The 56942-nt window shown below is 64.3% G+C and carries 54 protein-coding genes, 1 tRNA gene and 2 pseudogenes (2 of these 57 running past the window's edge); 25 read left to right on the forward strand and 32 right to left on the reverse strand.

The annotated features are described in order from the left end of the window. The 5 genes from GGQ88_RS13135 to GGQ88_RS13155 all read right to left on the reverse strand — a co-directional run. Positions 1–2846, reverse strand: the 5' portion of a protein-coding gene (locus GGQ88_RS13135; RefSeq protein ID WP_183613892.1) for a translocation/assembly module TamB domain-containing protein. 1366 nt of this gene lie to the left of the window's left edge; the window shows 2846 of its 4212 coding nt (coding positions 1–2846); it begins with the start codon at positions 2844–2846; its stop codon lies off the left edge, out of view. Then, positions 2846–5092 (reverse strand): autotransporter assembly complex protein TamA, encoded by a 2247-nt coding sequence (locus tag GGQ88_RS13140; RefSeq protein ID WP_183613893.1) that lies wholly within the window; start codon positions 5090–5092, stop codon positions 2846–2848. The genes GGQ88_RS13135 and GGQ88_RS13140 overlap by 1 nt, the downstream gene beginning before the upstream one ends. Then, on the reverse strand, positions 5052–5909 hold the full coding sequence (locus GGQ88_RS13145; protein WP_183613894.1) for an arginyltransferase: 858 nt from the start codon (positions 5907–5909) through the stop codon (positions 5052–5054). The genes GGQ88_RS13140 and GGQ88_RS13145 overlap by 41 nt, the downstream gene beginning before the upstream one ends. A gap of 204 nt (positions 5910–6113) precedes the next feature. Continuing rightward, on the reverse strand, positions 6114–7364 hold the full coding sequence (locus GGQ88_RS13150; RefSeq protein ID WP_183613895.1) for a threonine ammonia-lyase: 1251 nt from the start codon (positions 7362–7364) through the stop codon (positions 6114–6116). A gap of 37 nt (positions 7365–7401) precedes the next feature. Then, the gene (locus GGQ88_RS13155; RefSeq protein ID WP_183613896.1) at positions 7402–7788 is read right to left on the reverse strand and encodes a VanZ family protein; all 387 of its coding nucleotides are present in this window, start codon (positions 7786–7788) and stop codon (positions 7402–7404) included. Between the two features lie 86 nt (positions 7789–7874). On the opposite strand from GGQ88_RS13155, the gene GGQ88_RS13160 reads away from it, so the two are divergent. Together GGQ88_RS13160 and GGQ88_RS13165 are read left to right on the forward strand one after the other, a co-directional pair. Continuing rightward, the gene (locus GGQ88_RS13160; RefSeq protein WP_183613897.1) at positions 7875–8795 is read left to right on the forward strand and encodes an NAD(P)-dependent oxidoreductase; all 921 of its coding nucleotides are present in this window, start codon (positions 7875–7877) and stop codon (positions 8793–8795) included. After that, positions 8792–10486, forward strand: a complete 1695-nt coding sequence (locus GGQ88_RS13165) for an amidohydrolase (protein WP_183613898.1) — start codon at positions 8792–8794, stop codon at positions 10484–10486. The genes GGQ88_RS13160 and GGQ88_RS13165 overlap by 4 nt, the downstream gene beginning before the upstream one ends. A 147-nt stretch (positions 10487–10633) precedes the next feature. On the opposite strand, the gene tatC is transcribed toward GGQ88_RS13165, so the two are convergent. The 9 genes from tatC to GGQ88_RS13210 form a co-directional block, all read right to left on the reverse strand. After that, complete coding sequence (gene tatC, locus GGQ88_RS13170; protein WP_183613899.1) at positions 10634–11455, reverse strand: twin-arginine translocase subunit TatC; 822 nt, start codon at positions 11453–11455, stop codon at positions 10634–10636. After that, positions 11452–11838 (reverse strand): Sec-independent protein translocase protein TatB, encoded by a 387-nt coding sequence (gene tatB, locus GGQ88_RS13175; protein ID WP_183613900.1) that lies wholly within the window; start codon positions 11836–11838, stop codon positions 11452–11454. Before tatB ends, tatC begins: the two co-directional genes overlap by 4 nt. Positions 11839–11873: 35 nt before the next feature. Further along, positions 11874–12119, reverse strand: coding sequence for a twin-arginine translocase TatA/TatE family subunit (locus GGQ88_RS13180; RefSeq protein ID WP_183613901.1), 246 nt, complete (start codon positions 12117–12119; stop codon positions 11874–11876). 102 nt (positions 12120–12221) lie between these two features. Beyond that, positions 12222–12827, reverse strand: a complete 606-nt coding sequence (gene scpB, locus GGQ88_RS13185) for an SMC-Scp complex subunit ScpB (RefSeq protein ID WP_183613902.1) — start codon at positions 12825–12827, stop codon at positions 12222–12224. Then, positions 12824–13606, reverse strand: a complete 783-nt coding sequence (locus tag GGQ88_RS13190; protein ID WP_183614048.1) for a segregation and condensation protein A — start codon at positions 13604–13606, stop codon at positions 12824–12826. Before GGQ88_RS13190 ends, scpB begins: the two co-directional genes overlap by 4 nt. 14 nt (positions 13607–13620) lie before the next feature. Continuing rightward, the gene (gene nagZ, locus GGQ88_RS13195) at positions 13621–14637 is read right to left on the reverse strand and encodes a beta-N-acetylhexosaminidase (protein ID WP_183613903.1); all 1017 of its coding nucleotides are present in this window, start codon (positions 14635–14637) and stop codon (positions 13621–13623) included. A 177-nt stretch (positions 14638–14814) separates the two neighbouring features. Further along, positions 14815–15570 (reverse strand): SPOR domain-containing protein, encoded by a 756-nt coding sequence (locus GGQ88_RS13200; RefSeq protein WP_183613904.1) that lies wholly within the window; start codon positions 15568–15570, stop codon positions 14815–14817. Between the two features lie 30 nt (positions 15571–15600). Then, complete coding sequence (argS, locus tag GGQ88_RS13205; RefSeq protein ID WP_183613905.1) at positions 15601–17352, reverse strand: arginine--tRNA ligase; 1752 nt, start codon at positions 17350–17352, stop codon at positions 15601–15603. 53 nt (positions 17353–17405) lie between these two features. After that, positions 17406–18068 (reverse strand): hypothetical protein, encoded by a 663-nt coding sequence (locus tag GGQ88_RS13210; RefSeq protein WP_183613906.1) that lies wholly within the window; start codon positions 18066–18068, stop codon positions 17406–17408. Between the two features lie 127 nt (positions 18069–18195). On the opposite strand from GGQ88_RS13210, the gene ispH reads away from it, so the two are divergent. The 3 genes from ispH to rnhA are packed head-to-tail and all read left to right on the forward strand — an operon-like array spanning position 18196 to position 20588. Continuing rightward, a complete protein-coding gene (gene ispH, locus GGQ88_RS13215) occupies positions 18196–19164 on the forward strand; it encodes a 4-hydroxy-3-methylbut-2-enyl diphosphate reductase (RefSeq protein ID WP_183613907.1) in 969 nt (322 codons plus the stop codon). Positions 19165–19173: 9 nt separating this feature from the next. Next, the gene (gene thrB, locus GGQ88_RS13220) at positions 19174–20160 is read left to right on the forward strand and encodes a homoserine kinase (RefSeq protein ID WP_183613908.1); all 987 of its coding nucleotides are present in this window, start codon (positions 19174–19176) and stop codon (positions 20158–20160) included. Further along, positions 20157–20588 (forward strand): ribonuclease HI, encoded by a 432-nt coding sequence (gene rnhA, locus GGQ88_RS13225; protein ID WP_183613909.1) that lies wholly within the window; start codon positions 20157–20159, stop codon positions 20586–20588. The genes thrB and rnhA overlap by 4 nt, the downstream gene beginning before the upstream one ends. 373 nt (positions 20589–20961) lie before the next feature. Here the strand turns inward: rnhA and GGQ88_RS13230 are convergent, their stop codons facing one another. From GGQ88_RS13230 to GGQ88_RS13240, 3 genes are all read right to left on the reverse strand, one after another. After that, positions 20962–21144, reverse strand: coding sequence for a YegP family protein (locus GGQ88_RS13230; protein ID WP_183613910.1), 183 nt, complete (start codon positions 21142–21144; stop codon positions 20962–20964). Between the two features lie 75 nt (positions 21145–21219). Then, positions 21220–22323 carry an FAD-dependent oxidoreductase gene (locus GGQ88_RS13235; protein WP_183613911.1) on the reverse strand — a complete coding sequence of 368 codons (1104 nt, stop codon included), beginning with the start codon at positions 22321–22323 and terminating at the stop codon, positions 21220–21222. Beyond that, complete coding sequence (locus GGQ88_RS13240) at positions 22320–23312, reverse strand: alpha/beta hydrolase (protein WP_183614049.1); 993 nt, start codon at positions 23310–23312, stop codon at positions 22320–22322. The genes GGQ88_RS13235 and GGQ88_RS13240 overlap by 4 nt, the downstream gene beginning before the upstream one ends. Positions 23313–23394: 82 nt before the next feature. Between GGQ88_RS13240 and GGQ88_RS13245 the strand changes: the two genes are divergently transcribed. The 7 genes from GGQ88_RS13245 to GGQ88_RS13275 all read left to right on the forward strand — a co-directional run bounded on the left by GGQ88_RS13245 (position 23395) and on the right by GGQ88_RS13275 (position 30641). Continuing rightward, positions 23395–23883, forward strand: coding sequence for an A24 family peptidase (locus GGQ88_RS13245; RefSeq protein WP_246385960.1), 489 nt, complete (start codon positions 23395–23397; stop codon positions 23881–23883). Positions 23884–23955: 72 nt separating this feature from the next. After that, the gene (gene cpaB, locus GGQ88_RS13250; RefSeq protein WP_183613912.1) at positions 23956–24984 is read left to right on the forward strand and encodes a Flp pilus assembly protein CpaB; all 1029 of its coding nucleotides are present in this window, start codon (positions 23956–23958) and stop codon (positions 24982–24984) included. A gap of 46 nt (positions 24985–25030) precedes the next feature. Continuing rightward, a complete protein-coding gene (locus GGQ88_RS13255; RefSeq protein WP_183613913.1) occupies positions 25031–26626 on the forward strand; it encodes a type II and III secretion system protein family protein in 1596 nt (531 codons plus the stop codon). Positions 26627–26640: 14 nt separating this feature from the next. Then, positions 26641–27312: a CpaD family pilus assembly protein gene (locus GGQ88_RS13260; RefSeq protein WP_183613914.1), complete on the forward strand. Its 672-nt coding sequence runs from the start codon at positions 26641–26643 to the stop codon at positions 27310–27312. A 4-nt stretch (positions 27313–27316) separates the two neighbouring features. After that, a complete protein-coding gene (locus GGQ88_RS13265) occupies positions 27317–28591 on the forward strand; it encodes a CpaE/TadZ family protein (protein WP_183613915.1) in 1275 nt (424 codons plus the stop codon). A gap of 54 nt (positions 28592–28645) precedes the next feature. Further along, on the forward strand, positions 28646–29620 hold the full coding sequence (locus tag GGQ88_RS13270) for a type II secretion system F family protein (protein WP_183613916.1): 975 nt from the start codon (positions 28646–28648) through the stop codon (positions 29618–29620). Between the two features lie 16 nt (positions 29621–29636). Continuing rightward, positions 29637–30641 (forward strand): type II secretion system F family protein, encoded by a 1005-nt coding sequence (locus tag GGQ88_RS13275; RefSeq protein ID WP_183613917.1) that lies wholly within the window; start codon positions 29637–29639, stop codon positions 30639–30641. Positions 30642–30717: 76 nt separating this feature from the next. Here GGQ88_RS13275 and GGQ88_RS13280 read toward each other — a convergent pair whose 3' ends face one another. The 7 genes and pseudogenes from GGQ88_RS13280 to GGQ88_RS13310 all read right to left on the reverse strand — a co-directional run bounded on the left by GGQ88_RS13280 (position 30718) and on the right by GGQ88_RS13310 (position 36152). Further along, the gene (locus tag GGQ88_RS13280; RefSeq protein WP_183613918.1) at positions 30718–31725 is read right to left on the reverse strand and encodes a fumarylacetoacetate hydrolase family protein; all 1008 of its coding nucleotides are present in this window, start codon (positions 31723–31725) and stop codon (positions 30718–30720) included. Further along, positions 31722–32180, reverse strand: coding sequence for a MarR family winged helix-turn-helix transcriptional regulator (locus tag GGQ88_RS13285; protein ID WP_183613919.1), 459 nt, complete (start codon positions 32178–32180; stop codon positions 31722–31724). Before GGQ88_RS13285 ends, GGQ88_RS13280 begins: the two co-directional genes overlap by 4 nt. Before the next feature lie 111 nt (positions 32181–32291). Continuing rightward, positions 32292–33173, reverse strand: a complete 882-nt coding sequence (gene mtnP, locus GGQ88_RS13290; RefSeq protein ID WP_221214664.1) for an S-methyl-5'-thioadenosine phosphorylase — start codon at positions 33171–33173, stop codon at positions 32292–32294. Then, entirely contained in the window at positions 33163–33801 is a 639-nt protein-coding gene (locus GGQ88_RS13295) for a TetR family transcriptional regulator (protein WP_183613920.1), read from the reverse strand. Before GGQ88_RS13295 ends, mtnP begins: the two co-directional genes overlap by 11 nt. Before the next feature lie 8 nt (positions 33802–33809). After that, positions 33810–33917 (reverse strand): annotated as a pseudogene (locus GGQ88_RS13300) (enoyl-CoA hydratase); the annotation flags it as partial. 143 nt (positions 33918–34060) lie between these two features. Then, positions 34061–34846: an SDR family NAD(P)-dependent oxidoreductase gene (locus GGQ88_RS13305; protein ID WP_183613921.1), complete on the reverse strand. Its 786-nt coding sequence runs from the start codon at positions 34844–34846 to the stop codon at positions 34061–34063. Between the two features lie 133 nt (positions 34847–34979). Further along, positions 34980–36152: an acetyl-CoA C-acetyltransferase gene (locus GGQ88_RS13310; RefSeq protein WP_183613922.1), complete on the reverse strand. Its 1173-nt coding sequence runs from the start codon at positions 36150–36152 to the stop codon at positions 34980–34982. A 103-nt stretch (positions 36153–36255) separates the two neighbouring features. Between GGQ88_RS13310 and thiL the strand changes: the two genes are divergently transcribed. The 5 genes from thiL to GGQ88_RS13335 all read left to right on the forward strand — a co-directional run bounded on the left by thiL (position 36256) and on the right by GGQ88_RS13335 (position 42504). Continuing rightward, the gene (thiL, locus tag GGQ88_RS13315) at positions 36256–37131 is read left to right on the forward strand and encodes a thiamine-phosphate kinase (RefSeq protein WP_183613923.1); all 876 of its coding nucleotides are present in this window, start codon (positions 36256–36258) and stop codon (positions 37129–37131) included. Positions 37132–37254: 123 nt separating this feature from the next. Beyond that, positions 37255–39378: a sodium-translocating pyrophosphatase gene (locus GGQ88_RS13320; RefSeq protein ID WP_183613924.1), complete on the forward strand. Its 2124-nt coding sequence runs from the start codon at positions 37255–37257 to the stop codon at positions 39376–39378. 143 nt (positions 39379–39521) lie between these two features. Next, on the forward strand, positions 39522–40682 hold the full coding sequence (locus GGQ88_RS13325; RefSeq protein ID WP_246385963.1) for a GNAT family N-acetyltransferase: 1161 nt from the start codon (positions 39522–39524) through the stop codon (positions 40680–40682). Next, complete coding sequence (locus GGQ88_RS13330) at positions 40679–41560, forward strand: cupin domain-containing protein (RefSeq protein ID WP_183613925.1); 882 nt, start codon at positions 40679–40681, stop codon at positions 41558–41560. Before GGQ88_RS13325 ends, GGQ88_RS13330 begins: the two co-directional genes overlap by 4 nt. 44 nt (positions 41561–41604) lie before the next feature. Continuing rightward, the gene (locus GGQ88_RS13335; RefSeq protein ID WP_183613926.1) at positions 41605–42504 is read left to right on the forward strand and encodes an acyl-CoA thioesterase; all 900 of its coding nucleotides are present in this window, start codon (positions 41605–41607) and stop codon (positions 42502–42504) included. A gap of 3 nt (positions 42505–42507) precedes the next feature. On the opposite strand, the gene uvrC is transcribed toward GGQ88_RS13335, so the two are convergent. Further along, positions 42508–44445, reverse strand: coding sequence for an excinuclease ABC subunit UvrC (gene uvrC / locus GGQ88_RS13340; RefSeq protein ID WP_183613927.1), 1938 nt, complete (start codon positions 44443–44445; stop codon positions 42508–42510). Between the two features lie 146 nt (positions 44446–44591). On the opposite strand from uvrC, the gene GGQ88_RS13345 reads away from it, so the two are divergent. Further along, positions 44592–44999, forward strand: coding sequence for a PilZ domain-containing protein (locus GGQ88_RS13345; RefSeq protein ID WP_183613928.1), 408 nt, complete (start codon positions 44592–44594; stop codon positions 44997–44999). On the opposite strand, the gene GGQ88_RS13350 is transcribed toward GGQ88_RS13345, so the two are convergent. Next, positions 45000–47519 carry a TonB-dependent receptor domain-containing protein gene (locus tag GGQ88_RS13350; protein WP_343057213.1) on the reverse strand — a complete coding sequence of 840 codons (2520 nt, stop codon included), beginning with the start codon at positions 47517–47519 and terminating at the stop codon, positions 45000–45002. Positions 47520–47655: 136 nt separating this feature from the next. On the opposite strand from GGQ88_RS13350, the gene GGQ88_RS13355 reads away from it, so the two are divergent. The 5 genes and pseudogenes from GGQ88_RS13355 to GGQ88_RS21310 form a co-directional block, all read left to right on the forward strand. Further along, complete coding sequence (locus GGQ88_RS13355; protein ID WP_183613929.1) at positions 47656–48288, forward strand: Maf family protein; 633 nt, start codon at positions 47656–47658, stop codon at positions 48286–48288. Further along, entirely contained in the window at positions 48278–49270 is a 993-nt protein-coding gene (locus tag GGQ88_RS13360) for a ribonuclease E/G (protein WP_183613930.1), read from the forward strand. The genes GGQ88_RS13355 and GGQ88_RS13360 overlap by 11 nt, the downstream gene beginning before the upstream one ends. Continuing rightward, complete coding sequence (gene yacG / locus GGQ88_RS13365) at positions 49267–49440, forward strand: DNA gyrase inhibitor YacG (protein WP_183613931.1); 174 nt, start codon at positions 49267–49269, stop codon at positions 49438–49440. The genes GGQ88_RS13360 and yacG overlap by 4 nt, the downstream gene beginning before the upstream one ends. Positions 49441–49572: 132 nt before the next feature. Next, a tRNA-Phe gene (locus GGQ88_RS13370) sits at positions 49573–49648 on the forward strand. A gap of 165 nt (positions 49649–49813) precedes the next feature. Continuing rightward, positions 49814–50002: pseudogene (locus GGQ88_RS21310) on the forward strand (Arm DNA-binding domain-containing protein); the annotation flags it as partial. A 108-nt stretch (positions 50003–50110) separates the two neighbouring features. Here the strand turns inward: GGQ88_RS21310 and GGQ88_RS21315 are convergent. The 6 genes from GGQ88_RS21315 to GGQ88_RS13400 all read right to left on the reverse strand — a co-directional run bounded on the left by GGQ88_RS21315 (position 50111) and on the right by GGQ88_RS13400 (position 55101). Then, a complete protein-coding gene (locus tag GGQ88_RS21315) occupies positions 50111–50584 on the reverse strand; it encodes a helix-turn-helix domain-containing protein (protein ID WP_246386022.1) in 474 nt (157 codons plus the stop codon). A gap of 40 nt (positions 50585–50624) precedes the next feature. Beyond that, positions 50625–50891: a hypothetical protein gene (locus GGQ88_RS13380; protein ID WP_183613933.1), complete on the reverse strand. Its 267-nt coding sequence runs from the start codon at positions 50889–50891 to the stop codon at positions 50625–50627. Between the two features lie 83 nt (positions 50892–50974). After that, positions 50975–51343, reverse strand: a complete 369-nt coding sequence (locus GGQ88_RS13385; protein WP_183613934.1) for a DUF1428 domain-containing protein — start codon at positions 51341–51343, stop codon at positions 50975–50977. A gap of 86 nt (positions 51344–51429) precedes the next feature. Beyond that, positions 51430–51894: an arsenate reductase/protein-tyrosine-phosphatase family protein gene (locus tag GGQ88_RS13390; RefSeq protein WP_183613935.1), complete on the reverse strand. Its 465-nt coding sequence runs from the start codon at positions 51892–51894 to the stop codon at positions 51430–51432. Beyond that, complete coding sequence (locus GGQ88_RS13395) at positions 51891–52904, reverse strand: ACP S-malonyltransferase (protein WP_183613936.1); 1014 nt, start codon at positions 52902–52904, stop codon at positions 51891–51893. The genes GGQ88_RS13390 and GGQ88_RS13395 overlap by 4 nt, the downstream gene beginning before the upstream one ends. Next, positions 52897–55101 (reverse strand): dehydrogenase E1 component subunit alpha/beta, encoded by a 2205-nt coding sequence (locus GGQ88_RS13400; RefSeq protein WP_183613937.1) that lies wholly within the window; start codon positions 55099–55101, stop codon positions 52897–52899. Before GGQ88_RS13400 ends, GGQ88_RS13395 begins: the two co-directional genes overlap by 8 nt. 302 nt (positions 55102–55403) lie before the next feature. On the opposite strand from GGQ88_RS13400, the gene purC reads away from it, so the two are divergent. Beyond that, positions 55404–56192, forward strand: a complete 789-nt coding sequence (gene purC, locus GGQ88_RS13405) for a phosphoribosylaminoimidazolesuccinocarboxamide synthase (RefSeq protein ID WP_183614054.1) — start codon at positions 55404–55406, stop codon at positions 56190–56192. A 229-nt stretch (positions 56193–56421) separates the two neighbouring features. Next, positions 56422–56942 carry the 5' portion of a M16 family metallopeptidase gene (locus GGQ88_RS13410; RefSeq protein WP_183613938.1) on the forward strand. The gene runs 2323 nt beyond the window's last position, so the window shows 521 of its 2844 coding nt (coding positions 1–521); its start codon is at positions 56422–56424; its stop codon lies off the right edge, out of view.

Here is a 56942-nt window from a genome sequence, read left to right on the forward strand (position 1 = left end):
CCGCCTTCGCGGATCACGGCGCGTGTCTGGACCGCGTCAGGATCGAGCCGGGCGACGAGCGCGAGATCTACCGGGCGCGAGGTCAGCACCAGGCCGGAACGCGAGAGGCCCTTGACCATCAGCGCGATGTTGCCCGACGGCGCGCCCTGTCCGTCGTTGGTGTAATCGACAATGCCCGACGCCACCCCGCCCAGGCCGAGATCGGCAATGACGATATCGACCACCGACAGCGGCATCTGCGAGAGCAAAACGCGCAGCTGAGTCGGCCCGCCGAGGATGTGGCCTTCGGCAATGACGATGCCGCGACCGAAACCGATTTGCGTCGGAGCCAGCTTCCAGCCCTCGCCGTCGCGCGTCAAAACGGCGCGGCGCGGCATGGAGACGCTGCGGCCGGCGTATTCGCCCGACACGAACGCCACGATCTGATCAGGTGCAAAGGCAGCGGTGCCTTGCAGCGCGAAGCGGGTGCCACGGCGGCCCGAGACCGAGGCAGTGACCGAACCGCTTCCATCCTGCAGATAGGCCGATGCCGCCAGCCGTCCGATGAACACCTTGCCCATGCCGATACCTTCGGCGAGCAGCGTGCCTTCGATCGTCGAGTGGCCATCCTTGATCAGGCCGGTCGCGTCGATCTTGGCATTGCCGATCGATAGCGGCTGCGTGCCACCGAACTTGGCGTTACGCGCGGTGATGTTGGCGTCGAAGCCCTGCCCGCCGTCGCGCGGAGCGAGCGCAACCGTACCGTCGAGGCCGCCGCCGGTCATCAGCAGTTGCCCGGCAACACCTGCATCACCCAGCGTGACGCCGCCGGTGATCGAGGTCTGCCACACCTTGAAGGTCTGGATGTCAATCCGCGTCGGGCCGCCTTGCGGCATGAACAGGCCGAGCGTTCCGGCAAACGGCCCGAGACGGGAATCGCCGCCAGTCTCAATGCGGAAACCATCATCGATCGGGGACAGCGCGACCCGGACATTCTTCAGCCCTGCAGCGGGTAGCGGGCTGTCGAAAACGAGGACCGCGTTGGGACCTGTGCCGGTCATCGCAGCCTCGACGGTGAACGCGCCGTACTCGGTGTGCCTCCCGCTGCCTGTCAGCGATGCCGTGCCGCCCGGCTGGACGCGGCCGTCGAGGACCATCTGCAGCTTGTTGGAATTGATCGTGGTCTTGCGGAAGATGACCGGGATGCTCTCGCCCAGCGCAATTCCCCCGGCAAAGCGCAGGTTACCGCCGGTCAGCGTCTGCAGCGTCGCGTTGGTGATCCGCGTCATGCGGCCTGCGACATTGGCCTGCAGCGTCCAAGGCACGCCGTCGCCGATCTTGAACACGATCTTGGCGTTGCCATCGACCGTGCCGAGGTTTTCGACCGCGAAGCCGCGCGCGGCAACGGGGCCAGCGAGCGCATAGCCTCCCCGAGCGATGTCGCCGCGCAACGCCAGTTGTGCCGCGAGCCCCTTGATCGCCAGCGAGAGATTGTCCGAGGTCAGCTTGTTCCCGGCGAGTACGAGGTCACCCGTCAGGCGACCGCCGGGAAAGCGTGGGTCGATCATCGGATTGCCGGTGGTAACCTTCTGCGCGGTCACGGCCAGCGGCAGGACGAAGCGTTCGCCGTCCCATGTCGCGGTTCCGGCGGTGCGCAGGCCTTGCGCATCGACCGCCCCAGCCTTGAGCCGGGCGACGGTCGCGACGTGCTCGATCGTCAGGTTGCGCATCGGCCCATCGATCGTCGCATCGAGCGCAACGCCAGCCATCTGGAAGGCGGGCAGGATGCGTTCGGGTCGGGTCACGCGCACTTTGACCTTGAGGTCTTCGGCGCGGTTGTCGACGAGGTCGAGTTTGCCTGTGGCGGCGGCTTTGAAGGCGTCGCCTGCCGTGCGCAATTGTCCGTCGAAGGCATTGTCGGCGAATGTGCCGTCGTAAAGCACGGACAGCGCTTGTCCCACGGCCTGACCCGGCATGCCGGCGAGCATCTTGCCGGGATAGGCTTGTCCCGCCAGACGATAGTTGCCCGAGCGATTGCCGAGCTGGAACGCGGCCAAGCGCTGACCGTCCTGCGTGGCATAGGCAAGGCCGTCCCAGTGCTTCCAACCGCCCGCACCGAACACGCGGGCTTTGACGTCGCTCTGCGCGCCCGCCAGCTTGGCGATCACGCCGTCCTTGGGTGAATCGTAGACCAGCCGCAGGTCGAACTTGTCGCGATCGGGTTCGCTGTCGAGGCGGAATACGATGACGTCACTGCCGCCACCGCCGCCACCGAAGCGACCGTTGACATTGACGATCGCGTGGCCGCCGCGAATGTCGGCGTTGGCGACGACATCGACGCGGCGCTTCTGTCCGGCCATGGCTTCGGAGACCGTCAGGTTGTCGATCACCAGCTTGTCAACGACGATGTCGAAATCGGGAAGGATCGGGGCGTTCTTGTCTTCGCTGGGGCGCAGGCGTGGCGCGCGGCGCAGTACGCCTCGGTGCAGCGCAAGCAGTTTTACGTCGAGCCCGCTTTTGAGCCACGACAGCGGTCGCCAGTCGAGCTCAGCCTCGGGCACGGTCATGAACACGCCCTCGGGATCGCTGACGCGGATATCGCGCAAGCTGGCCGCACCGTAGATCGAGCCGTCGATCCGGCCGATCTCGATGCGCAGACCCGAGCCCGGCGTGATAGCCGCGATGCGGTCTGCCACGAGGCGATGGCCGAGCGAGGAATCGAGCACCAGCAACGCGGCTAGCAGCAAACCGACAACCGCGATCAGCGCGATCGCAACGCGCCTGCCGAGGCCACGCGCGATCTGCGAACGGCGCGAGCGCTGCGGCGTGACGGGCACTTCGGGTTCGGTGATCGGCAGGTCGCCCATCAAAATGCCTGACCCAGCGCGACGTAGACGCCGATGCGGCTATCACCCTTCGACGGATTGAGCGGCGTGCCGACGTCGATGCGGATTGGCCCGAAGTTGGTCTGGTAGCGGATGCCGACGCCGACGCCGATCTTGAGGTCGTTGAATTTCGGCGTAGTGGTGGTGTCGACTGCACCTGCATCGACAAACGGGACGACGCTCACAGCGCCACCGAGCAGACCAGTCTTTACGCGGGCTTCGAGCGAGAATTCGGTCAACGCGCGGCCGCCGCTCGGCTCGTTGAGAGTGTCTCGCGGGCCGATCTGCTGGAATCCGTAGCCACGCACCGATCCGCCACCACCGGCGTAGAACCGGCGCGACGGCGCGATGTTCTCAATCGCGGTGCCGACAATCGTGCCCAGGCGGACGCGGCCAGCGATGACCAGATTATCGCCGGTCGGCTGGTAGTAGCTGGCATCAAGTTGGGCCTTGCCGTAGCTCGACTTGACGCCGTTCTGCACCGAAATTTCAGGCGAAACACGCAGGCCGACACGGAAGCCGCGCTGCGGATCGAGCAAGCTGTCGCTGCCATCGTAAGCCGCGCGCAGCGGGATTGCGCCGATGAAGTAGGTGGTGCGCGGTTCGTTGGCGCGGATCGCGGCTGCGTCCCGCTCACGCGTGGCGAGAATTTCGAGGCCGCCAGCGAAGATCCACGGTTTCTGGAACAGCAGCGTGGTCTGACGCTCCAGACCGACCAGCGCCGATATCGTGAGCGCCTCAAACGCCGGGCTTTGCTGGTTGCGCGCGTAGAGGTCGGCGTTGAGCAGCAGATCGCGCTTCATGAAGTTATTGCGGCGGAAAGTAACGCCGGCAAGCTGCTCTTGCGTACCCGCAACGCCGCGTACGCGCAGCAGGCCCTCGGGCGGGAAGAAGTTGCGATGCTCCCACGAGGCTTCGACGCGGAAGCCTTCGCCGCTCGAATAGCCGACAAGGCCTGCGATCGTGCGCAAGGGGGCCGGGGTCAGGCCGACGTCGACATCGACCGTTCCCGGATCGCGACCCAGCGGCTTCTTCGCTTCGCGGGTTTCGACGGTGACCGAGGAGACCAAGCCAGTGGCGAGGATCGCCTGGCGCAAGTCGTCGATTTCTGACCGCTTGTAGAGATCGCCCGAGTCGAACCGCGCGATGAGGTCGAGGTGCTTCGAGCTGAGGAACTTCTCGAGCGAGGAGTTGACCTTGCCGATCTGGTAGGTGCCGCCCGGCATGACCGGAACGGTCAGATCGCCCTCGCGCCGTTCGTGGTCGATCAGCAGATCAGGTTCATCCACCTTGGCAAAGGCATAGCCGGTTTCGCCAAGCGCGTTTTGGAGGTTCACGCGCTCGGTAACGATGCGGTCGGAATTGATCGCATCGCCCGGGTTGAGCTTGAACGCCCCGCGCAGGGTCTGGAAATCCGGGCCGGTCGAGGCAAGGTCGCCGAATGCGATCTGGCCGAAGTGGTATTGCGGTCCTGGCTGGAGGTCGAAGCGCACGACCACTTTCTCGACATCGATCGGAGCAGGGGTGTCCGTCGCAGCGGCAGCGGGCGCGGACAGGCCGCCGAGCGACTGATAGACTTGGGCATCATAGTAACCGTGGATGCGTAGGATATTGATCAGCAGCTCGCGATCGGTGCGCGCGCGGCGCACGATCTGGGCAAGGTTGTCCTCGTCGTCATCGAACGACTTGAGCGCCGACAATCCGGCAAAGCGCGCGACGATCGCGTCCTTTTCGGCGATCCCCTCTGCCCCCGGCGGAAAGGCGACCTCGACCTGCTTGCCGACCTTGGCGATGTCGGCGTCGGCCCGGCGAGAGGACCTGCCTGAGTCCGCTTCTTCCTGACCCGGAAGCGCATTCACCGCGGCGTCAGTAGTCTGTTCGGCAACGTCGATATCGGGGTCCGGCGTCAGGGACTCGATTTTCGGCAGTTCACTGCCGTCGGGCCAGGCGATTGTGATGCCGGGCAGATCGGGCAGCGGAGCGTCGGGTGCGATTCCGTCATCGGCCTCGGCGGGCGGAACCACTGTCCGCGCAGCCTCGGTATCGACGGCCCATGCATCGGGATTTTCCATCGCCGAATCCGGGATCAGCGCCTCAAGTTCCTGATCTGCCTGCTTCGATTGGGCGAATGCCTGCGCGGGAAGGCAGAGCACCAGCAGCGTGGCAATGACGCGAACCAGCGGGCGATCAGACGTGCGCGTAGCGTTCCTGCGCGCCGTGTACCCCATCCTTGAGACTGCCTTCGGGCGCAGCAGATCCGTCAGAGCCCTGCCGGGCAGTGACGGCGCGTCCGATGGCACTGGCCTGTTCAGAAGGTTCGAACCGTTCCCAGCCATCGCGGCCCAGTTTCTCCATCGGCCGGTAGCGCACCTTGTATTGCATGCGCTCCGATCCTTCGACCCAGTAGCCGAGGTAGACGTACGACAGCCCGACGCGAGCAGCACGCTGGATATGGTCGAGGATGATGAAAGTGCCAAGCCCGGACCGCGTCTCATGTTGTGGATCGTAGAAACTATAGATCATCGAGAGCCCGTCGCCTTGCTCATCGGTCAGGCACGCCCCTACGAGCTTTCCCGGCGAGCCGTCTACGGTCGGTTCCCTGTATTCTATGACAAAACTCTTCACGGGAGAATGTTCCACCATGTCCGCGAAATCCATCTCGTCCATGGTTGCCATCCCGCCTCCCGGATGGCGCACGGCGAGATAACGCTGCAACAGCTCGAACTGTTCCGGCGTAGACCAAGGTCTGCAAACATTTACGACAAGGTCGCTGTTGCGCTTCCAGATGCGCTTCTGTGTCGACGATGGGCGGAACTCTTCGGTGACCACGCGGACAGATACGCAGGCCGTGCATCCGACGCAGCTGGGGCGGTAGGCGACGGTCTGACTGCGGCGAAATCCGATGCGTCCCAGCGCGTCGTTCAACTCGTCGGAATTGGGGCCTTTGAGTTCAGTGAACACCTTGCGTTCGCTGCGTCCGGGAAGATACGGGCACGGCGATGGGCTGGTTACGAAGAAGCGCGGGAAACGTACGGGCGCGGTCACGGGGTGCAGCTGCCTCCTGATGCCAGACGATCCGGCATGTCGGAGATGACAATGCCTCAGGCCATTCATTCCTGAAAGCCCCATTAACCATGGAGCATCACCTTACCGGCACCCCATTCTGCTCGGGATCGGGGTTTTACCGACAGGAATTACCGCCGGTCCGGATACAGGACAGTGCGCAAGCCAAAAGTTAACGCAGCAGCATCAGCCCAGTTCGACCTGCTCGACGTGATAGCCCTTCGACCGCAGGCCCGAAACGAGCCGCTCGATCTGCTCGCGATCGCGGGCCTCGCATTCGATCTCGGCGGTAAGTCCCTTGGCGGGCAGAGTCGTAAAGATGCGCTGATGCCACACTTCGAGAATGTTGACCTGGTGGCGGTTGAATTCCTCGACCACCTTGAACAATGCGCCGGGGCGATCCTGCAACGTGATCCGCAACCGACCGAGCCTGCCCGAGCGCGCCAGATCGCGAAGCAGCACGTTGGCGAGCAGGCGTGTGTCGATGTTGCCACCGCACAGCACGACGCCGACATTGCGACCGACGAACATCTCGCGATGGCGCATCAGTGCGGCAAGGCCTGCAGCGCCCGCGCCTTCGACCACGGTCTTTTCGATCTGCAACAACAACGCCACCGCGCTCTCAAGCGCCGGTTCATCGACCAGCACGATATCGTCGACGATCGCGGCGAGAACCTGTGAGGTAAACTGCCCAGGCTCCTTGACCGCAATGCCCTCGGCCAGCGTGTCGCCGCCACAGGGCATGTCGAGCCGCTTGAGCTTGGCGAACATCGATGGGAACAGTTCTGCCTGTACGCCGATCAAGCCGATGTCGGGCTTGATCCCGCGCGCAGCGGTGCCCATACCCGAAAGCAAGCCGCCGCCGCCGATCGGCACGACCAGCATGTCGATTTCGGGTGCATCTTCAAGCATTTCGAGCGCGACGGTACCCTGCCCCGCCGCCACATGCGGATCGTCGAACGGATGCACGAAAGTCAGCCCGAGTTCTGCTTCCAGCTTGCGCGCATGCGCATAGGCTTCGTCGAAAGTCTCGCCTTCGAGCACGACTTTGCCGCCGACCGCCTCGGTCTGCATGATCTTCACCGTCGGCGTCGTCTTGGGCATCACGATGGTGACGGGCATGCCCAACCGCGTGCCATGGTACGAAAGGCCTTGGGCGTGATTGCCTGCCGACGCCGCGATCACGCCGCGCGCGCCTTGCTCAGCCGTCAGTTGCATCAGCGCATTGAGCGCGCCGCGCTCCTTGTAGGCTGCGGTAAACTGGAGGTTTTCAAACTTTAGCCAGATGTTCGCACCCGTGATGGCGCTCAGGGTCTTGCTGTACAATGTAGGCGTGCGCACTACGTGGCCAGCAATTCGCTCAGCCGCCGCACGAACATCGGCGAGGGTCAGCAGGTCGGTGGCCTGCACGGCGGGCTTCAAAGCGGCGTTTTCCATTGCCGCGCCCTAACGGAAACCTGCACGTAAGGGAACCTCAAGCTTGGTCTGGTACAGACGCTTTCGCGGCGATTGCGCGGAACAGCAACACCGGGCCGAGCGCGACAAGGATTGCGAGGCTATCGGCCACCCAGTCGCGCCAGTCCGAATCCCGGTGCAATTGTGGAATGGCCTGCATCACCTCGATACCTGCGCCGACAGCAGAGAGCCACAGCGCCGCCTGTAGCAGCGACTTGCGCGGCCATCCGCTGCCGGCGAGCACGGTGAGCGTGAAGAACGCCAGCATGTGCGCGAACTTGTCGCCCAGGTCGTCGATCGGCAGCGTGGGTGGCTTGGGAACCACCGCCATGACGAGCGCGAACGCCAGAGCGGGCCAGAATGCCAGCCGGGCAAGGCGCGATAGGGTGTCGATCAGTCTCTGCATCGGGCATGCTCATGCAACGGCGCCAACCGGCTGGCAAGCCAACAGCAGGGCTGGCACTGCCGCCCAAACCCGATATGAAAGCAGGTATGACAGATCAGACTCCCAAAGCTTCCGCCCCCGCAAACGTCTCCTTCCTTGGCCTTGGCACGATGGGCGGCGCGATGGCCCGCCACCTCGGCAATGCGGGCCACCACCTGACGATCTACAATCGCTCACCAGCACGCGCAGAAGCGTGGCAGGCGGCCAATCCCGGCATAACGGTGCGGGTTGCGACCAGCCCCGCCAACGCTGCCGAAGGCGCAGATGCGATAATCACCTGCGTGGGCAACGACGACGATCTGGCCGACGTCGTGCTCAGCCCGAACGGTGCGTTCTCCAGCCTGAAGCGCGGCGCGCTGTACATCGACCACACCACCGTTTCGGCGCGGATCGCCCGCCAGATCGCAGTAGAGGGTCGTGACAAGGAGCTGCTGTGCGTCGACGCGCCGGTCACCGGTGGGCAATCGGGTGCGGAGGCAGGGACGCTTGCCATCATGTGCGGCGGGAGCGCCAAGGCGGTCGATGCGGCACGCCCGATTCTGGAGGCCTATGCCAAGCGCGTGGTCCATGTGGGCAAGTCGGGCGCGGGGCAGACCGCCAAGATGGCCAACCAGATGTGCATCGCAGGCGCGCTGGCGGGATTGTCCGAGGCGATCCGCTTCGCCCAGATCGCGCACCTCGATCTCGACAAGGTGTTCGAGGCGATATCGGGAGGCGCGGCGCAATCGTGGCAGATGGACAACCGCTTCCACACGATGGCCAAGGACGAATTCGACTTCGGTTTCGCGATTGACTGGATGCGCAAGGACCTGGGGCTGGCGATGGACGAAGCGCGCAATCTGGGAGCGAGCGTACCGGTCACCGCGCTGGTCGACCAGTTCTATGTCGACGTGCAGGCCATGGGTTACGGGCGCGAGGACACGAGCGCACTGATCCGCCGACTGCCACGCCGCAAGGCTGGCAAATGAGCATCGCCCGCACCACCATAGCTGCACTGCTGCTGACCGTATCAGCCCCGGCGCTTGCCGATACCCTGGTCGATAACGTGCGCGGATCGACGATCACCTCTGGCGGTCAGGTCGAGACGTTCACCGGACTGCTGTTCGACGACGCAGGTACGATCGTGCGCGTGATCCACGCGGGTGACAAGAAGCCCAAGGCCCGCAAGGAATATCAGTACCACATCGACGGCAAAGGCCGCGTCATGCTGCCCGGCATGATCGACGCGCACGCGCATGTCATGGGCATGGGCTTTGCCGCGCTGACGCTCGACCTGTCAGATACCACTTCGCTGCAACAGGCACTCGACCGGATCCGCACATTCACTGCCGAGCACACGGATCGCCCGTGGATCATCGGCAGCGGCTGGAACCAGGAATCGTGGAAGCTGGGCCGCTACCCCACTGCTGCAGAACTCGATGCCGTGACCGGCAATCGCCCGGTCTGGCTCGAGCGCGTCGATGGGCATGCAGGCTGGGCCAACAGCGCCGCGCTCAAAGCGGCGGGCGTCACGGCATCGACTAAGGATCCGGTCGGCGGCAAGGTCGAGCGCAATGCCGATGGCAGCCCGCAGGGCATATTGGTCGATGGCGCAATGGCGCTGGTTGCCGCCCGCCTGCCTGCGCCACGCCCCGAGGATCGCGACACCGCGCTCGCCACGGCGCAGCAACTGCTGTTCAAGCGCGGCGTGACTGCGGTGGCCGATATGGGCACGACGATTGAAGACTGGCAGGCCTATCGTCGCGCAGGCGATGCCAACCGACTTTACGTGCGGATCATGGCTTATGCTGCCGGTGTCGACAACATGACACTGATCGGTGGTCCGGGGCCTACGCCTTGGCTCTATCAGGACCGTTTGCGGATGAACGGGGTGAAACTTTACCTCGATGGTGCGCTGGGCTCTCGTGGGGCGTGGCTCAAGACACCGTATGCGGATGCGCCGGGTACGCGCGGCCTGCCGCAATTAAGCCAGACGCAGCTTGGCAACCTGATGAGCCGCGCTGCGCTCGACAATTTCCAGGTCGCGGTACACGCGATCGGGGACGAGGCCAATGCGACCGCGATCGGCGCGATCGAGGACCTGGCGGCGACCTACAAGGGTGACCGGCGCTGGCGTATCGAACACGCGCAGATCGTCGATCTCAAGGACTTCGCGCGCTTCGGGCGCAGCGGGGCCATTGCTTCGATGCAGCCTGTGCACGAGACTTCAGACCGGATCATGGCAGAGGCGCGGCTGGGACCGGACCGGCTGGCCGGAGCCTATGCGTGGAAATCGCTCAAGGATGCAGGTGCGCGGCTGGCGTTCGGCTCGGATGCGCCGGTCGAGGCGGCCGATCCGTGGGCGGGTCTTGCCGCCGCGATCAGCCGCGAGGGGTCTGACGGGCAACCGGCGGGTGGCTGGCAGGCGCAGGAGCGGCTGGACCGTGCGAGTGCGCTGGCGGGTTACACAACCGGCGCTGCCTACGCGGCCTTTGCCGAAACGAAATTCGGCAGGCTGGCACCCGGCCTACGCGCTGACTTCATCCTGGTCGATACCGATCCGCTGACTGCCAGCCCCGCACAGATCCGCGCGACCCGTGTGGTCGAAACCTGGGTCAACGGTGGCCGTATCTGGTCTGCCGAGGAAAAGCCGGAAACCACATCGAACAACAGGCGTTAAAACCGCCGACGCGGAAGGCTGCGGTCCGGCACCGGATCGAGGCTGCGTTGCAAGGTCCGTACGCTGCTGCCGACGGACCTTGGGGCTTCCCAAAGTGGTCATGCCAGTACCAAGACATTTCGAAACGGGGGCTGCGGCCCCCGTTTCTTATGGCAGCAGGGGCGGACGTTCACCGACAGGCACAACCATGTCGTTATCCGTCTCTTCCTCAGCCTTGCGCTTGGCATCGGCCGATTCGGTAAAACGCATGACGATGAGCGTGCCTTCGAACAGGAACAGCAGCGGGATCGCGAGCATGAGCTGGGATACCACATCGGGCGGCGTTGCCACGGTCGCAACCGCAAAGATCACCACAATCGCATAGCGCCGCGCCCGTACCAGCTGATCGCGACTCACGATCCCGGCGCGGTTGAGCAGCATCAGCAGCACTGGCAGCAGGAAACTGATCCCGAAGGCGAGGATGAACTGCATCACCAGGCTGAGATAGTCACCGGTACCGGGCAGTGCCTCAAGCTGCAGACCGCCCTTGTTGCCCTCAAACCCGAGGAACCACTTGAACGCGGTCGGCATCACGATGAAATAGGCAAGGCTCGCGCCCATCGTGAACAGTACGGGCGTGGCCAGCAGGAACGGCAGGAACGCGCGCTTTTCCTTGGCATAGAGCCCCGGCGCGACAAATGCCCACAGCTGGTTGGCGATCACCGGGAAGCTGATGAAGAACGCCGCGAACATCGACACTTTCAGCTCGACGAAGAACGCCTCGTAAAGCTTGGTGTAGATCAGTTTGCCCTGCCCCGGCGGGAAGGCGTGGACCAGCGGCTGGGCGAGGATCGCAAAGATATCGTCGGCAAAATACATGCAGATCGCAAAGGTCACCGCGAGCGCATAGACACAGCGCAGCAGACGGGTGCGCAGTTCGAGCAGGTGATCGAGCAGCGGGGCCTGGCTCTCGTCGATGTCGTTGATCATGGCTGGAGGCCACCGGGGACCGGTGCAGGCGCGCTTGCCGGGGTCTCCTCCAGTTTGGTCTCGGGCGGCATCGGACCGATCATCACGGGATCGTTCTGATCCTCGGCAGCGGCAGGGGTCTGGCCGTGCTCGGCCGCTTCCTGCTGCGCGGCCGTCTCACGCATGATGCGTTCGTTCTGCTCTTTCCACTTGCGCTCCATCTCTTCCATTTCCGCTTCGCGGATCATGGTTTCGATTCCGGAGCGGAAGTGATTGGAAACGCGCCGCATCTTGGCGACCCACCGCCCTGCGGTGCGCAGCGCCATCGGCAGGTCTTTCGGGCCGATCACGACGATCGCCACGATGACCAGCACCAGCAGTTCGGAAGCGCCGATGTCGAACACGGCTGATGGTCCCTAGCGGACTTGCGAAGTTTTGATCACTTCGTCTGATCGGTGGAGGTCGGCTGCGTCACGGACTGTGCGGGCGCGGGGGGCACCTGCTGCTGCTGGATCTGGGCAGGCGGGGGCGGGACCGGCTGGTTGTCTTCGTCATGCATGCCCTGCTTGAAGCTTTTGATGCCCTTGCCGAAATCGCCCATCATCTCGGAGATGCGGCCACGGCCGAACAGCACCAGCACGACCAGCGCAAGAACGATCAGGTGCGGAAGGGAAAGACCACCCATGTCACTAACTCCATTGCGCCCATCGGGCGACACGAAACCCTAGATAGGAATTCCGATTGCGCCTGACCAGCCTTAGCCTGCTGCAGATCGCACGTCGCGGCCTTATTCGTCCTGATCATCAGGCGGATCAGCCGTTCCCGTGTCCTCGTCGTCGCCTCCCGTCAAGACCGCAAACGCATCGTCCACCGGGTCCAGCAGCCCGGCCGCGCGCAACTCATCGATTCCGGGCAGATCCCGCCGCGATTCCAGACCGAAGTGCGTGAGAAATTCGGGCGTCGTCGCGTAGATCGTCGGGCGGCCCGGCACCTCGCGGCGGCCCGCGATGCGAATCCACCCGGCTTCGAGCAGCACATCGAGCGTGCCCTTGGCGGTCTGCACGCCCCGGATCGCCTCAATTTCGGCGCGGCTAACGGGCTCATGATAGGCGATGATCGCCAGTGCTTCGGTCGCCGCGCGCGACAGGCGCCGCGGCTCATGCCTGTCGCGGCGGAGCAGGTGCGCAAGATCGGGCGCGGTCTGGAAATGCCAATACCCGCCGCGCTCGACCAGTTGGACCCCCCTCCCCGCATAATCCGCCTGCAAGGCCGCGATGCTCGGCCCGATATCCACGCCGCCCAGATGCGCCGAAATCTCGTGCAAGGTCATCGGCTGCTCGGCAGCAAACAGCGTCGCCTCGACCGCGCGGGAAAGTTCGTCTGGCGGGGTCATGCTCGCACCGGGCGGAGCATCAGCGGCGCGAAGGCTTGAGCCTGCGAGAGTTCGGCTTTGCCCTGTTTAGCGAGTTCCAGTGCCGCAACGAAGCTCGATGCCAATGCTGACTTGCGCAAGGCCGGATCGGAATCGGGTGGGAGGAATGCGCGCAGATCGGTCCAGTCGAGCGCAACGCCAAGCAATTGCGCAACGCGGGTCAGCGCTGCGTCGAGTGTCATCACCATACGGTCGCGGACCATGTGCACGACCGGCTGATTGCGCTGCCTGATCGCGCCATAGGCCTGGATCAGCGCAAACGTATCGCATTGCCACAAGGATTTGCGTTCGATGCGCAGGCCCTCGGGCGCGCCGCGTACGAACACGTCACGGCCAACGCGATCGCGCGCCATCAGCCGCGCGCCAGCTTCGCGCATCGCGCCCAAGCGCTGCAGCCGCAATTGCAGCTTGAGCGCGAGTTCCTCGGGGCTGGGCTGGACGTCGGGATCGCGCGGCAGGAGCAGCAGCGACTTGAGGTAGGCGAGCCAAGCCGCCATGACGAGGTAGTCCGCCGCCAGTTCGAGCTTCAGCGCGCTCGCTCGCTCGATGTAGCCGAGATATTGATCGACAAGTTCGAGGATCGAGATCTTGCGCAGATCGACCTTCTGCCGCCGCGCCAGATCGAGCAGCAGGTCGAGCGGGCCTTCCCAGCCGTCGAGCTCAAGATAGAGCGCGGCATCGCCGGTATCTGCAGAAGCAACGCCATCCCACGCATCGTCACCTGAAAACAGGGCGGGCATGGCCGCGCTTTCGATCACGCCAGTTCCAGAAGTCGGTCGCGCATGGCCAGAAGCACTGGCTGGTCGGACATGTCGGCAGGTCCATCGAACGACGCGGTCGGTGCAAGCGCGCGTTCCAGTCGCTCCCCAGTGCGCGCGGTCATCGACGACAGCGCCTTGGCGATCCCGACCATGTCGTCCATCTTGGCCCAGCAGTTTAGCGCGACGTCGCAGCCTGCGATTTGTGCTCTTGCCGCGCGTTCGGGCACAGTGCCGCCAAGCGCCTGCATGTCGAGATCGTCCGTGAGCAAAAGGCCTTCGAAGCCTATGCTCTTGCGGATGATCTCGTCGATCACGAAAGCGGAATGGGTTGCCGGATTGTCGGCGTCCCACGCGGTGAAGCGGACGTGCGCGGTCATCGCGATGCTTGCGTGGCGTAGCGTGCGGAAGGGGGCAAGATCGAGCGCGAGGTCCTCCGCTGTGGCGGTTACGGTAGGCAGTTCCTTGTGGCTGTCGACCAGCGCGCGGCCGTGGCCGGGCATGTGCTTGACCACGCCGGCGACGCCTGCGCGTGCAAGACCATCGAGCGTCGCGCGGCCAAGGGCTGCGACGCGCATCGGCTCTGCGCCCAGTGCGCGGTCGCCGATCACATCGTGCGCGCCGGGCTGACGAACGTCGAGCAACGGCAGGCAATCGACGCTGATTCCGGCCTCGGCAAGGTCCAGACCGAGCGCGTGGCCATTGAGACGCGCAGCCTCGATCGCGCTGGCGGGCGCGATTTCATAAAGGCGGTCGAAGCGTTCGCCCGGCGGGTAGGCATCCCACACCGGCGGCTTCATCCGCGCAACGCGGCCGCCTTCCTGGTCGATGCAGATGAAGGTGCGCGCCCGTCCGTGAAGCGCGCGCAGTTCGTCGGTCAGCGCGCGAACTTGCGCGCGGCTTTCGACGTTGCGCCCGAACAGGATGTAGCCCGCCGGATCGGCATCGCGGAAGAACGCGCGTTCGTCGTCAGTCAAGGACAGGCCGGACAGCCCGAAAATCGCCGGAAGCATGGGGCTGGAATCGCGGATTTGCGGCTTTTTGGCAAGCGCGGCACGAGGGACGGCGGGGGAAAAGGTTCAAGCAGGAAACGCCTCATCCCGGGTCAAGCCCGGGATGACGAACCAATTTGACCTGACCTATATTCCTCGTCGCCCCGGACTTGATCCGGGTGAGGCTGTGCCCTTACCTTAGCGCTTGACCTGGCACTTGAGCCCGCCGGCCTGCAACTTCTGGCACAACGTGCTGGCTGACGAGAGGTCCGCCGAAACCGCCTGCAGGCGATAGACGGTGCCGATATCAGCCTTGCCCTCGACCACGCGGTGCGACAGGCCCTTCAGCGCTTCGTGATTGACGGTCAGCTTGTTCCAGGCTGCTTCGGCCGAAGCGTTGGACGAAAACGCACCGATCTGGACACCGACGCCGCCAGTGACAGCAGGAGCCGAAGGTGCGCCCGCGCTGGGCTTGGCCGAAGGGCTGGCTGCAGGTGCAGGCGAAGCCGACCCGGCAAGGTTTGCCGCAGGCTTGTCGCCTTCGCTGACCTTGAAGCTCGAATCTCCGGTCCCGGCGAAGGTCTTGCCGCCCGGATCCTTGGGCGCGACCTTGTAGGGTTCCTTGCTCGCCTCGATCAGGCTGCCATCGGCGTTGGCAGGCGTGCTGGATCGATTGGTAGCGTACCAGATGCCACCGATCAGCGCGGCGAGCACGATCAGGCCCATCACGGCAAGGCCGATCAGGCGGCCCGAGCCGCTGCCTTCCTCGTCGTATTCGCCATCGTCGACGCTTTCGAGCCAAGGCAGACGCTCTTCATCACCCAAGGCCAGGCGCTCGCCCGCGACTTCGGTACCGTCGACCGCTGCCGAATGCATTTCCGACGTCACGTCGAAGGGCTTGCCTGCGCCGTTGTCCTGACCGTCCCAGGAATTCTGATCGTCTTGACCGCTCATGTGCGTAACCCTGCCCCGTTAACTCTGATATTACAGCTCTTGCGCGGCTTCTACACCCAGCACGGCAAGGCCATTCTTCACTACCTGCCCGATTTGCGCGGCAAGGAAAAGCCGCGCTGCAGTCAATGCGGAGTCATGTGCCACAATGAACCGCTTCTCGGGCCGGTCATTGCCCAGATTGTAGTAGGAGTGGAAGCCCGAGGCGAGATCGTTCAGATAGAACGCGATCCGGTGCGGCTCGCGCGCGACGGCGGCGGCTTCGACCATACGCGGGAATTGCGCCGCCAGCTTGACCAGCGCCAGCTCTTCCTCGCCCAGAAGCTCGAGGTTTTCAGCCGATGGCGCAAAGCCCTCGGCGGCACCCTTGGCGATGTTACGGCAGATCCGCGCGTGGGCATACTGCACGTAGAACACCGGGTTGTCCTTCGATGCCTCGACCACCTTGGCGAAGTCGAAATCCATCTGCGCGTCGGGCTTGCGCGTCAGCATGGTGAAGCGCACGACGTCCTTGCCGACTTCGTCCACCACGTCGGACAGCGTGACGAAATTGCCCGACCGCTTCGACATCTTCACCGGCTCGCCATCGCGGAGAAGCTGGACCATCTGCACCAGCTTGACCTCGAACGGCTTTGGAGCCGCACCGTCCGCGCTGGTCAACGCCGCGACAGCAGCCTTGATCCGCTTGACCGTGCCGGCATGGTCCGCACCCCAGATGTCAACCAAGGCGTCGGCGTTCTGCGCCTTCTGGAAGTGGTACGCCAGATCCGCGCCGAAGTACGTCCACGCCCCGTTCGACTTCTTGATCGGACGGTCCTGATCGTCGCCGAACTTGGTCGAGCGAAACAGAGGCAGTTCAACCGCTTCCCAATCCTCGATCGTCTTGCCCTTTGGCGCTTCGAGCACGCCGTCGTAAATCAGGTCGTGCGCGCGCAGGAACGCCTCGGCCGCATCGACCTTGCCCGAGGCCTGGAGCTCTGCCTCGGACGAGAACAGGTCATGACGGATACCAAGCGTGGCAAGATCGGTGCGGATCATGTCCATCATCGCCGCGACCGCGCGAGCTCGGAACAACAGTAGCCAATCGGCCTCCGGCGCATCGACGTACTTGTCGCCGAATTCGGCCGCCAGCACCTGCCCGACGGGCACGAGATAGTCGCCCGGATACAAGCCTTCCGGGATCGCGCCGACATCGTGGCCGAGCGCCTCGCAGTAACGAATGTGCGCCGACCGCGCGAGCACATCGACCTGCGCGCCGGCATCGTTGACGTAGTATTCCTTGATCACCTTGTGCCCGCTGTAGGCGAGCAGGTCAGCCAGAGCGTCGCCGACCACCGCGCCACGGCAGTGCCCCATGTGCATCGGTCCGGTCGGATTGGCCGAGACGTATTCGATATTGACGACCTTGCCGCCACCCATCGTCGAACGCCCGTAGTCCGCCCCCGCCGAGGCGATCAACGCGAGTTCACCGCGCCAGGCATCGTCGGTCAGCCGTAGGTTGATAAAGCCCGGCCCGGCGATCTCAGCCGAGACAACGCGCGGTTCCTTCTCAAGTTCGGCAACAAGCAGCGCGGCCAGCGCACGCGGGTTGGTGCCCGCAGGCTTGGCCAGGACCATCGCGGCGTTGGTCGAGAGGTCGCCGTGCGCGGGGTCACGCGGGGGCTCGCAGGTCACCGCGCCTCGGTTCAGCCCGGCAGGCAGCGTGCCCCCGGCTACCAGCGCCTCGAGCGCAGCGTCGATTACCCGAGCGAAGTCGGCATGGAGATTGATAGGGCCATCGGTCATGGCCGCGCGGTTAGCGGAACTGGGGCGAAAGCGAAAGGTGGATGATGCGCCGCTTACCTGCGCACGTTGTACTGCAGTTGCGCGTCGGTCAGCTGAAAGCCGACCAGCAGCTCGAAGTTGGCGCGGGCCAGCGCCGCCTTCACGTCGGGCTGCGACAGCGGATCGACCGCCGCATCCTCGTCACCGGGGCGGCGCTTGCGCGAGATGCGCTTGACGATCTCTTCGGGCAGTGCGGCCTCGGCCTTCTCGACATAGGCTGCTGCCTGGCCCTTCGCCGAAGCGCGGTCCTGTCCGTCGGCGAATTCGAGCACGACCTTGCCGACGCGCTTGGCGACGACGACGTTGCCACCACGCACCACGGTCGAGAAGTAGGGCAGTTCGACACGGCGCGCGCCACGTGTGTCGGTGCGGCGTGCCAGCACGTCGAAGCTTGCTTGCGAATAGAGCTTTTCGCCATCGGTGCATTGCGCGCGGACATTGGTGAGCGAGGCGACAATGTCGATCGCAGCCGAATCGGTGCGTCCCGGAGCCGAAAACATGGTGACGTCGCCAGTATAGTCAGGCACGCCGACACGCGGGCACGGATCGCGCAGCGCAGTAACACCGACCGCATCGTCAACCACCAGTTCGCCACGCTTGCCGCCACAGGCCGAAAGCGCCAGCGCCACGACCAGCGGAGCGCCCAGTAGTGCGAGGCGGCGGGCGGATGCGATCATGGGCGGTCATTCCTCGGGCAAAATGCAGGTTCGTTCGCGGCGTAACACCGCTTTGCGGGCCACCTCTACCCACCACAACGCTTTTCGGCAATGGCAGGTCGGCGCGCTTGCTGCTAAGGGCCGCCCGATGAACGCCAGCTTGCCATTAAGTGCCCCGTCGGGGGATTCGCTCCGCCTGCTCATCGCCGCACCGCGCGGCTTCTGTGCGGGCGTCGACCGCGCGATCGAGATCGTCGAGCGGGCGATCGAACGCTATGGCGCGCCGGTCTACGTGCGGCACGAAATCGTGCACAACAAGTTCGTCGTCGATGGCCTCAAGGCCAAGGGCGCGGTGTTCGTCGAGGAATTGACCGAAGTTCCCGATGGCGCGCCGGTGGTGTTTTCCGCACACGGCGTGCCCAAGCTGGTGCCGCAGACCGCGACCGCGCGCGGACTCGACTGGCTCGACGCCACCTGTCCGCTGGTCAGCAAGGTCCATCGCCAGGCAGAGCGTCAGGTCGAAGCGGGACGCCACATCCTGTTCATCGGTCACAAGGGCCATCCCGAAGTGATCGGCACGATGGGCCAGGTGCCCGAAGGCGCGATCACGCTGGTCGAAACGGTGGACGATGTCGCGGCCCTGCCGTTCGGAGAAGACGCGCAGCTCGCTTTTCTGACGCAGACCACGCTATCGGTCGATGATACGGCGGATATCGTGGCCGCCCTGCGCGCGCGGTTTCCGCAGATGACCGGCCCGAAAGCCGAGGACATCTGTTACGCGACCTCCAACCGGCAGGCGGCGGTCAAGGCGATTGCGCAGGATTGCGACCTGCTGCTGGTGATCGGTGCGCCCAACAGTTCCAATTCTCTGCGGCTGGTCGAAGTGGCCGAGCGGCTGGGGACGCCCTCGCGCCTGATCCAGCGCGCGAACGAGATCGAGTCGGCGTGGCTCGACGGAGTCAAGACGCTGGGCTTGACCGCAGGCGCATCGGCCCCCGAGGTGCTGGTGCGCGAGGTGGTCCAGCGGATCGGTGAGTTGCGCACTGTGACCGAGGAAACCGTGACCACTGCCGAGGAAAAGATGGTGTTCAAGCTGCCCCGCCAGCTGATCGACTGAGGAAGCGTCGTGGCAGTTTATACGCAGATCGGTGCCGAGGCGATGGCCGCGCTCATCGCTGAGTTCGACGTCGGGCAACTGGTTTCGGCCAAGGGCATCGCCGAGGGCGTCTCGAACAGCAACTGGCTGCTCGAGACGACTGGCGACGGCGCGGGTGGCACGCGCTTCATCCTGACGATGTACGAATTCCGCATCGAACTGGACGACCTGCCCTACTTCCTCTCGCTGCTCGATCACCTTGCCGCCAAGGGCTGTCCGGTGCCGCGCACGATCCATGACCGCGATGGCGCGTTGTACCGAATGCGCCCCAACCCTGACGGAGAGCTCAAGGCGTTGGCGCTGATCGAATTTCTGCCGGGCGTTTCAGTCAGTGATCCCACTCCGGCGCAGGCCCGCGCGGTCGGTGCGGCGCTGGCGGGGATGCACACGGCGGCTTCGGATTTTGCCGGCACCCGCGACAACGCCATGGGCCTTGCCGAATGGCAGCGCCTGTTCGACGCGTGCGGGGCGGATGGCTTGGCGCAGATTGATCCCCACCTGGCGAGCCTTGTCACCGAACACCTGCCGCAAGTTGCCGCCGCATGGCCGACCGATCTGCCGACATCGGTGATCCACGCCGATCTGTTTCCCGACAACGTGCTGATGCTGGGCGACAGGGTTACCGGCCTGATCGACTTCTACTTCGCCTGCAACGACCTGACCGCCTACGATGTCGCGGTGACTCACGCGGCGTGGTGTTTCGACGACAGTGGGCGCAACTTCCGGCCCGATCTGTCGTCCGCGCTTCTCGAAGGCTATGAATCGCTGCGCCCGCTGTCACCGCAGGAACGCGCCGCCCTCCCTCTGCTTGCCCAAGGCGCGGCGCTGCGCTTTACCGCGACCCGCGCTTACGACTGGCTCAACACGCCTGCCGACGCATTGGTCACGCGCAAGGACCCGATGGCCTTCGCGCGCCGCCTGCAATTTTACGCTGACAATCAGGACATCTTTGCATGAAGCACGTCGAAATCTTCACCGACGGCGCATGCAAGGGCAATCCCGGCAAGGGCGGCTGGGGCGCACTGCTGCGCATCGGCGACAAGGAGCGCGAACTATCGGGCTCGGAGAAGCTGACCACCAACAACCGCATGGAACTGATGGGCGCAATCCGCGCGTTGGAAGCGCTAAAGGAGCCGTGCAAGGTCACCCTCCACACCGATAGCAAATACGTGCTCGACGGCATCACCAAGTGGATCTTCGGCTGGCAGAAAAAGGGCTGGAAGACCGCCGACAACAAGCCGGTCAAGAACGAAGACCTGTGGCGCGCGCTCGTCGACGCCGTCCGCCCGCACAAGATCGAATGGGTGTGGGTCAAAGGGCATGATGGGCATCCGGAGAACGAACGCGTGGACAAGCTGGCGAGCGACGCGGCGGTGGCGGCCTGAGGGCTATCGGCCCCTATCCACCCGCCCCTCGTGGTCGCATCCGCTTCCCCTCGTCGTCGCATCCCCTCCCACCAAATCGTCGCATCCCCTCCTACGAAATCGTCGCATCCCCCTCCCCCCATCGTCGCCCCGGGCTTGACCCGGGGTGAGGCTGCCCTTTTTCGCGCAGAGATCGCAAAGAGCGCAGAGAACGATGTTCGCAGGGAGAGGCAGAGCGACAAGACAGAGATCGTGCAGTTCTCTGCGTTCTCTGCGGTCTCTGCGGTCTCTGCGCGAAAAAACACTTTTCACGTCGGCCGCAAAGAAGAGCCTCACCCCGGATCAAGTCCGGGGCGACGATAATGGCAGGTTTAATCCGTTGGGATGGGGGTGCTCAACCCGTCGTCGTATCCACCACCTCAGCCGCAGGCCCGTTCTTCAAAATCGACTCTATCGCATTCTTCGCGCCGGCCTTGCTCGAATAGCCTTCGGTCCAGAAGATGCTCTCGGCGTTGTAGCAGAAGTAGGCGACGAATTCGCCGGACTTGTTCTTGCGGATTTCGAAACGGTGCGCCATCGCGGGTTCTCCTCCAGACAGATCGACGGTGTGAGGCTATCACGAGATCCACGCGATGCCAGCAACAAACTGGTCCTATCCGGCGGTAGAAAACCGCGCGGGCGTGTAGACCGTGGCGTCGATGTCAGCCGTTAGGTCGTCGCGCGGCAGGCCGAGCAGAAGTTGCGCGGCAAGGCGCGCGGCAGCAGGGGCGGTCTGGATACCGAAGCCGCCTTGGCCTGCGAACCAGAACAATCCTGCAACGTCAGCGTCATAGCCATAGACCGGCAGCCGATCCGGCGCGAAGGAGCGCAAGCCGGCCCAGCGGCGCTCGACTGCGGCGATTTTCCAGTCGACGACCTGTTCGAAGCGGTCGATGGCGATGGCGACGTCGAGTTCCTCGGGCGCGGCATCGCGTGCGACGTCGGGAATTTCGTCATGCGGGGACAGCCACAGCCGCCCGCCTTGCGGCTTGAAGTAGAAGTCCTCGTTGATCCCCAGCGTCAGCGGAAGACTATCGTCAGGCGCGGGATCGGTACTCAACTGAACAACCGTCCGCCGCAATGGCGCGATGCCGAGCGCACGGGTACCTGCCCGCGTCGCAACCTCATCGGCCCATGCCCCGGCGGCGTTGGCGAGGATCGCGGCCTTGGCCTCGCCCCCGTTCCACGCGATCCGCCAACCCTGCCCTTCGCGCTCGATGATCTCGACCCGCGCCCGCACGCGCAGCACCGTGCCTGTGCGCTTTGCCGCCTTGAGGTAATGCTGATGGAGCCCCGCCACATCGATGTCGGCGCATAGCGGTTCCCACGCGCCGATGATCCAGTCAGGGCGCAACCCCGGCACCCGCGCTTCCAGGGCCGCGCGGTCCTGCAGGTGCAGCGTGGCTCCCAGCGCCTGAAACTTTGCGATAAACGCTTTGACCTTGTCACGGTCCTGCGCTTTGCCGATGTTCAGCCCGCCACGCGGAGAAAGATACCCACCCTCGCGCAAGAACGTGCCGGATGCCTTGGTCAGCGGGAACACCCCCGGCCCGCCGTAGGTCTCTTCCCAGAACGCCGCCGAACGGCCGGTGGTATGATATCCCGGTGCCTCTTCCGCCTCGACCAGCAACACGCGCGCGTGGGGCGCGCATTCGGCGGCAAGGCTCGCGCCTGCCATACCCGCGCCGATGATCGCGACGTCGAACGTTTCGCTCACGAAGGACCATCCTGAGCGACGGGCGGCGCAAGGCGGTCGAGGAAGTCATCGATCGTCTGCAGCACCTTGTCGCGCACCGGATCAGCCTCGCGCAGCAGTTCGTGGCGCGCCTCCTGGCCCCAGGTCATCAATTGCGCGCGCGGCAGGCGCCGGGCGGCGCGCTCGATCGCCTTCCACGAAACCAGCCCGTCGAAACGCGCGGCGAGCAGCAGCACGGGCACATCCACCGCTTCGAGCAAGCCCGGCCGATCAAGTTCGAGCATCGATGCATAGCCGCGTTCGACCCACCGCCAGCTACCCGGTCCCATGCCGAGGAATGGTCGTGCGGTCTTCCAGTATGTTTCGTCGTTGTACCGTTCGAGGTCGTGAGTGAGCAATGTGCTGCGCGCGGCGACGCTCGTGCCGGGCTTCTCACTGGTCTTCCAGGCGACACGTTCGGGATCACCGAATCGGCACATCGTTTGCGCCACCTTGTGCAGCAGCCGATTCGGCCCCGGCGTAAGGAATCCGAGCATCGGAGCGCTGAGCACGACCGCGACAGGGTTAATGCGCTGCTCCGCAACAGCACGTAAGACGAGGTGTCCGCCCATGGAATGGCCGACGATCACATGGGGTGCTGGCGTGGCTTCGATCCAGTCTTTCCAGAACGCAGCCAGATCATCGAGCCATACCGAAAAGTCGCTGATATGCCCAGTCAAGGGATCGGCTGTGAGCCTGCCCGAACCAGCCTGCCCGCGCCAGTCTAGCGCGCTGACACGCCACCCTTCGCGATGCCAGTAATCGAGCGATTCCAGATATTTCTCGTAGAAGTCTCCGCGCCCGGGCAGGAACAGCAGCGAGCCGCGCGGAGGTATTTGCGGGTCCTCGTCCGGCACGCCGGGCCAGTCGATGCGGCGGATCGGCTGGCTGTCCGCAGCGGTCCAGAAACCTTCTGTAGCTGAGGCGGGAATCGCGCGCCGGTCCACCGCCTTCACCGTGCCGAAATCCATCCCGCGTCGTCTCCGCATGACGCTTATCCGCGCCAAGGTTTGGTTACCGTTTGGTAAGTGATTGTCCCGTATGCCCTATGACATGCAGGGGAACATCTTCATCTACGGACTGGTCGGGGCATTGGCAATCGCGCTGCTCATTGCCGCCTTCACCGATATCCGTCGCCGCCAGATCGACAACTGGCTGAACGCCGCCATCGCGCTCGGCGCGCCGGTCTACTGGTGGGCGCAGGGTCTGTCGGTCTGGCCGGACGTGGCGATCCAGCTTGCGCTCGCGCTTGTCACGCTCGTCGTTCTGGCAGGGCTATTCGCCTACAAGCTGATGGGTGGTGGCGACGTCAAGTTGCTGACGGCGCTCGCGCTGTGGCTGGCCCCGATGACCTTCCTCAAGCTGCTGGTGGTGATGTCGCTGCTCGGCGGCCTGCTGACCATTCTGTTCGCCGCGTGGCACTACACTGTGACCCGCAGGCGCGATGCGAAGATCCCCTACGGCGTGGCGATTGCCAGCTCCGGGCTGATCACGCTGGCGCCGGTTCTCGAGGCCGGATGGCGCTCGGTTACGGGTGCATGAACACAATATCAGAAATTTAACCAATTTGCCCGACAGATGCGGGCCGGACTTTAGAGGGCGGGACAAGTAGTCATGGACAAGAAGAAGCTGATGTTGCTGGTGGGGGCGCTGATCGTCGCGATCGGCACTGCCTTTGCAGCAAGGAGCCTTTTCGCCGGAGCATCGACACCTCAGGCCGAGGCCGCTGCAAAAATGCCGCTCGGTCCCAAAGTGCTCGTGGCCCAGCGCGCCCTGCCGGTCGGCACGATCATCACGGCAGACTCCATGAACTTCCAGGCCTGGCCCAAGGATATGGTGCAGGATGTCTACTTCGTTGAAGGCGAAGCGGACATGCAGAAGCTGCTCGGCACCGTGGTGCGCAACCCGGTGACAGCCGGTGAGCCCCTGACCAAGGGTAATCTCGTCGCTCCCGGCGACCGCGGTTTCCTTGCTGCGGCGCTCGGCCCAGGCATGCGCGCCGTCACCATCCCGGTATCGGCCCGCACCGGCGTTGCCGGCTTCGTCTTCCCGGGCGACCACATCGACCTGATGCTGACCCAGACCGTCAAGGGTGGCGGCGAAGGCATGGCGCTCAAGGCCTCGGAAACGATCCTCAAGAACTTGCGCGTCCTGGCAACCGACCAGTCGACCGAACAGGAAATGGTCGAGGGCAAGACCCGCGTCCGCACTTTCAGCACGGTCACGCTCGAAGTGACCCCGAAGATCGCTGAGAAGGTCGCAGTCGCCCAGACCATCGGCACGATCAGCCTGTCGCTGCGCTCGATCGCCGACAACTCGGCCGAACTCGAACAGGCGATTGCATCGGGCGATGTCAAAATCCCGGCCGGTGTCAGCAAGCAGCAGGAAGAAGCCATCCTCAAGAACGCGCTGAACCGTCCGATCGAAGGCACCAACGCCAGCTTCGTGACCGGCGGCGACGTCTCGCGCTTCCAGCGCAAGACTGTGCCGGTGCCAGGCTCTGGCGGCGGTGCTCCGCAGATGAACTCCGGACCGGCACCTGCACCGCAGATGGCCTCTGGTGGCGCAATGGTCCCGCGCGGTCCCGTTGTCCGCGTGACCCGCGGCAAGGATACCATCGACGTTTCAGTGGGAGCCAAGTGACATGATCGGCACCACACGACAGACCCCGCTTGCGAAGGGCAGCACAATGACACGCCGTCTCTCAACATCGCTGATCACGGCCGCGATGATCGCGCTGCCTGCAGCCCTGGTCCCGGTGACCGGCGCGCTGCACGCCCAGAGCGTGACCAGCCCGGCCCGCAATGTGACGATCTCGATCGGTCGCGGTGAACTGGTGACCGTCCCCGGACGGATGGCCGACGTATTCGTCGCCAACGACCAGGTCGCCGACGTTCAGGTCAAATCGGCCAACCAGCTCTACGTGTTCGGCAAGGCCGGGGGCGAGACCACGATCTATGCCAGCAACGCCAAAGGCGATGTGGTGTGGTCGGCCAACGTCCGCGTCGGCAACAACCTCGACTCGATCGATCAGATGCTCCACCTCGCCATGCCCGAGGCTCGCGTTAACGTATCGACGATGAACAACACCGTCCTGCTCACCGGCACGGTCGGCGCGCCGGAAGACGCTGCCGAAGCCGAGCGCCTGGTCAAGGCCTTCGTCGGCGACAAGACCAACGTGATCAGCCGCCTGAAGATGGCAACGCCGCTGCAGGTCAGCCTGCACGTCAAGTTCGCCGAAGTCAGCCGCTCGCTGGTTCGCACGATCGGCAGCAACCTGACCACGATCGACGGTACGGGCGGAATCAAGTTCGGTGTCGGACAGGGACGTCCCTTCGGGACATTTGCCACGACCGATCCAAACCTGCCCTTCGGCGTCGGCAACGCGCCAAGCGGGTACACATTCGACCCGGCCGCTGTGTCTGCATCCAATCCCAGCGGACTGGTACTCAAGCCGGGTACTGCAGTAGCTGCAGCCGCGGGGGCCACCACGATATCAGGCATGGGCAAGCTGCTTGGCCTCGACTTGCTCGGCACGCTTGATGCGGGCGAAACGATCGGCTTGGTCACGACGCTTTCGGAACCCAACCTCACCGCGATTTCGGGCGAAACAGCCGAATTTCTGGCGGGTGGCGAATATCCGATCCCAGTGTCGCAGGGGTTGGGCACGACCTCGATCGAATACAAGAAGTACGGCGTCAGCCTTGCCTACACCCCGACGGTGCTGGCCAACGGACGCATCTCGATCCGCGTCCGCCCTGAGGTGTCCGAGCTTTCCAGCACCGGCGCGCTCAAGCTCAACAGCATCGAAATCCCTGCGCTGACCGTACGCCGTGCCGAAACGACCGTCGAACTTGGCTCTGGTCAGTCGTTCATGATCGCAGGCCTGCTCAGCAACAGCGCACAGAACGGTCTGACCAAGATGCCGGGCGCGGGCGACATTCCGATCTTGGGCTCGCTGTTCCGCTCGACCAGCTACAAGAAGGGCGAGACCGAACTGGTCATCATCGTCACGCCGTATCTGGTGAACCCGGTCAATGCGAACGACATCGTCCTGCCGACCGATGGCTTCCAGAGCCCCAACGACATTCAGCGTCTTCTCGGGAACATGGAGCACGACGGCGTGACAGGTGGCGATCGTCCCAAGCCGACCGAGAAGGAAGGCACCGTTCAGGCAGGTCCCAAGGTCGGCGTGCTCGACGCGCCGACAGGCCCCGCACAGCCCCGCGACCGACGCAGCGACAAGAAGGTCGCCAGCGCCGCGCCCGGCTTCAGCATCCAGTGAGAGAGGGACACACAATGCGCCACACACTCACCCAAATCCGCTTGCGCCGCACCACCAGTGCGCTGGTCCTTGCCGCAGCCGTCGCGCTGTCAGGCTGCGCCGCCGGCCCTGCAGGCAACAACCGCATGCTCGACTCGGTCCACCAGCCGGTCGTCGAGCGCAACCGCTACGTGCTCGACGTCGAGACGCTCCCCGGCGGTGGTCTCTCGATCCCCGAGCAGCGCCGTCTGGCGGGCTGGTTCGAAAGCCTGGGCCTGAAATACGGCGACAGGATCGCGGTCGATGATCCGCTGGATTCGAAGGCCACGTTTGCATCGATCGAAGGCGTCGCCGCACGCTGGGGCCTGATGGTCGGCGAATCTGCCCCGATCACACCGGGCTACGTCGCCCCCGGGGGCACCCGGATTATCGTGACCCGCGCGACCGCTTCGGTCCCCGGCTGTCCCGACTGGTCGGCGAAATCCGACTTCTCGATGAGCAACCGGACCACATCAAACTTCGGCTGCGCAATCAACAGCAACCTTGCCGCGATGGTCGCCGACAAGGAGCACCTTGTCCAGGGCGCGACCGGCAGCGGCGAAACCGTCGTGATGAGCGGCACCAAGGCAATCGACAGCTATCGTAACGCCAAGCCGACCGGCGAAGGTGGGCTCAAGAGCGTCAATACACAGAGCGGCGGGAATTGAAGCCATGAGCTGGAAAAACGCAAACCGCGACGCCTTTGCCGCCTTCATGTGCGACGAAACCGCGCTCGACATGCTGCGGCCGGTTGTCGTCGACATGGGCTGGGCACCCGAAAAGTGCAATCGCGGCGGTCTCCGCAACGCGATCCAGTCGCTTTCGATCACTGCCAGCCCCAACATCCTGATGGTCGATTTGTCGGAAAGCGGCGATCCGCTCAACGACATCAACGCGCTCGCCGAAGTCTGCGAGCCGGGCACCGTCGTCATCGCGGTCGGTCAGGTCAACGATGTTCGCCTCTACCGCGACCTGATCGCCTCAGGCATTCAGGACTACCTGCTCAAGCCACTCAACCCCGGTCAGATCCGCGATGCGCTTGTCCAAGCGCAGACGATCTTCACCACGCCTAAAAGCCATGACGCGTCGGCCGTGAAACGCCACGTCTCCACGGCGGTCGTGGGAACACGCGGCGGCGTGGGTGCGTCCACAGTGGCGACTTCGCTCGCGTGGCTGTTCAGCACCGACCACAAGCTGCCGACCGCGCTGCTCGATCTCGACGTGCACTTCGGCACAGGTGCGCTGACGCTCGACCTTGAGCCCGGCCGCGGGCTGACCGATGCGATCGACAATCCGAGCCGCATCGACGGGCTGTTCATCGAACGTGCGATGATCCGCGCCAACGACAACCTGGCGATCCTTTCGGCCGAAGCGCCGATCAGTTCGCCGCTGATGACCGATGGCAGCGCATTCGTGCAACTGGAGGAAGAATTCCGCCAGGCGTTCGAGATGACGGTCATCGACATGCCGCGCAACATGCTGATCAACTTTCCACACCTGCTGAGCGATGTGAACGTCGTGGTGCTGGCAACCGAGTTGTCGCTGGCCGGCGCGCGTGACGCGATCCGCCTGCTTTCGTGGCTGAAATCCAATGCGCAACACGCCCGCCCGATCATCGTTGCGACCAAGGTTCAGCCAGGCGCGAACGAGATCAGCAAGGCTGATTTCGAAGCCTCGATCGAACGCAAGATCAACTTCATGGTGCCCTACGACATCAAGGGTGCCTCGAACGCGGCCAAGCTCGGCCAGACATTCGTTGCCGCCAACCGCGCATCGAAGGCTGGCGGAGTTCTCCGCGACATCGCGGATCTGGTGATCGGTTCGGTCAATGAAGAAGGCACGACCGTCGTCGACAAGGACGCGCACGGCCGCAAGGCATCGCTGCTCGGGAAGTTCGATCTGAAGAAGATGCTCGGTCCCAAGGCAAAGGCTGGCGCAGCGGCCTGAACTTGGCGGGTTTGGGCGGTGCGACGACTGGTGGCGTGACAGGAAGGCAATAGAATGACGAGCATGATCCAGCTGCTGATACTGGCCACCGGCCTGATGCTGGCGATGGTGCTCGGCTACGCTGCGCTGTCGGGGCCATCGGCATCCAAGGAAGGCGGGCGCCGGTTGCAATCGGTCCGCTTCCGCCATTCCGACAGCGCCACCGACAAGGTCGAAGCGCAGTACCGCAAGACCCTGGCCGCACGCAAACCGCGGGTCATGCAGATCGCGGGATCGAATTCGCGGATCGAAGCGCTTGAACTCCGCTTGCGCAGGACCGGCAAGAAATGGACGCTGGCGCAGTATCTCTATGTCAGCGGCGGGATGGCCCTGACCATCATGGTACTTGTCTACATCAAGACCGGAGCAGCGCTCCTTGGGCTCGGGGCAGGCATATTGATCGGCGGGGGCGTGCCGCACTTTCTGGTCAATCGCGCGATCAAGAAGCGGATTGCTGCATTCGTCACGCGGCTGCCCGACGCTCTCGACCTGCTTGTGCGCGGTTTGCGATCGGGCCTGCCCGTGACCGAAACGCTGGGCGTCGTTGCATCCGAACTGCCCGGCCCGATCGGCGAGGAGTTCAAGATGGTGACCGACCGCATCAAGGTCGGCCGGACCATGGACGAAGCCCTGCAGGACACCGCCGACCGGCTGAACCTGCCCGAATTCAACTTCTTCTGCATCACGCTGGCCATTCAGCGCGAAACCGGCGGCAACTTGTCCGAAACGCTATCGAACCTTTCGGACGTGCTGCGCAAACGCGCGCAGATGAAGCTCAAGATCGGTGCGATGAGCTCTGAATCCAAAGCCTCGGCCTATATCGTCGGTGCGTTGCCGTTCATCGTCTTCGTGCTGATCTACATGATCAACCCTGCGTATCTCGGTAAGTTCTTCATCGACGAACGCCTCATCGTCACGGGCCTTGGCGGCCTGATCTGGCTTGGTCTCGGGGCATTCATCATGTCCAAGATGATCAGCTTCGAAATCTGAGCGAGGGACAGGCGACATGATGAAAACACCGCCCGGACCGACCCTGCTCGGCTTTGACGTCTACCTCGTCGGCTCGATCCTCGTCGCGGTGGCAGCGATGGCCGTGATGCTGGCAATCTATGCCGCCATCACCGTGCGTGATCCGATGACGAAGCGGGTCAAGGCCCTCAACGAGCGCCGCGAGCAGTTGAAGGCCGGCATCGTCACGGCAAGCGCCCGCAAGCGCACCAGCATCGTGCACCGCAGCCAGACCACAGATCAGATTCGTGGCTTCCTCGAATCGCTCAAGGTTCTGCAGGACAGCCAGGTGTCCGTCGTGCAGCAGAAGCTGGCACAGGCGGGCATCCGCAAAAAGGAGTGGGCGGTCGCGGTCATTCTGGGCCGCATGGTCGGCCCGATCCTGTTCGGCTTGCTCGGCGCGGCAATCTTCTACTGGTCAGACACCTTCCCCGAATGGAGCTCGTTCAAACGCTTCGCGGGCTTCGCCGTGACGCTTGTACTTGGCTACAAGGGACCGGACCTGTTCGTTCAGAACCTTGTGAACAAGCGCACCGTCGCGATCCGCAAGGGCCTGCCCGATGCGCTCGACCTGCTGGTGATCTGCGCGGAAGCCGGCCTGACCGTAGATGCCGCATTCGGCCGCGTCGCGCGTGAACTCGGCCGCGCCTATCCCGAACTCGGTGACGAGTTCTCGTTGACCGCGATCGAATTGGCGTTCCTGACCGAGCGTCGCAAGGCTTTCGAAAACCTCGCCTATCGCGTCGATCTTGACTCGGTCAAGGGCGTGGTCACGACGATGATCCAGACCGAGCGCTACGGCACCCCGCTGGCATCGGCGCTCCGCGTGCTATCCGCCGAATTCCGCAACGAACGCATGATGCGTGCCGAGGAAAAAGCCGCGCGCCTGCCCGCAATCATGACCATCCCGCTGATCCTGTTCATTCTTCCGGTGCTGTTCATCGTGATCCTCGGGCCAGCCGCTTGTTCGATCACCGACAGCCTGATCAACCGCAAGACCTGACGCGATCCGCGTCGCATGCAAAAAGGCCCGGCAGGTTGCACACCTGTCGGGCCTTTTTGTGCCTTACGGGATAAAATCAGGGACGCGTGACGGTGTGGTCGATGGCGCCGAACAGGCTTTTGCCCTTGGCATCGCGCATCTCGATCCGCACGCTGTCGCCCCATTTGAGAAAGGGTGTTTGCGGCTCACCGCTGGCGATCGTCTCGACCATCCGCTGTTCGGCGATGCAGGCATACCCGCGCCCGCCTTGCGCAACAGGGCGTCCGGGTGAGCCATCGGCGTCGCGATTGGACACCGTGCCCGAACCAATGATCGATCCTGCCCCAATCTTCCGCGTTTTGGCAAGATGCGCGATCAGCACGCCGAAGTCGAAGGTGCACTCCTCGCCTGCCTCGATTCGCCCGAACGGCTCGCCGTTGAGATCGACCATCAGCGTGCGCCGCAGCTTGCCGCCCGCCCACGCCTCGCCCAGTGCCTCGGGCGTCGTGAACACCGGCGAGAAGTGGCTGGCGGGCTTGGACTGGACGAAGCCGAACCCTTTGGCGAGTTCGCCCGGAATGAGGTTGCGCAACGACACGTCATTGACGAGCCCGACGAGCCGCACATATTCCAGCGCTTGCTCGGGCGTTACGCCCTGAGGCACGTCGCCGGTCACAACGACGACCTCGGCTTCGAAATCGCAGCCCCAGCTTTCATCGGCCAGGCAGATGGGTTCGCGACCGCCGCGCAAGTCGTCGCTGCCGCCCTGGTACATCAAAGGGTCGGTCCAGAAGCTGTCAGGAAGCTCTGCACCGCGCGCTTTGCGCACCAGTTCGACGTGATTGACGTAGGCGCTGCCATCGGCCCACTGATAGGCACGCGGCAATGGAGCACAGGCCTCACGCTCGTGGAAGCGTTTGCGCGGAATGGCATCGTGCGCGAGCTCGATCGCCAGAGATTCCAGCAGCGGATAGAGCCGGTCCCAGTCATCGAGCAGGCCCTGCAGCGTCGGCACGATGTGATCGGCATCGGCGTACCAAGCCAGATCGTCGGACACGACGATCAACCGGCCGTCGCGGCCCTGCGGAAGGGAAGCCAACCTCACTTGTCATCCCCTTCGATCGCGCGTGCAGCCTTGAGCAGCTTGTCCAGAATCGCCCGCAGCTTCTCAAGTTCCCGGGGCGTTATTGCGGAAAATATCTTCTCGTACGTTTCAACCGCCTGCGGCCAGATCTTGCCATGCAGGTCGCGCCCGCTGGTAGTCAGCTCGAGATGGTGCGAGCGGCCATCGTGCTCGTTCGGGCTGCGATGAACGAATCCGCGTTCCTCAAGCACCTTGCAGGCGCGATTGACGGCGACCTTGTCCATCAGTGTGGCCTGGACAAGGTCGCGCTGGGTCAGCGATCCGGCATCGCCAAGCACTGCCATGATCCGCCATTCGGGAATCTTCAGCCCGAATTCGCTGCGATACTCGCCCGCGATAAGGCCGCTCACCGCGTTCGAGGTGATCGCCATCCGGTAGGGCATGAAGTCTGCGAGACGCGTCGAATTCATTGGCATAAGATCGTATCACATGAAACCAGAGGGGCGTGCAAGACGGAAATATTGTGTCACCGGCGGCGGCGCGCAGCCATACTTCGTTTCAAGCCCGCTCTCCAGACGAAATTTTGTTTAGGCTGACACCCGCCTGCATATTGCGTCCAGCCTGGCACCCAGACCGCTATCGCGCTGCGCCTGCGCCGTCATGATCGCGCCGTCGAGCGCCGTGTCGATGGGGCTTGCGGTTCGCTCTGGCGGCAACGCTTCGGCCAGTTGGAGCAAGGTTGCGCGCGCCAGTGCAGCGTTGTTTGACATCACCCGCAGGACATCGGCGACCTCGACATGATCGCCCTCGCGCCATGAATCATAGTCGGTTACCATGCCCAGCAAGGCGTAGGGCAATTCGGCTTCCCGCGCCAATCGGGCTTCGGGCATCGCAGTCATGCCGATGACATCGGCGCCCCACTGCCGGTACATCCGGCTTTCGGCACGGGTTGAAAATTGCGGACCCTGCATCGCAAGGTAACACGCTCCCCGATGTACGGTTGCGCCCGCCATTTGCGCAGCATCGGCAACCAGCCCCGAAAGCCGCGCGCAGACTGGGTCGGCCAGTGAGACATGCGCGACCATGCCCTCGTCGAAGAACGTATCCACCCGTCCATGGGTACGGTCGATGAACTGGTCCACCGCCACGAAGCTGCCCGGCTCAAACTCCTCGCGCAATGACCCGATTGCCGAGATCGCGAGCACGTCGGTCACCCCGCAGCGCTTGAGCACGTCGATGTTGGCGCGCGCGTTGATCGCATGCGGCGGGATGCGGTGGCCCTTGCCGTGGCGCGGCAGGAACACGAAACCGACCCCGCCGATCCGGCCGACCGTCACTGGCCCCGAAGGTGCACCGAAGGGCGATGACACCGCAATTTCCTGCGCGTCTTCAAGCCCGTCGAATTCGTACAGCCCCGACCCACCGATGACTCCGATGCGCCAGCCCGACGCGCCCACATCAGTGCGCAAGGATTCCCGCCATCACGAAATCGACCGTATGCTCGCGGTAGCTGTTGCGCAGTTCTTCGGTCAGTGTGTCCTGATCGAAGCAATGCTTGAGCACCAGTCTCGCCGAAAAGAACCGGTCGGCCGCACCGGTCAACGTGAAGTAGAACAACCGCGGGTTTATGGGCCGGAACGTGCCTGCCTCCACGCCGTCGCCGATGAAACGTTCGTAGGCACGGTGAAGCGGCAGCAGATACTGGTCGGCAATACGCTTGGCCTCGGCTTCGTCGCTGTCGCGCACCAGCCGCATCAGCAAACGGTTGAGGTAGGGGTAATCGTAGTAGGTATCGATACTCTTGGAAATGTGCCGCCGCAGCTTGGCTTCGGGACTCATCTCGTCCTTGGCCAGCAGCGCCTCGACCGACTTGACGATGGCGTCCATGTCGCGATCGAGCAAGGCCTTGAGCAGCCCCGCCTTGTTGCCGAAGTAGTACTTCACCAGCGCCGAGTTCAACCCCGAACGCAGGCTCAGTTCGGACAGCGAGATATCGACCACATCCCCTTCGCGCATGATCGTCGAGGCGGTCTGCAACAGCAGGTCGCGAGCACCGGGAGCCGCGAGACTTTCGGCCCTGTCCACGTCTGCGTCCATGTCTTCGATCATTCCCAACCAGCTTCTTCCCACCACGGATAAAACGACGGCATATCCGAAGATACGCGCGCCGGGTAGCGGGGTGTGCGTTTTTCAAGAAAGCTGGCGATGCCTTCGGCGATCTCGAGCGTGATCTGCCTATAGTTGCTCAACCTGGCCACTCCCATTATTTGCACTGAGCCCCCGCGAAGGCGGGGCCTCAGGCGTCATCATGCAACTCCCGAGGTCCCCGCTTTCGCGGGAACGCCAGTAGTTCAAATCAACGCGGCGCCATTCGGATCGCCCCGTCTAGGCGCACGTCCTCGCCGTTGAAATAGCTGGTTTCGATCATGCACATGGCAAGGTTGGCGTATTCCGCCGGATTGCCGAGACGCTTGGGGAACGGCACCGATGCGGCCAGTGCAGCGCGCACATTGTCCGGCGCAGCGGCCAGCAGCGGCGTGTCAAAAATGCCCGGCAGGATCGTGTTGACGCGGATGCCCTCGGCCATCAGGTCGCGTGCGATTGGCAGGGTCATGCCGACAACGCCGCCCTTCGACGCCGAATAGGCTGCCTGACCCATCTGGCCGTCCTCGGCCGCAACGCTGGCCGTGTTTACGATCGCACCCCGTTCACCAAATTCGTCCGAAGGATCGAGCGTGAGCATTCCCGCCGCCGACTTGGCGATGCAGCGGAATGTGCCGACGAGGTTGATCTGAATGACCAGGTTGAACGCCTCGAGCGGAAAGTGCTTGATCGAGCCATCTTCCTTCGACCGGCTCGCGGTCTTCACCGCATTACCGATGCCCGCACAGTTGACCAGCACGCGCTCCTGCCCGTGGGCCGCGCGTGCCTTGGCAAAGCCCGCGTCCACGCTCTCGTCGCTTGTCACGTTCACTTCACAGAATATCCCGCCGATTTCGGCCGCGAGCGCTTCGCCCTTTTCCTTCTGAAGGTCGAATAGCGCAACCTTCACGCCCTTGGCGGCAAGCGCCCGTGCGGTGGCGGCACCAAGGCCGGAAGCACCGCCGGTGACAACGGCGGCTACGGTATTGTCGAGCTTCATCAGGTCATTCCTCTGTCAAATGCTTCAATCAAAATTACTGTTAGTCATCGCGAGAGGAGCGAAGCAATCCAGTGCGTAACGCACCAACGCTGGATTGCCGTGTCGGCCTTGCCTCCTCGCAATGATGAAGAACTCAAAGCGCCTCGACGATCGTGACATTGGCGACGCCGCCGCCTTCGCACATCGTCTGCAAACCGTACTTGCCGCCCCGCGCGCGCAAAGCGTGTACCAGCGTCGCCATCAGTTTGGTCCCCGATGCGCCGAGCGGATGGCCAAGCGCGATCGCGCCGCCGTTGACGTTGAGTTTGTCCGGATCGGCGCCAGTATGCTTGAGCCACGCCAGCGGGACCGAGGCAAATGCCTCGTTGACTTCATACAGGTCGATGGCTTCGATCGACAAACCGGCGCGTTGCAGCGCGCGGTCGGTGGCGAACAGCGGTTCCTCGAGCATGATCACCGGATCGCCTGCAGTCACGGTCAAATTGTGGATGCGCGCGATCGGGGTCAGGCCATATTGCTTCAGCGCTGTCTCGGACACGACCAGCACTGCGCTCGACCCGTCGCAGATCTGGCTGGAACTGGCCGCGGTCAGCGAACCGTCGGGCTGGAGCAGCTTGACGCCTGCAATGCTCTCGAGCGTTGCGTCGAAGCGGATGCCCTCGTCCACGGTGTGCAGCGCCGGACCATCGGGAGTCTCGATTTCGATACCCACGATCTCGTTCGCAAAGGCCTGCTTCTTGGTCGCGGCAATCGCCTTCTCGTGGCTCGACAGCGCGAACCGGTCGAGGTCGTCCTTGGTAAAACCGTGCTTCTGCACGATCATTTCAGCGCCCATGAATTGCGAGAACATGATCCCGGGGTACTTTTCCTCCAACCCGGGCGATTTGTAGTGACCGAGGCCCTCCTTGATATGAAAGGTGGCGTTGCTGCCCATCGGCACACGGCTCATGCTCTCGACGCCGGCTGCGATGACCACATCCTGCACGCCCGACATCACCGCCTGCGCCGCGAACTGGATCGCCTGTTGCGACGATCCGCACTGGCGGTCGATCGTCACCGCGGGCGTCGATTGCGGAAGCAGTTTCGAGGCCAGCACCGAATTGCGCCCGGTCTGCGTCGCCTGCTGGCCCGCCTGCGTGACGCAACCCATGATCACGTCGTCGACCACCGTCGGATCGATCCCGCTGCGCGCGATGATCGCATCGAGGCTGCGCGCGGCAAGATCCACGGGATGGACGCCGGCCAGCCTGCCCCCGCGACGGCCACCGGCGGTGCGCACCGCGTCGACGATATAGGCTGTGGCCATGAGATCCGACTCCTGCTGAATGCTTTAATCGGACGATTAAGGGGCGTGCTATCCCGGGTCAAGTGGACTTGTGGAGAACGCCCCGCCACCGCATAGACCATGTGTGAGCAAGGAAACCGCCCTGATCGATGCCATGCGCGCGCTGGCCACGCACCCTGCCGCGCGCGGGCTGACGGATGACTGCGCAGTGCTCGATTTCGGCAACGAGGCGCTGGTCCTGACCCACGACATGATGGTCGAGGGCATCCACTGGCTGCCTGGGCAGGACATGGCCGATGTCGCGTGGAAGCTGGTCGCGACCAATCTCTCCGACCTTGCAGCCAAGGGCGCGAAGCCGGTCGGTGTGTTGCTTGGCTTCACCCTTGGCGCGGATGACACGCGCTTTGTCGAAGGCTTGCGAGAAGCGCTGGCCGCGTTCGACGTCCCGCTCCTCGGTGGCGATACTGTCAGCGCCAACGGCCCGCGCAGCCTCGGCCTCACCGCGCTGGGCCGCGCAACGCATCGCCCCCCGCCTTCGCGCAGCGGTGCCCGCCCCGGCGATACGCTCTGGCTGACCGGCCCCGTCGGGGCAGCGATGCTCGGCTTCGAGGCGCTGCGCGACGGAACCGGCGCCGCCACCCTCGCCTTCCGCCGCCCGACACCGCGCCTGGCCGAAGGTCGCGCATTGGCCCCGCTCGCCACCGCGATGATGGACGTCTCTGACGGCCTGTTGATCGACGCCACCCGCATGGCCGCCGCGAGCGCCGTTACCTTCACCATCATCTCCGCCGATGTGCCCTTCCCCGCAGACCTTCCCACCGCCCGCCGCGACGATGCCATGCGCTGGGGTGACGACTACGAATTGCTGTTCACGCTTCCCCCTGAAACCCTGCCCCCGGTTCCGGCGTTTCGAATCGGCCAAGCCATCACGCGTTCAGCTTCGCCGCTCATGCTCGACGAAGCCTGCCCCACCGGTCCACTCGGTTACGTGCACGATTAAAAACCCGCTGAATGACGTCATTCGGGGGCTTGCGAGGCAGAAATAAACATATAGCCTCCCCTCCGACCCGCGCACGACGGGGACGGGCCATTCGTGGCACCGTGAATAAAGGGGGATGCCAACGTGGATTTAGTCGTTCTATCGATAATATTCGGGTTACTGGCCATCGTTTATGGCTTCGTGACCAGCCGTCAGGTGCTCAGCGCACCAGCCGGTAACGCCAAGATGCAGGAAATCGCCGCCGCCATTCAGGAAGGCGCGCAGGCCTACCTCAAGCGCCAGTACACCACCATCGCCGTAGTCGGCGTCGTCGTCGCGGTAATCATCGCCATCACGCTCGGCACGATCTCGGCGGTCGGCTTCGTCATCGGGTCGGTGTTGTCAGGCGTTGCGGGCTTCATCGGGATGAACATCTCGGTCCGCTCGAACGTGCGCACGGCTGCGGCGGCACAGACCGGCCTTCAGGCTGGCCTGACGCTGGCATTCCGCGCAGGCGCGATCACCGGCATGCTCGTGGCGGGCCTTGCCCTGCTCGCGATCGCGGTATTCTACCATTACCTGACGGCAATCGCAGGCTACACCATCGGCGGCGATGATCGCACGGTCGTGGACGGGCTCGTCGCGCTCGCCTTCGGTGCCTCGCTGATCTCGATCTTCGCGCGGTTGGGCGGCGGCATCTTCACCAAGGCCGCTGACGTCGGCGCCGATCTCGTCGGCAAGGTCGAAGCTGGCATCCCCGAAGACGATCCCCGCAACCCTGCCGTGATCGCCGACAACGTGGGCGACAACGTCGGCGATTGCGCCGGCATGGCCGCCGACCTGTTCGAGACCTATGTCGTTACCGTTGGTGCCACCATGGTGCTCACCGCCCTGCTGCTCAAGGGCCTCGGCGAAGGTCTGGGCGCGATGATGGCGCTGCCGCTGCTTATCGGCGGCGTGTGCATCGTCACCTCGATCATCGGCACCTACTTCGTCAAGCTCGGCAGCTCGAACAACATCATGAACGCGATGTACAAGGGCTTCCTGGTCACCGCCGTCATCTCGGTCGGCGCGATCTGGTGGGCGATCGACTATGCCCTTGGCGGCATGGAATCGCCGATGTCCTACACGATCATGGGCAACACGGTGGACTTCACCGGGCGTACGCTGTTCTACTGCTCGCTGATCGGTCTGGTCATCACCGGGCTGATCATCTGGATCACCGAATACTACACCAGCACCGCCTATCGCCCGGTCCGCTCGATCGCAAAATCGTCCGAAACCGGCCACGGCACCAACGTGATCCAGGGTCTGGCCATCAGCCTTGAATCGACCGCCATGCCGACGCTGGTGATCTGCGCGGGCATCATCGGTGCCTACCAGCTCGCCGGGCTGATCGGCATCGCCTATGCCGCTACCGCAATGCTCGCACTTGCCGGCATGGTCGTGGCGCTCGATGCCTATGGCCCTGTCACCGACAACGCCGGTGGCATTGCCGAAATGGCAGGTCTCGACGATGCGGTCCGTGAAAAGACCGACGCGCTCGATGCCGTGGGCAACACCACCAAGGCCGTCACCAAGGGCTACGCAATCGGATCGGCCGGCCTTGCCGCGCTCGTCCTGTTTGCCGCCTACACCACCGACTTGCGCGAGTTCTTCCCGAACCTTGCAGTCAGCTTCAGCCTCGAAAACCCTTATGTCATCGTCGGGCTGCTGCTCGGCGCGCTGCTGCCGTACCTGTTCGGTGCGATGGGCATGACCGCCGTGGGCCGTGCCGCCGGAGACGTGGTGCTCGACGTCCGCAACCAGTTCCGCGAAAATCCGGGCATCATGGCGGGCACCTCCAAGCCCGACTACGCGCGGACGGTGGACCTTGTGACCAAAGCAGCGATCAAGGAGATGATCGTGCCGTCGCTGCTGCCGGTGCTCGCGCCGATCGTGGTGTACTTCGTGATCACCGCGGTGGCGGGCCAGGCCAACGGCTTTGCCGCATTGGGTGCGCTGCTCCTCGGCGTGATCGTATCCGGCCTGTTCGTGGCCATCTCGATGACATCGGGCGGCGGCGCATGGGATAACGCCAAGAAGTATATCGAAGACGGGCACCACGGCGGCAAGGGCTCCGAAGCCCACAAGGCTGCGGTTACCGGCGACACCGTCGGCGATCCGTACAAGGATACCGCCGGCCCAGCCGTCAATCCGATGATCAAGATCACCAACATCGTCGCGCTGCTGCTTCTGGCTGCGCTGGCGGCAAACGGGGCGGGATAAACACCGCCACAGCCCCGCATGCGGGAACCTTGAACCCCGCCCGGTAAAATCCGGGCGGGGTTTGCATTTATGCTTCGTTTTGTGTCCAGCGTTAACCGAGTTTTCGCGCCTTGCCCCTAATCCGGCAGGTGGAGACCCGACCGTTGAACGCCTTTTCCATGATCCCGCCGACGCAGGCGATCCGGCTGGCACCGCCTGGTCCGGCGCAGGTGCGCGTGGGCAAGTGGCGCGAATGGGCAGGGGACGAACCGCGTGGCCGCTGGCAGGCACTGGCTGACGCGGCGAGTACGCCCAACCCCTTCTTCGAACCGTGGTACCTGATCCCGGCGCTCGAATCGTTCGATCCGCGTTACGCCGTCAGCCTGTTCACCGTCGAGATTGGCGATGAACTGATCGGGTTGGTGCCGGTCGCAACGACCAGACGCTACGGTCGCTACCCCCTGCCCAACCTGACGACATGGCAGCACCCCAACGCGTTCCTCGGCGTACCGCTGGTACGCGCAGGCTGCGAGACGCTGTTCTGGCGATCGCTGTTCAATTGGGCCGATACCCAGCGCGGCGCGCTGTTCCTGCACCTGCCCGCGATGCCGCTCGAGCAGCCCCTGACGCACGCGCTGTTCGATCTCGCCGGCAGCAGCAGCCGTGCCGCCGCGCTGGTCATGCGAGAGCAGCGCGCGATGCTGCATTCGCCGCTGGCGCCCGACGCCTATCTCGAACGCGCGCTGACCGGCAAGAAGCGCAAGGAACTGCGCCGCCAGCACGCCCGCCTCGCCGAACAAGGCGCGCTCGCCTTCGAACGCCATGACGACACAACTGAAATCAATGCGTGGCTCGAAGATTTCCTCGCGCTCGAACAGGGCGGCTGGAAAGGCAAGGCGGGCAGCGCGATGGCCTGCGCGCCCCAGACGGCCAGCCTGTTCCGCACCGCGCTCATGCAGGCCGCAACGCTGGGCAAGCTCGAACGCCTGTCGATCACTCTTGATGGCAGACCGATCGCGATGCTCGCCAATTTGCTCACCGCGCCGGGCAGTTTCTCTTACAAGACCGCGTTCGACGAGAGCTATGCGCGTTTCTCGCCCGGCGTCCTGCTCCAGCGCGAAAACCTTGCCCTGCTGAGCCGTCCCGACATTTCCTGGTGTGACAGCTGCGCCGTGCCCGATCATCCGATGATCGACAGCCTGTGGACCGAGCGGCGCCCGATCGGCCGCATTTCTGTGGCGATCGGGGGCAAGGCTCGCCGCACTGCGTTCAATCTGCTCCTCGCACTTGAACTGGGGCGCAATCCAACCGGAATTACGCGATGAACGACCAGACCGCACGCTACGCCAGCGCTTTGCCGATCGACGCCTTCGACGCGGCGTCGCGCACGACTTTCGCTGCATCGTATCCCGAGGTGCCGCACAAGCTTACCCACGCCCTGCGCGATCATCCCTTAATGCAACTGTCCGCGCTCGCCGAAATGGCAGAAGCGCTGCCCGCAACCAGTGTCGAGTACAACCGCGCCGACCTGCCCACCGGCCTCAACGGTGAAAAAGCTCGCGCCAATGGCATCGGCATCGGCGAGACCATCCGCAACATCGCCACCACCGGCAGCTGGGCAGCGCTCAAGAACATCGAGCAGATCCCCGCTTATGCCGACCTGCTGATGGCGCTTCTGGCCGAACTGCGCCCGGTAATCGAGTCGCGCACCGGGGCGATGCTCAAGCAGCAGGGCTTCGTCTTCGTCACCAGCCCCGGCGGCGTCACGCCCTACCACTTCGATCCCGAACACAATATCCTGCTGCAACTGATGGGCAGCAAGGTCATGACCATGTTCCCCGCCGGGAATTCGCGCTTTGCGCCCGACGAGACGCACGAGGGCTACCACACGGGGGGCGGCCGCGAACTGTTCTGGAACGATGCGCTTGCGGACGGCGGTCGGGAATGGCCGCTGGTCCCGGGCGAAGCGCTCTATGTGCCCGTGATGTCGCCCCATTTCGTCAATAACGGCCCTGCTCCGTCTGTCTCGCTGTCCATCACCTGGCGCTCGGAATGGAGCTTCGCCGAAGCCGACGCACGCGCGTTCAACGGGCTGCTGCGCAAGGCGGGCCTGAACCCGCGGCCTCCCGGCCGCTGGCCTGCGACCAACCGCGTAAAAGCATTTGGCTGGCGTCTCTATGCCAAGGCGCGCGGCCTCCGCTGAGCCTTCCCGTTGACGTAAGCGGCAAGCCGGTGCATCGCACAACGATGACCGACGACACCGATCCCACACCTGATGCCCTTGTCGCAGGGCTGCTTGATCTGCTCAACGTGAAGGACCACGGCGGCGACCGATTCGAAGGGCGCCGCAAGATCGGCGGCGTCGGGCGCGTGTTCGGCGGTCAGGTCATCGGGCAAGCGCTGGCTAGCGCCGAACGTACCGTTCCCGACGATCGTCCGGTTCACTCACTCCACGTCTACTTCCTGCGCGGGGGTAGCGAGGATCACGAAATCGACTTCAAGGTCGAACGTGACATGGACGGGGGAAGTTTTTCCAACCGCCGCGTCGTGGCGCAGCAATTGGGCAAGCCCATCTTCAACATGCTGGCCTCGTTCCACAAGCGCGAGCCCGGGGTTCATCACGCCGAGGCGATGCCCCAAGTCGAAGGTCCGGACAATCTGCCTAACGAAGCGGAATTGCGCCGCCGCTTTGCCCAATATGTGCCCGAATCGCGACGCCATGTAATGCTCCAGCCCCGCCCAATTGAGCTTCGCCCGCTCGAATCGCGCCGCTGGACAGGTGGGCCACCGAGCGAACCGGTGGCGCACACGTGGTTCCGCGCGGTCGCCACGTTGCCCGACGATCCTCGCATTCATCGGGCAGTTCTCGCCTATGCCAGCGACATGACCCTGCTCGGGACCGCCACCCTCCCGCATGAGCTAAGCTGGATCAAGGGTAACCTGATGACTGCCAGCCTCGACCATGCGCTATGGTTCCATGACGATTTCCGCGCCGACGAATGGCTGCTTTACGCCTGCGATAGCCCCTGGGCCGGACGCGCTCGCGGCTTCAACCGTGGCCGCATCTACACCCGCGACGGACGTCTGGTAGCCAGCGTCGCGCAGGAGGGCCTGATGCGCGAGATAGAGCCTAAATCTACCGGGTAATCTTCACCCCGAAGGATGGTAGAAATCGTACACCGTCTGCGCCACCGCCGCGCTCACCCCCGGCGCACGCTGCAGATCTTCCAAGCTGGCGGCGCGTACCTTCCCCGCCGTGCCGAAGTGCAGCAGCAGCGCCCGCTTGCGCGCGGGGCCGATGCCCGAAATCTCGTCGAGCGGGCTGGCCACGATCCCCCGGCTGCGCTTGGCGCGGTGCGCGCCGATGGCGAAGCGGTGCACTTCGTCGCGCATGTTCTGCAGGTGGAACAGCAGGGGCGAATTGACCGGCAGCATCTTCTCGCGGCCGTCGGGGAAGTGGAACACCTCGCGCCCGTCGCGCCCGTGGTGGGGGCCTTTGGCGATCGCTACCAGAGCCACGTCCTCGATGCCGAGTTCGCCCAGCGCTTCCTTGACTGACGACATCTGCCCCTTGCCACCGTCGATCAGCACCAGATCGGGCCACGTCCCGCCTTCGCGATCCGGGTCTTCCTCTTGCACCCTTCCGAACCGGCGCGTCATGACCTCGCGCATCATCGCGAAGTCGTCGTTGGTCTGCGCGGTCTTGATGTTCCACTTGCGGTACTGGCCCTTCACGAAGCCTTCAGGCCCCGCGACGATCATCGCGCCCAGTGCGTTGGTGCCCTGGATATGGCTGTTGTCGTAGACCTCGATGCGCTGCGGGACGTCGGGCAGTTCGAGGAATTCGGCAAGCTCACGCATGACCTTGGCCTTGGTCCCGCTCTCGGCCAGCCGCCGGTCGAGAGATTCAACGGCGTTGCGCTGCGCCTGCTCCATCAGCCGCCGCCGGTCGCCGCGCTGGGGCACAGACACCTCGACCTTGCCGCCCGCCGCCTCGCAAAGCGCCTCGGCCAGCAAATCGGCCTCAGGCAGCGCGCGATCGACCAGGATCAGCCGCGCAGGCGGCACTTCTTCATAGAACTGCGCGAGGAAGCTGGTCATCACCTCTTCCTCGGCCAGCCCCTCGGTGTGCGTCGGGAAGAACGCGCGGTGGCCCCAGTTCTGCCCGCCGCGAATGAAGAATGCCTGCACCGCGACCTGCCCGCCCTTGGTCGCCATCGCGAAGACGTCAGCATTGCCCACGCCTTCGGCGTTGATAGCCTGACTACCCTGAATGAACGTCGCCGCTCGCAAGCGGTCGCGCATCATCGCAGCGCGCTCGAAATCGAGGTTCTCCGCCGCCGCCTGCATCTGCGTCTCGATCTCGCGCTGCACCGCGCCCGATTTGCCGCCAAGGAAGTCCTTTGCCTGTCGCACCAGTTCGCTGTAATCCTGCGGCGTGATCCGATCGACGCAGGGCGCAGAGCACCGCTTGATCTGGTACAGCAGGCAGGGCCGATCACGGCGCGACATGAAGCCGTCGTTGCAACTCCTCAGCAGGAACAGCTTCTGGAGCGCGTTGATCGTCGTGTTGACGCTACCCGCGCTCGCAAACGGGCCGTAATAGTTGCCCTTGGCCTTGCGCGCGCCGCGATGCTTCTGGATGCGTGGGTAGGCATGGTCGGCGCGCAGCAGGATGAACGGAAACGATTTATCATCGCGCAACAAGACGTTGTACGGTGGCCGGAAACGCTTGATCAGTTGCGCTTCAAGCAGCAGCGCCTCGGCCTCTGAATTGGTCGTGACGATGGTCATGGACCGCGTCTGGCTGACCATGCGGCGCAGGCGATTGGTCAGCCGATCGACTTGTGCATAGTTCGCCACACGGTTCTTCAGCGCGCGCGCTTTGCCGACGTAGAGCACATCGCCCTTGGCATCGCACATCCGGTAGACGCCCGGTTTGGGCTTGAGCGTATTAACGGTATCGCGGATGACCGACACGCCAAGGTCGATATCGGGCTGGTCCGAGCCGCGCACCGTCGTCGACGCGCGGTCCTCGTGGAAACGCTCGGTATCGCGGTCGGGCGGGGTGTCGGGCTTGCGGGCCATGGCTCGATCAGCAGATAGTCGCTCGCGGCGCAGGCGCAATGGCCGCAGGGCGCATTTCCCCAAACGCGTCACCCGGCACCCTCTGCGTGTTTGCCCGTATGGCTTCAAGTCACGGATCTTAGGTGGCTTTTGCGCATTGTAGCATCATGCCCGGAAGACCGCTTCCCGCCCCCGCCACCCCGCCCGGCAACATTCCCCCCGGCCGACGCAGCAATGCGCGGGTGCGGCTGCATATCCCCGCACGGCTGATCCTGTTGAGCGGCGTCCAGCATTGCATACTTGAGGACCTGTCGGTCACCGGCGCGGCGATAATTCCACAGGAGACCCTTCCCCCCGTTGGCACCTCAGGCATCCTGCAGTGCAACGGGGTCGAGGCATTCGGCAACATCCAGTGGTCGCGGTATGGCCGCTGCGGCATCATGTTCGACGAGCCGCTCCCACTCGCCAACGTCATTGCGCTGCGCCACGTGGCCGATGCCTATGAAGATAATGAGCGCGAGCGTTTCCGCGACAGCGCCCGCGCGTGGGTTCAGGGCTCGACCCGCCACATGTAGTCAGAATTGCTTGCGAAATTCGATGCGGATCACTCGCCCGCTGGGATCTAAGTAGCCGGGCTGATAACGCAGCGGCACCGAGCCCGTGCCATCGGTTACTCGCTGCTGCGCGTTGAACAGGTTGTCCACCGACAGCGAAAGGCGACTGCCCTTGAAGAAAGGCACGCTCTCGACCAGCTTGGGCTTGCGGCCAAGATCGGCGAACAGGCGCAAGTTGAACGTCGCGATCGGCGCGAAACTCAGCGTGGTCGATCCCGGAAACCCGCTCGCGTCGATGCGCGAGCCGCCGGTATAGTCGCCGCGCAGCCGCAGACCGAAGCCGCGGTAGAACCCGCCACCCTCCAATTGGATCGAGTGGCGCGCCACCCCGCTGTTGATCGCCTCCCCGTCGAGCAGGTTGAGCACCTGCCCGCCCGGCGCGATCTGCACCGATTGCTGGAAGCGCACGGTATGGAAGACCGAAACGTTCCAGCGCCCGCGTCCGTCGCCTCCAGCGCGGCCCGGTCCACGGCCGCCACCGCCGGGTCCACCCGCGCGCGGCCCGCCGCGACCAGCGCCACCGCCCGCCGCGCGCATCATGCCCATCGGCCCGCCGCCGCGCTGGATGTTCGGATCGGGCTTGCCGAAGCTGCCCGACAGGTCGAGACCGTAGCGCAAGCGTGAGCCCTTTTCCTCGGCAAAAGTCACCGCGCTCTGATCGACCGACACGATCCGCCCGCTCGCATCTCGGATCACGCGCCCCGGGAAAGCAGCCTCCACTTCGGGCGTCAGCAGCGGAAAGCCGTTGGTCGTGTTGGTCGAACGGTTGCGGAAATACTCGGCCACGAACCGCGAATTGTTGAGGAACGGCAGCGTCCAGTTCAGCCCGAACTTCCAGTCGCGCTGGCGTTCCTTGACCAAATTCGGATTGCCGCCGCTGATGACCGAGGCCAGCACCGTCTCGCCCCGCGTGAAATCGAACAGCGACACGTTCTGCGTCAGCGTCGTCGGTCCGCCCAGCTGGGTCAGCGACGGCGCCTTGTCCGCCGCGACATAGCTTACCTGCAGGCTCAGCTTCTCGGTCGGAGCGTAACTGAGGCCGCCGCCCCAATTCGTCAGCGTCCCGAAGTCCGAAAGCCGGTGCACTTCGGCGTTGGCGTTCAGCGAGATATCGCCGATCCCCGCGCCGAAGTTCTCGCGGCGGCTGGTAATCGGCAGGTCGAGGCTGAACCCTGCCTGCGCATCGCCGCGCTTGAGGTTGACCACGCCCGCGGCCGTGCGCGTATCGCTGCTCTCGATGCCCGCATAGTCGAACCCGGCCTTGACCGTCAGGCCAACCTCGCCGCCCGGCAGCCGCAGCGGCCGCCCGCTGATCGTCGCAAGGCTCGTCAGCGAATCTGTCTTTGACAATGCGCGGTCCGCCGCCCGTCCGCCAATTGCGTCGATCGGCAGCGGTCCGGTGGCAGAGATCGTCCCCGCATTGACCAGGGCCTGCAGTCCCGAAAGGTCCGCGCGGTTGTCGATCGTACTCTTCGTTTCGACATGCCCACCATCGGCGGTCAACGCCAGAAACCAGTCCCCCAGCGGCTTGTTCAGCGCTGCACCTGCCTGCAGCGTCGTCGTCCGCCTGCGCGTCGTGATCGGCTGCGGATCGATGATTGTGCGCAGATAATCCGTCCCTGCAGAGCTCAGCGTGACCGTGTTCAGCCCGTTGAGTGTGCGCGAATCATCCCGCTGTGCCAGCACATTGACGCTCAGCCCCGCACCGCCCCCCAGCGCACGCGCCAGCGTCGCGTTCAACTGCGCCGACTTGGTATCGCCGATCAGCGTCCGGAAATCGGCCGCGTTGGGGTCGCCTGCAACAAATCTACCTGAGTTGGGCTGGATGATCCCGCGCTCGGCCTCGGTCAGCGGACTGGAATCTTGGAGCTTTCCGGTCACATTGATGCGGTTGCCGCCGGTGATCTTGGCGAGCGTAAATTCCTGTTCGAGCGTGGTGAAGCCACCGCCGGTGGGCAGTCCCACCTCGGTCTCGCTACCGTAGCTCGAATAATTGTCCTTCAGGATGAAGTTGACCACCCGCTGGTCGGGCCGGTAGCCGTATTTCAGCGCCACTTCCTCCGGCAGCACCTCGACCCGCGAAATTGCCTCGGGCGGCAGCCCGCGCATCTCGCGAAAGCCGGAAATCCTCATCCCGTTGAGCAGCACAATCGGCCCGCCATCGCCGCGCCCACGCCCGGACGTCGTCTGCGGCGCAAGCGCTGCCAGCAGATCCTGTATCGAGCCCGCGCCATACGACGCAATTGCCTCCTCATCGAGAACCGCAATCGGAGCCAGCGTCGTATCGACCTGCCCCTTCATCCGCGTTGCGATGACGAGGATCTCGTCCGCCCCATCGTAGAGTGCATCGTCTTCCTCGGTCTGCGGCGCGTCCGGCGCAGGTTCCTCGGTGCCAGTCGTCACATCCTGCGCCGCCGCCGGATTGATCGCCGCCAGGCAGAACGCAAGTGTCGCCAATGAAACGGCAGGATTGAACTTCACACTTTATTCCCTTGAATCCGCAGCGCCACACGCACAGTGGCTCTAGTAACGCCAAGCGTGGCCATGCGGTCCCGGACCGGCAACGCGCATTTCGTATCATATTGTCGCACTGCAGCATCAGAAAGTACGCCAGTCCATGCCAGACGTCGCGGCAAGCCCGCTACCGCTACCGTTGGGCCACGCCACGCCGACCGCGCCCGAACTGGTCCTGGCGTCGGCCAGCCCGCGGAGGCTCGAACTGCTCGCCCGGATCGGCGTCACCCCGTCGCGGGTGCTCGCCACCGACATCGACGAAACCCCGCTCAAGGGTGAACGCGCCCGCGATCACGCCGTCCGCCTCGCCGCCGAGAAAGCGCGTGCCGCTGCCGTGCTTGCCCCCGGCGCGGTGATCCTGGCAGGCGATACCGTGGTCGGCGCGGGCGCGCGCATCCTGCCCAAGGCCGAGGACGAAGCGACTGCGCGTGACTGTCTCGCCCTGCTCTCCGGCCGCCGCCACCGCGTCTATTCGGCCGTTGCGCTGATCACGCCCGATGGGAAATTGCGCGAAGCCGTGTCCGAAACGATCCTGCGCTTCAAGCGCCTGTGCGACGAAGAAATGGACGCCTATATCTCCGGCGGCGAATGGCACGGAAAAGCTGGTGGCTACGCAATCCAGGGCAGCGCCGAGGGCTTTTGTGTTTGGCTCTCGGGCAGCCATTCGGGCGTGGTCGGCCTGCCGCTGTTCGAGACCCGCCGCCTCATGATTGCAGGGGGCATCAATGTCCGCTGAGTGGCTCTACGAAGATGGCATCGCCGAAGAGCGAGCCATCCTTGTGGCAGATGGCCACATCCTGTCGGCGCGCGTCGAGTGGGGCGATGCCATACGCCCTGGCCTCATTGCGCAGGCCCAACTCGTCGCCCGCATGCCGAACACCCGGCGCGGCACGGTCCGCTTTGCCGATGGGACGATCGCGCACATCGATCAGCTACTCCACGAGACCACGCAAGGCGTCACGCTCACCGTGCGCGTCGTGCGCGCTGCCATCGCCGAGCGCGGCCGCACCAAGCTCCCCGTCACACGCCCCGCACCGGGCGAGGCACCCGCACCTGCGCCCAGCCTGCGTGAGGAGATCGAGACCAGCGGTGCCCGCTTGCGCGCGCTGCCAGCCACCAACAACGAATTCGCGCAGCACGGCTGGGACGAACTCATCGAACAGGTGCAGACCGGCGAGATCACCTTCCCCGGCGGCTCGATCATCGTCAGCCCCACCCCGGCAATGACCCTGATCGACATCGACGGCGCGTTACCCCCGCTCAAGCTCTCGCTGGCCGCCGTCCCGGTGATCGCCGACGCGCTTCACCGCCTCGACATCGGCGGCTCGATCGGCATCGACTTCCCCTCGCTCGCCGACAGGAAGGACCGCCAGCAGATCGACAAGGCGCTCGCCGATGCGCTGATCGACTGGACCGGAGAGCGTACCGCGATGACCGGCTTCGGCTTCGTCCATCTCGTCGCCCGCCTCGAACGCGCTTCGCTCGTCGCGCGCTTCGCCCGCCGTCCTGCTGGTGCCGCCGCGCGGATCCTGCTGCGTCAGGCAGAGCGCGTGACCGAACCCGGCGTACTGTTGCTGAGCGCCAACCCCGCCGTGCTCGATACCCTGCGCCCCGAATGGGAGGCCGAACTCGCCCGCCGCACCGGCCGCACGATCCGCCGCAATCCCGATCCTGCGCTTGCCCTTTCGGGCGGTTTCGCACAGGCAATCGCCCCATGACGATAGACGCCACCCGCCCTGTCCGCCGCTGCCCGATGTGCGGCAAGCCGCGCTCCGAGGCGCACACCCCGTTCTGTTCGACGCGCTGCCGCGACCGCGATCTGGTGAAGTGGCTCGACGATGGCTACGCCCTCCCCGGCCGTCCAGCCGACGAAGATCCCGAGGACTGAACCGTCACGCCGATCCCGTTGAGGTTTCGCGCAAGATTTCCAACTCTGGGGGCTTGCCAACTTGAGCCCGCTTCGCCATAGGCGCGCTTCCCAATCGGCTCGGCCCGCCATTTCAGGCAGGCAGCTGGAGATGCCCGGGTAGCTCAGTTGGTAGAGCAGCGGATTGAAAATCCGCGTGTCGGCGGTTCGAATCCGTCCCCGGGCACCATTGGCCTGTTCGCCAACCCCCGCCAAAGCTTGAAAAAACCGCAGAAATCTGCCATTTATAGCGTCGGCTTTACCGCTGATGTTTGCCATTGTTCGCCCACAGTCGGATGATTCTGGGGGCCATCTCGGGGGCCACTTCGAATTGCTCGAAAGGCGTGGCCCCCAAATGGCACTGACAGACACCACAATCCGCAATGCAAAGCCCCAAGCGAAGCCCTACAAGCTGACCGATGAAAAGGGCCTGTTCCTGTTGGTCCAACCATCGGGCGGCAAACTCTGGCGGTTCAAGTTCCGCACCGACGGGCGCGACGAACACGGCGAACCCAAGCGCGTCGAGAAGAAGGTGGGCTTGGGCACCTACCCCGGCACCATCTTCCCATCACGATTTTTCCGACAGTACAAAGCCGCCCTGACGAGCGTCGGGACGGTCTGTAACCTTGTGACGACCGCAGCGGGTCGTGCGTCAACTCGCGAAAAGCGGCGGCTTCATCCTGACGCTCATAGTCGCGAGAACCTTGCGCATGTAGCTCAGGCCCGAGGCTGTCAGCATCACGAAGCTGCGGCGCTTGTCGGACTTGTCGGCCCGCCGCTCGACCAGGCCGGTCTTTTCGAGCGACCACACCCAGCGCAACGCAGTCGTCGCTGGAACTTGGCCTGCCAGCCCTGCGTCCGACACCGAGATGAACTTGTCCTGCGCATGGGCGATGAACAGGTCGAGCAGGATATCCCACGCCGGATCGTTGAACAACTCAGGCGAATGGGACGCGCGTTCCCGGTCCCTGCGCGCGATATAGACTTTGCGCGCGAAGATCGCCAGCGCGGTATCGGGAATCGCGCCGGGATGCACCGCAGCAGGCAGTGACGCCAATTGCGAAGTGTCCTGCGTCCCGGCATACTCCGAAAGCACGGCCCCGATCTTGCGAACGACGACACTCAACGCGGCAACTTCGCGATTCAGGTCGGTTATGGTCTCGGGATTAAGGTCCTGCTGCCCCAATTGCCTCACCCAGCGTGGGCGTGGCGGTCGACCAGTTTCCCCACGACGGCGAAAACGAGTCGTTGGCGGCAGGCGTGGCAGCACTCCCGACGGAAATGCCCTGCTCGTCGAGTGCCAAAAGCTCAAGCGCATGCGAGACATGGGCCGCAGCAAGAGAATTGCCCGAATCGTCGAGCAACCTGATAGCCATCTTCAGCAACCGCTCCGCTTCGCACACAGCGGCTTCACCCGTCAGCCCTTGACCCATGACACACCTATCCTTTTGATAGATCACGTCTACAACGTTAGTTTACGAAGTCGAGACTTATCTTTTTATCTCAAGGCTATCGCCTAAGGGGCGGGCCTCGACAGATCGAGGAACGGAACAAACCCCCCGAAGATCATCCGCGCGCCATCGAAAGGCACGTCCATCGCTTCGCCGCTCTGCGTCATCTCCTCCATCAACACCGCTTGCGCCTTGTCGCGTGTCGCCTTGTCGGGCCATTCGGCCCAGCTGAAGATGAGCAACTCGCCTTCGGTGGCTTCGACGGCGCGGAAGAAGTCGGTGCGCTTGCCGTGCGGCACATCGTCGTTCCAGGCCTCGACCACGCGCAGCGCACCTTGCTTGATCATCTTGGCATCATATGACCGCGCGAGCGCCTCGTACTTTTCGCGGTTGGCGGCAGGCACAGCGATTACGTAACCGTCTACATAGCTCATGGCAGCGAGTCCCGGATAAGCCCCCCGTCAGACATTCCTTTTATCACACCGAACTGTTCAGGCAACTGTTCGGGCAACTGCGGGGGTCAGCGCAAGTACCGCCGCACCAATGCTTCGGCCGCCGCATCGACATCGGCCCATGCCTGTTCGAAATCATCCTCGTCGCCATAATACGGATCGACCACCGCCGTGCCCTTGCGACCGGGCACGAGGTTCATCAGCAATCCGACCTCGGCGATGTGTCGGGACGGCTCCAGCCTGCGCAAGTCCTTGAGGTTCTGCTGGTCGAGCGCGAAGACATGGCCGAAGCGGGTGAAGTCCTCGGGCGTCACCTGCCGCGCGCGATAGGTCGAGATGTCGAGGCCGTGCCGACGCGCGGTTTCCTGCGCGCGCGGATCGGGCGGGCGGCCAACGTGCCAATCGCCGATCCCGGCAGAATCGATCGTCATGGCAACGCCTGCCTCGACCGCGCGGGCGCGTAGCGCCGCCTCGGCAAGAGGCGAACGGCAGATATTCCCAAGACAGACGAACAAAATCGAAGGTTGACTCACGGGATCACGATACCTCGCTGGCTGGGTCTCCCCATGCCAATCAGGAACTGATCCTCTCCCTGTCGCGCAGCAAACACCTCGCGCGACGAAATGTCCAGCCAGTTCAACGCGACAAGCACCTGCCCGATCGCGCCGCCGAGCGTCTCGCCTGGACCGAGCAGCACGATCCGATCGGGAGCGAACTCACGAATGCCGACCGTCATCGCGGCGGAAAAGTCGTAAGGCTCAAGGATCTGGTGGCCGAAAGTGTAATCCCAAAGCTCTTGCGCGGTGCTTTCAAACTGTCGCCAGACCTTGCCGCGCCCGTCGATCAGGGGCACCTCGGGCCGGTCGAACCAGTCGGCTGCAAACTGCGCCCGCGCCGCCTCGCTGCTGGCCTGCATCAGGGGTGTATGAAACGGGCCATGCCCCGCCAGCCGCATCGGCGGACGCGATAGCGCGGGCAAGTCGCGCTCCAGCGCGTCCAGTGCGGCCTCGCTGCCTGCCACCACCAGCATCCCGCCCAGTCGGATCGAGGGCAGCACCACATTCCGCGCCATCGCCGCCTCGACGCGGCGCAGCAGCGCGGGATCGACCGTCCAGTCTTCGCCCGCCAGCACAAGCACCGCCTGCCCGCCGGGTGCGTGGCGTTGCGAGTTGATCCCCATGCCGTCGGCAATCGCGAAACCATGCTCTCCCGAAACCGCACCCGCACAGGCCAGCGCCGTGTACCAGCCCATCGAATTGCCGGTCACCGCGACTACCTCGAACCGGTCGCGGTCCAGCGCCATGAAATCGAGGTAGGCGCACGCATGGATCAAGGGGGCGGCATTCTCCCCGCGCAGATGTGCAGGCGAAAATTTTGCCGCTCCATCCAGTGCCGTCAGCGTTGCTTTGCCCGCCTCGCCCCGCAACGCATCGAACCGCGCCAACCATTCGGACCCGCGATGATGCCGCGCCAGATAACCCAGTTCGGGCGCGTTGTACGTGCCGCGCCCGGGACAGACGACGAGGACGGTTTCCTTAGCCACCCACCATCTCCAGCACCTTGGCCACGATCCCGTCCCTGCTCGGCAGCGTATGCGTCGCGGCCCGTGCCAGCGGAATGAAACTGTCCGTCGCCGCCATCCGCGCCGCCATCTTGTTCGGTGCTCGCTCTGCCAGAAGTGCCATCAGCGCCTCATTCTGCCCGCCGGTAATCCGGCACTCGTCCACCACCAGCACGCGGTCGCAAGGCGCAACCGCTGCGATCACGGCGTCGTCATTCACCGGCCCCAGCCAGCGCAAGTCGATCACCCGCACCGCCACGCCCTGCTCCGCCAGCAGTTTCTGCGCCTGCGACGACAGGTAGAACCCGTTGCCATATGCCACGATCGCAAGGTCGGTCCCCTCGCCTGCCATGCCGATCTCGCCGAAGCCGATTGCCCCCTCGCCCGGAGCCTCGTACAAGCTCGACCACAGCCCATCGCCCGGCTCGTGCAGATCGCGCGTCATGTAGAGTGCAATCGGCTCGACGAACACGACGACGCGTTGCTCCTCGTGCGCCAGCCGCACGCATTCGCGCAGCATCGCCACTGCATCGCGCCCGTTGGACGGGACTGCCAGCACCACACCGGGAATATCGCGGAAAACGGCAAGCGAGTTGTCATTGTGGAAGTGCCCGCCGAAGCCCTTCTGGTAGGGCAGCCCAGCAATCCGTACGACCATCGGATTGGTGAACTGCCCGTCCGAAAAGAACGACAGCGTCGCCGCCTCGCCGCGGATCTGGTCCTCGGCATTGTGGACATAGGCAAGGAACTGGATCTCGGGCAGCGGCAGCAATCCGTTGTGCGCCGCGCCGATCGCCAGACCGAGAATTGCCTGTTCATCGAGCAGTGTGTTGATCACCCGCGCCGACCCGAACCGCGCATGCAGCTTCTGCGTAGCGGCGTAGACTCCGCCCTTGGGGCCTACGTCCTCGCCGCAGACCACGGCATTGGGGTATTGCAGCAGCAGGTCGGCCAGCGCCCAACTGATCAGCTTGGCCATATGCTGCGGCTTGTCCATCGCGGGCGCATCGTCGGCAAACAGCGCCTCGCGCGCTTCCGCCGATGCCAGCGGACGCGCCACGCCTTCGCGCTTTGGCGGCACGATGCTCGCCATGACCGCCGCCGCATCGGGCAACTTGGGCCGAGCGATCGCCAGTCCCACCTGCCGCTCCAGCGTCGCTTCGATGGTGTCGTATTCGGCACGCACTTGCGCCGCCGTCATGACGCCCTCCTCGATCAAAAGCGCCGCGCTCGCCAGCAGCGGGTCGCGTTCCTCTTCGGCGCGTACCTCTTCCTTGGTGCGGTACGAAAGCTGCACATCGTTTCCGGCGTGACCGTAGAGCCGCACCGTCCTCATGTGCAGGAACACCGGCTTGCGCAGCCGCCGCGCCACATCCTCGGCCTCGCGCGCGGCCCGCATCGTGTCGATCAGGTCCGACCCGTCGCAGGCCACGTAGTGCAACCCCGCGCGGGTCGAGAAATTCGCCTCGATCCAGCCCGGCGGCGTGCGCGTGGAAATACCGATGCCGTTGTCCTCGCACAGGAAAATGATCGGCATCGGCGTGCCCTGAAACGCCGCCCAGCACGCGGTGTTGATCGCGCCGAGCGCGGTCGAATGGTTCGCGCTGGCATCACCGAAGCTGCACAGCACCACGCCGTCCCTGGCCAGCACGGTGCCCTCGAAGCCCATCCGCCGCGCAATGCCGATGGAAAACGCGGTCCCCACCGCCTTGGGTAGGTGGCTGGCGATGGTCGAGGTCTGCGGCGGGATGAACAGGCGTTTCGATCCCAGCACCTTGTGCCGACCGCCCGAGATCGGATCGTCCGCGCTTGCCGTGAAGCTCAGCAGCATGTCCCACGCTGGGGTTTCGCCCGGCACGCGGTGGGCGCGGTGGATCTGGAACGCGGCATCGCGGTAATGCAGGAAAGCCATGTCGTCTGGGCGCAGCACTTCGGCCAGCACGGCATTGCCCTCGTGCCCCGAAGACCCGATCGTATAGAACCCCTCGCCCCGGGCCTGCAGCTTGCGGCTCAACCGGTCCAGCTGCCGCGACAGCGCCTGCGAGCGGAACAACGCCGCCGCGCGCTCTGGCGAGAGGCCGACATCGCGCAATCCCAGATTGGACCGCCGCCGCACCGTCCCGCTCTCCAGCGCGGCAAGAAACTGACGGTGGACCTGCTCGGCAGCATCAAGCGACATGAAGGATGGTTTCCTCGGTAACGAACCTCAGGTCTTAGCCGCTGTTCAGTCCGTTGGGGAACCCCGCGCGCCGCTGGCTCGGAAAAAAGGGTTCGTACGAAGGCGCAAAGAAGCAGGAGGCCTCCTACTAAAGCCGAACGCCCGCAACCTGACCACGCAATTGCACTTTTGCCGGATTTGGCCTAATGCCCCCATGAACGCCCCGGCAAAAGCGATGCGGTCGCCTACGCGACTCCCTCGTATGCCGGGGTTTCTTATTCGGCCGGGACGCGAATCCCCGGCATGGTGCAGGAAGCAAGATGATGTCTCGTCGCCGCCAGATCTACGAAGGCAAGGCCAAGATCCTTTACGAGGGTCCGGAACCCGGCACCCTGATCCAGTACTTCAAGGACGATGCCACCGCGTTCAACGCGCAGAAGCGCGGCACGATCAACGGCAAGGGCGTGATCAACAACCGCATCAGCGAATATGTGTTCACGCGGCTTGCCCACATCGGCATCCCCACGCACTTCATCCGCCGCCTCAACATGCGCGAACAGCTGGTGCGTCAGGTCGAAATCATCCCGATCGAAGTCGTCGTGCGCAATGTCGCGGCCGGCTCGATCTCCAAGCGCCTGGGTATCGAAGAGGGTGAGCCGCTGCCGCACACCCTGATCGAATACTATTACAAGGACGACGCGCTGGGCGATCCGCTGGTGTCGGAAGAGCACATCGCGTGCTTCGGCTGGGCCAGCAACGAGGAAATGCAGGACATGTCCTCGATGGCGATCCGCGTGAACGACTTCATGGTCGGCATGTTCGCGGCAATCAACATCCGCCTCGTCGACTTCAAGATCGAGTTCGGTCGCATCTGGGACGGCGACTACAGCCGCGTGATCCTGGCCGACGAAATCAGCCCCGACGGCTGCCGCCTGTGGGACATGATCACCGGCGAAAAGCTCGACAAGGACCGCTTCCGCCGCGACCTCGGCGGCGAGGAGGAAGCCTATCAGGAAGTCGCCCGACGCTTGGGGTTGCTCGAAAACGACAGCGGCCCCAGCGAGGTGTTCGACCTTGGCGCCCACCGCAAACTGCGTGGCGGCAAGAAGTAAGCGTTACGGCCTTTGGCTGGATATAAAGACCCCCTTCGGCAACGGAGGGGGTTTTTGTTGTGGCAAATCCGTTAATGCCCGTGCTTCGACAAGCTCAGCATGAGCGGACTTGGTATGATCGCCCTATAAATCAAAATGACCCGCTCATCCTGAGCCTGTCGAAGCACCTGCGCCCCCCCAGCCCCACGCACCATTGCACCCCGCGCCCCAACCGGGCACACCGCACGCAATGATCTTCCGCCCCCTGCTCGCCCTCACCGCCGCCCTCAGCCTCGCCGCCTGCGCCGCGCAGCCCGCCAGCCTATCCAGCGCCCCCAGACCTACATGGGCGTTCGAGCAGAGCGACCTTGCCCGCGACCCTGCGTTCCGTTTCGGTAAACTCGACAACGGCATGCGTTTCATCATCCGCCGCAACGCGACGCCTGTCGGCACCGCGCAAGTGCGCATGGACATCGCCACCGGCTCGCTCGACGAGCGCGAGAGCGAACGCGGCTTTGCCCACTTCGTCGAGCATATGGCCTTCAACGGCTCGAAGAATGTGCCCGAGGGCGAGATGATCAAGCTGCTCGAGCGCAACGGGCTTTCGTTCGGTGCGGATACCAACGCGCAGACCTCATTCGAGCAGACGTTGTACATGCTCGACCTGCCACGCGCCGATCCAAAGCTGCTCGACACCGCACTGATGCTGATGCGCGAGACCGCCAGCGAACTGACCATCGAGCCCGCAGCCGTGCAGCGCGAACGTGGCGT

The sequence above is a fragment of the Novosphingobium hassiacum genome, from assembly GCF_014196055.1.
Taxonomy (GTDB): domain Bacteria; phylum Pseudomonadota; class Alphaproteobacteria; order Sphingomonadales; family Sphingomonadaceae; genus Novosphingobium; species Novosphingobium hassiacum.

What these genes read in the sequence shown, in the direction of transcription:
- GGQ88_RS13400 (WP_183613937.1), bottom strand. Translation starts at nt 55,101, where the DNA reads ATGTCGCTTGATGCTGCCGAGCAGGTCCACCGTCAGTTTCTTGCCGCG.
- GGQ88_RS13140 (WP_183613893.1), bottom strand. Translation starts at nt 5,092, where the DNA reads ATGGGGTACACGGCGCGCAGGAACGCTACGCGCACGTCTGATCGCCCG.
- GGQ88_RS13385 (WP_183613934.1), bottom strand. Translation starts at nt 51,343, where the DNA reads ATGAGCTATGTAGACGGTTACGTAATCGCTGTGCCTGCCGCCAACCGC.
- argS (WP_183613905.1), bottom strand. Translation starts at nt 17,352, where the DNA reads ATGACCGATGGCCCTATCAATCTCCATGCCGACTTCGCTCGGGTAATC.
- nagZ (WP_183613903.1), bottom strand. Translation starts at nt 14,637, where the DNA reads ATGCTTCCGGCGATTTTCGGGCTGTCCGGCCTGTCCTTGACTGACGAC.
- GGQ88_RS13345 (WP_183613928.1), top strand. Translation starts at nt 44,592, where the DNA reads ATGCCCGGAAGACCGCTTCCCGCCCCCGCCACCCCGCCCGGCAACATT.
- uvrC (WP_183613927.1), bottom strand. Translation starts at nt 44,445, where the DNA reads ATGGCCCGCAAGCCCGACACCCCGCCCGACCGCGATACCGAGCGTTTC.
- GGQ88_RS13285 (WP_183613919.1), bottom strand. Translation starts at nt 32,180, where the DNA reads ATGCCAATGAATTCGACGCGTCTCGCAGACTTCATGCCCTACCGGATG.
- GGQ88_RS13305 (WP_183613921.1), bottom strand. Translation starts at nt 34,846, where the DNA reads ATGAAGCTCGACAATACCGTAGCCGCCGTTGTCACCGGCGGTGCTTCC.
- GGQ88_RS13255 (WP_183613913.1), top strand. Translation starts at nt 25,031, where the DNA reads ATGACACGCCGTCTCTCAACATCGCTGATCACGGCCGCGATGATCGCG.
- GGQ88_RS13270 (WP_183613916.1), top strand. Translation starts at nt 28,646, where the DNA reads ATGACGAGCATGATCCAGCTGCTGATACTGGCCACCGGCCTGATGCTG.
- GGQ88_RS13180 (WP_183613901.1), bottom strand. Translation starts at nt 12,119, where the DNA reads ATGGGTGGTCTTTCCCTTCCGCACCTGATCGTTCTTGCGCTGGTCGTG.
- GGQ88_RS13295 (WP_183613920.1), bottom strand. Translation starts at nt 33,801, where the DNA reads ATGGACGCAGACGTGGACAGGGCCGAAAGTCTCGCGGCTCCCGGTGCT.
- GGQ88_RS13190 (WP_183614048.1), bottom strand. Translation starts at nt 13,606, where the DNA reads ATGCCCGCCCTGTTTTCAGGTGACGATGCGTGGGATGGCGTTGCTTCT.
- GGQ88_RS13260 (WP_183613914.1), top strand. Translation starts at nt 26,641, where the DNA reads ATGCGCCACACACTCACCCAAATCCGCTTGCGCCGCACCACCAGTGCG.
- GGQ88_RS13380 (WP_183613933.1), bottom strand. Translation starts at nt 50,891, where the DNA reads ATGGGTCAAGGGCTGACGGGTGAAGCCGCTGTGTGCGAAGCGGAGCGG.
- ispH (WP_183613907.1), top strand. Translation starts at nt 18,196, where the DNA reads ATGAACGCCAGCTTGCCATTAAGTGCCCCGTCGGGGGATTCGCTCCGC.
- GGQ88_RS13210 (WP_183613906.1), bottom strand. Translation starts at nt 18,068, where the DNA reads ATGATCGCATCCGCCCGCCGCCTCGCACTACTGGGCGCTCCGCTGGTC.
- rnhA (WP_183613909.1), top strand. Translation starts at nt 20,157, where the DNA reads ATGAAGCACGTCGAAATCTTCACCGACGGCGCATGCAAGGGCAATCCC.
- purC (WP_183614054.1), top strand. Translation starts at nt 55,404, where the DNA reads ATGTCTCGTCGCCGCCAGATCTACGAAGGCAAGGCCAAGATCCTTTAC.
- yacG (WP_183613931.1), top strand. Translation starts at nt 49,267, where the DNA reads ATGACGATAGACGCCACCCGCCCTGTCCGCCGCTGCCCGATGTGCGGC.
- GGQ88_RS13230 (WP_183613910.1), bottom strand. Translation starts at nt 21,144, where the DNA reads ATGGCGCACCGTTTCGAAATCCGCAAGAACAAGTCCGGCGAATTCGTC.
- GGQ88_RS13245 (WP_246385960.1), top strand. Translation starts at nt 23,395, where the DNA reads ATGCAGGGGAACATCTTCATCTACGGACTGGTCGGGGCATTGGCAATC.
- GGQ88_RS13265 (WP_183613915.1), top strand. Translation starts at nt 27,317, where the DNA reads ATGAGCTGGAAAAACGCAAACCGCGACGCCTTTGCCGCCTTCATGTGC.
- GGQ88_RS13160 (WP_183613897.1), top strand. Translation starts at nt 7,875, where the DNA reads ATGACAGATCAGACTCCCAAAGCTTCCGCCCCCGCAAACGTCTCCTTC.
- GGQ88_RS13360 (WP_183613930.1), top strand. Translation starts at nt 48,278, where the DNA reads ATGTCCGCTGAGTGGCTCTACGAAGATGGCATCGCCGAAGAGCGAGCC.
- GGQ88_RS13165 (WP_183613898.1), top strand. Translation starts at nt 8,792, where the DNA reads ATGAGCATCGCCCGCACCACCATAGCTGCACTGCTGCTGACCGTATCA.
- GGQ88_RS13310 (WP_183613922.1), bottom strand. Translation starts at nt 36,152, where the DNA reads ATGGCCACAGCCTATATCGTCGACGCGGTGCGCACCGCCGGTGGCCGT.
- scpB (WP_183613902.1), bottom strand. Translation starts at nt 12,827, where the DNA reads ATGACCCCGCCAGACGAACTTTCCCGCGCGGTCGAGGCGACGCTGTTT.
- GGQ88_RS13330 (WP_183613925.1), top strand. Translation starts at nt 40,679, where the DNA reads ATGAACGACCAGACCGCACGCTACGCCAGCGCTTTGCCGATCGACGCC.
- GGQ88_RS13355 (WP_183613929.1), top strand. Translation starts at nt 47,656, where the DNA reads ATGCCAGACGTCGCGGCAAGCCCGCTACCGCTACCGTTGGGCCACGCC.
- GGQ88_RS13240 (WP_183614049.1), bottom strand. Translation starts at nt 23,312, where the DNA reads ATGGATTTCGGCACGGTGAAGGCGGTGGACCGGCGCGCGATTCCCGCC.
- GGQ88_RS13335 (WP_183613926.1), top strand. Translation starts at nt 41,605, where the DNA reads ATGACCGACGACACCGATCCCACACCTGATGCCCTTGTCGCAGGGCTG.
- GGQ88_RS13275 (WP_183613917.1), top strand. Translation starts at nt 29,637, where the DNA reads ATGATGAAAACACCGCCCGGACCGACCCTGCTCGGCTTTGACGTCTAC.
- GGQ88_RS13155 (WP_183613896.1), bottom strand. Translation starts at nt 7,788, where the DNA reads ATGCAGAGACTGATCGACACCCTATCGCGCCTTGCCCGGCTGGCATTC.
- GGQ88_RS13150 (WP_183613895.1), bottom strand. Translation starts at nt 7,364, where the DNA reads ATGGAAAACGCCGCTTTGAAGCCCGCCGTGCAGGCCACCGACCTGCTG.
- cpaB (WP_183613912.1), top strand. Translation starts at nt 23,956, where the DNA reads ATGGACAAGAAGAAGCTGATGTTGCTGGTGGGGGCGCTGATCGTCGCG.
- GGQ88_RS13200 (WP_183613904.1), bottom strand. Translation starts at nt 15,570, where the DNA reads ATGAGCGGTCAAGACGATCAGAATTCCTGGGACGGTCAGGACAACGGC.
- tatC (WP_183613899.1), bottom strand. Translation starts at nt 11,455, where the DNA reads ATGATCAACGACATCGACGAGAGCCAGGCCCCGCTGCTCGATCACCTG.